This is a genomic window from Microbacterium sp. NPDC055665, from assembly GCF_053618035.1.
Genome location: NZ_JBSHGY010000005.1, coordinates 112044 through 167850 on the forward strand (window position 1 = coordinate 112044; position 55807 = coordinate 167850).

Below are 55807 nucleotides of genomic sequence, written 5' to 3' on the forward strand. Positions count from 1 at the left end.
CACATGCGCGACGACTTCCCGACGCGCGACGACGAGAAGTACATGAAGCACACCATGGCCTACCTCACGGGCGACCCGCACTCGTCGACCCCGAGCGACCACATCAAGCTCGACTGGAAGCCCGTCGTCTTCACGAAGAACGATCAGGGCGAGTTGAACTACCCGCCGATGGAGAGGAAGTACTGAGCATGTCGAACGCCATCGCCGAAGCACCCGCGGACACGACCGCAGAGACCGGCATCCAGTCCTTCATCGTCACGTTCAACATCCGCCGGTTCGACCCGGAGGTCGACGCGGAGCCGCACTGGGTCGACTACGACGTGGAGCTCTACTCCACCGACCGCGTCCTCGACGCGCTGCACAAGATCAAGTGGGAAGTCGACGGCTCGCTGACCTTCCGCCGCTCGTGCGCGCACGGCATCTGCGGCTCCGACGCCATGCGCATCAACGGCCGGAACCGCCTGGCCTGCAAGACGCTGATCAAGGACCTCGACATCTCGAAGCCGATCTACGTCGAGGCCATCAAGGGCCTGCCGCTCGAGAAGGACCTCGTCGTCGACATGGAGCCGTTCTTCGCCTCGTACCGCGAGGTGCAGCCGTTCCTCGTGGCCAGCTCCGTCCCGGAGAAGGGCAAGGAGCGCGTCCAGACGATCGCCGACCGCGAGATCTTCGACGACACCACCAAGTGCATCCTGTGCGCCGCGTGCACCTCGTCGTGCCCCGTGTTCTGGACCGACGGCCAGTACTTCGGCCCGGCCGCGATCGTCAACGCGCACCGCTTCATCTTCGACTCGCGTGACGACAACGCGGCCGTGCGTCTGGACATCCTCAACGACAAGGAAGGCGTGTGGCGCTGCCGCACGACCTTCAACTGCTCCGAGGCCTGCCCGCGTGGCATCGAGGTCACCAAGGCCATCGCCGAGGTCAAGCAGGCGGTTCTCCGCGGCCGTCCCTGACGCCCCGCATCAGGCCATCATCCGAGAACAGGCGGTTCCCTTCGGGGCCGCCTGTTCTCGCGTCTCCCCCTGTTCTCTCGCGCCCGGCTGCTCCCGCGAACCCGACTGCTCTCGCATCGCCCGGCGCTTGGATAGGGTGGGGACGTGTCTGAACCCGATGGCTCCGCGGCCGAGCCCGGTCGCCTCGATGCGGCCGTCGAGCGTGCGACCGCGCTGACGCAGCGCACCCTCGGCCTGTTCCCCGTGCGTGTCTGGCGACACTTCCTGCAGCACAACGGATTCCTGCTCGCTGCCGGCGTGAGCTATCAGGCGCTCTTCGCGATCTTCGCGGCGATCTACCTCGCGTTCGCCATCGCGGGCCTCTGGCTCGGCGGCAGCGAGGAGGCCGTCAACGGCCTGATCGACATGATCAACCGGTACATCCCCAATCTGATCCTCCCCGAGGGCGGCGTCTTCACGCCGGAGCAGGTGCAGGACGTCGCGGCGAGCACGGCCAACGTCCTCGGCGTCACCGGCCTGATCGCCCTCGGAACCGTCATCTGGACAGCCATCGGCTGGGTGACGTTCTCCCGGCGCGCGACCAGGGACATCTTCGGTCTTCCGCCGGACCGGCGCAGCTACGTGATCCTGAAGGCCCGTGACCTGCTCGCGGCGCTGATCTTCGGCGTCTCGCTGGTCGTCGGTTCTCTCCTCAGCTCCGCCAGCGCCGCCGTGCTGAGTTGGCTGCTCAGTCTGCTCGGGTGGGATTCCGGCTCGGACGGGCTGAACCTCGGCATCCGCATCGCGACCGTCATCGTCTCCTTCGTCCTGATGTCGACCGCGCTGGCGGCGATGGTCCGCTTCCTCACGGGAACGTCGCTGGAGTGGCGGACCATCTGGCCCGGCGCCCTTCTCGGCGGGGGCGCGATGACCGTGCTCCAGTACGGAGCCGGCTTCCTCCTCAGCTACACCCCGTCGAATCCGCTGCTCGCGACGTTCGCCATCTTCATCGGCCTCCTGCTCTGGTTCCGCGTGAACGGGGTCGTGATGCTGGTGGCCTCCTCCTGGATCGCGGTCGCCGCGCAGGACCGGGACCAGCCGCTGCTCGAGCAGACCGAGGCGGAGCGCCGATTGATCGAGTACGAGACCCTGCTCACCGCGGCCCGCATCCGCGTGCGAGAGGCTCGTGAGGCCCGCGACGCCGCACCCTGGTTCGGCGCGTGGACTGCCGGACGAGCCCTGCGCGCTGCGGAGAACGAGCTCGCGGCTCTCGAGGCCTCTCCCCCGCCCCCTGTGGAATCGCCCACCCCCTTCGCGCAGCGCCTCATCGCCGACCTGCACCGACCGTCCCGGGATGTCGGCGACGCTCGTTAGGCTTGTTTCCATGCCCCATCTGCGTATCGCCACGGTCAATGTCAACGGGATCCGAGCGGCGGCTCGCAACGGGATGAGCACCTGGCTCGACGAGGCCGGGGTCGACATCCTCACGCTGCAGGAAGTCCGCGGACAGGACGAGCACCTGGAAGCCGCGCTGCCCGGCTGGTCGTTCGTCCATGACGAGGCCACCGCCAAGGGGCGTGCCGGAGTCGCCATCGCGAGCCGCACGCCGGCACTCGCCTCGCGCACCGAGTTCGGGCCGGAGGACTTCGACTCCAAGGGCCGCTGGATCGAGGCCGACTACCTGCTCGGGGATCGTCCGCTGACCGTCGTGAGCGCATATGTGCACTCCGGCGAGGCCGACACCCCGAAGCAGGACGAGAAGTGGAAGTTCCTCGACGCGTTCGGCACGCGGCTCGGCGAGCTCGGTGCCGACGGCGCACTCGCACTCGTGACCGGCGACCTCAACGTCGGGCACCGCGAGCTGGACATCAAGAACTGGCGCGGCAACCGCAAGAAGGCCGGGTTCCTGCCCCGCGAACGTGCCTACTTCGACCGCTTCCTCGGCGAGTCGGGTGCGGAGGTCACTGCCGTCGACGGCACGATCGGCACCGGCCTCGGGTGGGTCGACGTGGGCCGCCGGTTCCACGGCGAGATCGACGGCCCGTACACGTGGTGGTCGATGCGCGGTCAGGCCTTCGACAACGATTCGGGGTGGCGCATCGACTATCACCTCGCGACTCCGGCACTCGCCGAGCGCGTCACGACCTATCACGTGGCCCGCGCGGCGGCCTACGATCAGCGATGGAGCGACCACGCCCCGGTCGTCGTCGACTACTCGTACTGACGGGGCCCGGCGGCGTCTTCGGGAACCGCGGGGGAAGCCGCGTAGCGGTACCAGCCGCGGTACTCGAGGACCGTTCCGAGCACAGGACTCGTGGCCCGCATCGCTATGGTGCGACGCTTCTCGGCCTCGTCCCAGCCGTCGACGAGGTCGACATCGAGGCGCAGGATGCCGCGGAGCGTGATCCGGCGCCCGCCGATCCGCAGGGCGACCGCGCGGGAGCGCATCCGCAGCGCACCCTCCGCCGTGACGGAACACTCTTCGAGCATCTCCACCCGCCCGCGGGCCCCCAGGACGTTGTGCACGATCCCGGGGCGGGCGGTCGCCGTGAGCCGATCCGAGATGCGCTGAGTCGTGCCCGGAAACCGGAACTCCCGCGTGGCGGTCAGGGTCGCCCGCCCGGATCTCGACCGGCCGGTGACGGTGTCGATCCGGAACGGGACATCGCGGGCGAACCGCGTGACCAGCAGACCGGGGCCGACCACGGGCGACGCGAGCCCGGTGAGACTGCCGAACCGGCTGCCGGCCACGGCGAACACGCCCTCGGCACTGTCGCTCTCGGCCTCGACACGCATCTGCGCGTGGATCTCCGGGTGCAGCCGCTCCGCGTCGTCGCCGAGCGCGGCGAGGAAGACGGCACCCCTGGATTCCCGCGTCATGCGCCCATCGTAGGGGCCGCGCACGCACCCCATAGGATTGAGGGTGTGACGAAACCTCGCCTTTACTCCGGAATGCAGCCCTCCGCCGACTCCCTCCAGATCGGCAACTACATCGGCGCGCTGCTCCAGTGGCGAGACCTGCAGAGCTCCTACGATGCGTACTTCTCGGTCGTCGACCTGCACGCGCTCACGGTCGCTCAGGACCCGGCCGAGCTCCGAGAGAAGACGCGGCGCACCGCAGCGCAGTACATCGCCGCAGGTATCGAGCCGTCGCTGTCGACCCTGTACGTGCAGTCCCACGTGCGCGCGCACGCCGAGCTCGCCTGGATCCTCAGCACGATCACCGGTTTCGGCGAGGCCGGCCGGATGACCCAGTTCAAGGACAAGTCGACGCGATACGGAGCCGATGCCACCAGCGTCGGCCTGTTCACGTATCCGGTCCTCATGGCCGCCGACATCCTGCTCTACCAGACCGATGTGGTGCCGGTGGGCGACGACCAGAAGCAGCACGTCGAACTCACCCGTGATCTCGCCGAGCGCTTCAACTCCCGCTTCGGCGAGACCTTCACGGTGCCGATGCCGGTCATCCAGAAGGAGACCGCGCGCATCTACGATCTGCAGAACCCGACCGCCAAGATGTCGAAGTCGGCGGAGAGCGACGCGGGGGTCCTGTGGATGCTCGACGACCCCGCGAAGTCGGCGAAGAAGATCATGCGGGCGGTGACCGACAACGAGGGCTCCGTGCGCTTCGACCGGGAGAACAAGCCCGGCGTCTCGAACCTGCTCACGATCTACGCGGCGCTCAGCGGTCGCCAGGTCGCAGCGATCGAGGACGAGTACGCGGGTCGCGGCTACGGCGACTTCAAGAAGGGCCTCGCCGAGGTCGTCGTCAACGAGTTCGAGCCGGTGCGCGCGCGTGCGCTCGAACTGCTCGACGATCCCGCCGAACTCGACCGCATCCTGGCGGAGAACGCCGGGCGCGCGGACGCCGTCGCCGACGCCACCCTGTCGAACGTGTACGACCGCGTGGGGCTCCTCCGGCGCGTCTGAGCCGCGCCCTAGGATGGGGGACGTGACTGATCCGCAGCTGCCTCCCCCTTCCGGTGCCGCGCCCTCCGCGCCGCCGGCACCGCCCGCGACGACGGTTCCGCCGGTGCCGGAAGCTCCTTTCGGCGCAGTGCCGCCTCCGGCAGCCCCCGGCTATCCCGCCGCAGCGCCGACGTATCCTGTCGCACCGCCCTACTCGACAGCGCCGAACGCGCCGGCTGCCGCGTATCCGGCAGCCCCTCCGGGCGCCTACCAGGTCCCCGTCGGCGGCTACGCCGCCCCGGCGGGCGCCTACACGGCCCCCCACACCACGGTCCGCCCCTCGGGGCTGCTCGGCACGATCTCGCTGGTCCTCGCGCTCCTCGCCGCGGTCGTCGCCCCCATCGTCGTCGGCATCGCCGCCTTCGAGATCGGACGCGTCCTCCCGCAGGGTGTCACGACGACCGAAGATCTCAGCGTGCTCTCCCCCGCGCGCGATCAGGTTCTCTGGGCCGAGCTGTCCTTCTGGCTCGGCACCATCCTCGGGATCGCCGCGATCGTGCTCGGCATCGTCGCCATCGCCAAGCGCCGGGGCCGCGGCACCGGTATCGCGGCAATCGTCGTCGCCGTGCTCGGCGCGGTCATCTTCTTCACCGTGCTGGTCGCCGCTCTTGCGGCAGGCGGCGCCGCCGGCTTCGCGACCTACTCGTCCTGACGGCGCTCGCGGGGCCTCAGAAGCGGGTCAGCGCTGCGTCAGCGCGGTGCGTGGTGCTTCTGCTGCGCCGCGAGGAGTCCTTCTCCGACGAGGAGTTCGACCGCGTCGGCCGCATCGTCGATGAGGATCGGCAGGTTCGGCCGCTCCTCCTTGCCGAAGGGTGACAGCACCCAGTCGGCGGGGTCCTGGCGGCCGACCGGACGCCCGATCCCCACACGCACCCGCGGGAAGTCGGCCGATCCGAGAGCCCGGGCGATATCACGCACGCCGTTGTGGCCCCCGTGCCCTCCACCGATCTTGAGCTTGACCGTGTCGAAGGGGATGTCGAGTTCGTCGTGCACGACCACGACCTGCTCGGCGGGCACCGAGTAGAAGCGCGCCAATGCCGCCACCGGGGTGCCCGAGACGTTCATGAAGGTGTTCGGCTTGGCCAGCACGAGCTTGTCCGCGCCGGGACGCAGCCACGTCTCGACGACGCGCGCTCCGCCCTTGTGCTCGCGGAACGCCTCACTGCGGCGCGAGGCCAGCTCGTCGACCACCATCTGCCCGATGTTGTGCCGGGTGGCCTCATATCGCGGGCCGGGGTTGCCGAGCCCCACCACGAGCCAGGTGGATGCCATGTCGTCGTCCTCTCACTCCTCGGGCCGCGAAGCCTCGGTCAGGATACGACAGAGGGGACGCGATCGGATCGCGTCCCCTCTGTGATGAATCAGTCGGAGATCACTCCGCGGCGGCCTCTTCGGCTGCCTCGGTGGCCTCGCCCTCGGCCTCGGCCTCGTCGTCCTCGGTCGGTGCGGCCGGGACGGAGATCGCGACGACGAGAACCTCGGGGTCGGAGAGCAGCGTGGAGCCCTTGGGGAGCTTCACGTCGGCACCGGTGATGTGCGCGCCCTCTTCCAGGCCCTCGACCGAGACCTCGATGTTCTGCGGGATGTGCGTGGCCTCGGCCTCGATCGACAGCGTGGTCGCGTCGAGGTTCACGATGGTGCCGGCAGCCGACTCGCCCGTGACGACGATCGGCACGTCGATGGCGACCTTCTCGCCCTTCTTCACGACGAGCAGGTCGATGTGCTCGATGATCTGGTGCACCGGGTCGCGCTGGACGTCCTTGACGAGGGCGAGCTGGCCCTTGCCCTCGATGTCGAGCTCGAGCAGCGCGTTGGCGCGACGGATGATGAGCGAGACCTGGTGGCCCGGCAGCGCGACGTGCACCGGCTCGGTGCCGTGGCCGTAGATGACGGCGGGGATCTTGCCGGCGGCGCGGAGGCGGCGGGCGAAGCCCTTGCCGAAGCTCTCGCGGAGCTCGGCCTGGACCTTGGTGTCTTCAGACATGGGGTTCTCCTTCGGGGCACGCAGCGAAGGCGCCGCGCGGTGGTCTTGGAATTGTCGAACTCGCTGACGCAGGAGGAAAGCCACCGGGCTTGCTTCGCCGCGTCGATAACGGATGAACGCGCACGCGCAGAAGCATCCCTCGCCGAGGTACAGCCTCAATGGTACCGGATGACCCGATAGGCTGAGGACACCGGTCCTTTTCTGCAGAACACGGAGAACCCCCATGCTCGACGGCGCCTTCCTCTCGCACGCAATCCTCTGGCTGATCGGCGCCATGACCGTGTGCGCCGCCGTCACGTCGTTCTTCGCGCTGTTCGCGATGGGGCGCTCGGGCTACCGCAAGGACTGACGGCGTTTCAGAAGGACTGACGGCGGCTCAGACCCCTGCGGTTTCAGACCGCCGTCGCCTGCACCGCATCGCGGATGAGGCGCAGCTCCTCGTCCAGAGCCAGTGACGCCGAGACACGGATCCCGTTCTCATCGTCCTGCAGCGGCTCCAGGGTCTCCAGCTGCGAATCCAGCAGCGATGCGGGCATGAAGTGCTCTGCCCGCTGCGTCAGGCGCGCCTCGAGCGTGGCGCGGTCCACCACGAGCTCCACGAAGAACGCGTCCGGCGCCTCCTCGCGGATCGCGTCGCGGTACTGCCGGCGCAACGCGGAGCAGGCGATGACGATCCGGTCCGCGCCGTGGAGCGCCGCTCCGACCGTGCGAAGCCACGGCATCCGGTCCCCATCGTCGAGCGGGATGCCGGCGGCCATCTTCTCGACGTTCGTCAGCGGATGCAGGTCGTCGCCGTCGATGAAGCGCGCCCCGATGCTCTCGGCGAGCGCTGCGCCCACCGTGGACTTGCCGCAGCCGCTGGGACCCATCACGACGATGCGCACGCTCATATCTCCAGGCCGAAGTCGATGAGCACCTTGCAGGAGCTCGCGGGATCGGCTGCCAGCGCGAAGGCATCGTGAGAACGCTCGACGGGCAGCACCTCGCTGATGATACCGCGGACGTCCAGGCTGCCGTCGGCGAGCGCGGCGATGACGTCGTCGAGCTCGTCGCCGAAACGGAACGAGCCGCGAAGCGTCAATTCGCGGGTGATGGCCGTGGCCAGAGGGGCCGGCACCTCTCCCCCGCGTTGCAGGCCGAGCAGCACGACGGTTCCGCCGCGGATCGCCGCCGAGACCGCGGCCGCGAGTCCGGGGACGGTGCCGCTGGATTCGAGCACGATGTCTGCGTGGAGCTCGGCGATCTCCGCCTCGGCCCTGGCATCGATCGCCCGGATGCCACGCGCCTCGGCGATCTCGCGCGGACGCTGCTGCAGGTCGGTGACGGTCACGGACGCCGCCCCGCCGCGCTGGGCGACCGAGGCGACCAGCTGACCGATCGGCCCTGCGCCGATGACGACGACTCGGCGCCCGTACACCTCGCCGGCTCGCTGCAGGGCATGCCAGGCGACGGCCGCGGGCTCGGCCAGCGCTGCGGTTCTGAGATCGAGACCCGCGGGCAGGGGATGCAGCATGCGCGTGGGCAGCGCGACCCGTCGTGCGAATGCACCCTGCGTGTGCGGCAGGTGCATCGCCGAGCCGAGGTACGTCGAGGCCGGCGCGAGATTCGGCTGATCGGACGGCCAGGGCGTGCGCCCGTCGCCGTGCGCGGTCAGGGGGTGCACGGCCACCGAGGTTCCGACGGCGGGACCCGAGCCGTCCGCCGCGGCGACGGCCACGACACCCGAGACCTCGTGCCCCAGGACCATCGGCTCGCGCAGCACCGAGGCTCCGGCCGCGCCGTGCCGGACGTAGTGCAGGTCGGAGCCGCAGATTCCCCCGTAGGCGATGTCGATGACCGCCTCGTCGGTGTGGGGCGCGGGAGCGCCGATGTCTTCGATGCGCAGATCTTCGGCGGCGTGGGCCACCACGGCGAGATTGTCCACCAGGTCTCCTCCTCGGTCAGACGAACGCCGTGACGAGTTCGACTCCGGCCACCCGGATCGTCACGCGCTGGCCGGGTCGCACCGATGCCTGCGAATGCGGAGCACCGGTCATCACCACGTCGCCGGGCCCCAGAACGGACCACGCGGCGACGTAGGCGAGGCATTCGCGGATCGCCATCGGCAGCTCCCTGCTCCCGGTCCGGGCGACGAGGAGCCCGTCGACCTCGACATCGAGGTCGACATCGTCGATCCCCGCCTCGGTGTCGATCCACGGACCGAGGGGCGTGTACCCCTCCCCCGACTTGGACTCGAAGTTGCGCGGATCGACGCTCGCGCGGTCGGGGCTGGAGAGATCGTTCACGGCCGTGACGCCGAGCACGTACTCGTGCGCGTTCCGGGCCGTCAATCCGTGCGTCGCCCGGCCGATCACGACGGCGATCTCGCCCTCGGCCACCGGGGCGCCCGCATCGCGCCGCAGGACGACCTCCGCACCGCTTCCGACCACGGTGCGCGGACTCTTGAGCCATGCCTGCACCGGCGAGACGTGGCCCGGACCGTTCTGGGCGATGCCGACGATGACGAGCGGATCGACGGGAGCGACGACGGTTCCGGCAATGGCGTCACCCTCATCATCCGGGGCGCGGCCCTCCGCGAACGCGAGGAACGGGTCGGAGACCGGGATGAGCCCATCGGGCGTCTCGCGCACCCAGCGGGGGCCTGCTGCGGACGCGACTCGACCGAGACGCATCAGACGACCGCCGTCATTCCGCCGTCGACGAAGAGCGTCTGGCCGTTGACGAAATCGCTCGCACCGCCGGCCAGGAAGAGCAGGGCGCCGACCAGGTCGCGGGTGTCTCCCCAGCGTCCGGCCGGCGTGCGTCCGCGGACCCATGACGAGAACTCCTCGTCCTCGACGAGTGGCTGCGTGAGGGCGGTCGCGAAGTAGCCGGGAGCGATGGCGTTGGCCTGGATGCCGTGCGGGGCGAGGTCGGCGCAGAGCCCCTTCGTGAACATCACGATCGCGCCCTTGGTCGCCGCGTACGCGGCGATCGACGGACGGGCGAGTTGCGACTGCACGCTGCCGATCTGGATGATCTTCCCCGAACCGCGGGCGATCATGCCGGCCGCGACGCGGCGAGACAGGTGGAACACGCTGGAGAGGTTGGTCTGCACGAGCGCATCCCAGTCCTCGTCCGCGAACTCCGCGATCGGCGCCCGCCGCTGGACTCCGGCATTGTTCACGAGGATGTCGGGCGTGCCGACGATCTGCTCGACCTCGTGCGTCCCCGCATCCACCGCCGCGGCGTCGGTGACGTCGAAGACGACGCTGTGGACCACGGCTCCCGTGGCCTGCGCGATCTCGCGCGCTGCCGCTGCCGCTTTCCCGGCGTCGCGCCCGTGCACCACCACGGTCGCACCCGCTCCGGCGAGTCCTTCCGCGAGCGTCCGGCCGATGCCCTGGCTCGAGCCGGTGACGAGCGCCGCGCGGCCGCCGAGGTCGAAGAGGGCGAGGCCCGCGGGCAGCGCACTCACCGTCCGACGGCCTTGATCGACACCGTCGTGGCGAAGACGTCGTCGCCGCCCTCTTCCCGGGAGACCTTGATCGCGTCGTCGACGCGGGTGAGGTCGCGACGCAGCGTCTCGGGAGCGAGGAACGTCGATGCGGTCGTGATCAGGGCGAGCACGGCCATGTAGATCGCGAGGAGCACCCAGTTCCCGTCGCTCACCGCGATGAGGTATGCACCGAGCACACCGGCGAGACCGCCGGCGAGCACGGCCGAGATCTCGCGGGCCATCGCCACACCCAGGTAGCGGTGACGGTTGCCGAAGAGCTCCGGGAGCATGGCGCACTGCGGTCCGAGCATGCTGTTCACGGCCACGCCGATGCCGATCGCGATCACGCCGATGGCCACGGCGTAGTTGCCGAGCGACAGCAGCCACCACGCGGGGAACGTGTAGACGAGCATGAAGACCGCTCCGAACCGGTAGACCGTGCGGCGCCCGAAACGGTCGGAGAGGTGTCCGGTGAACGGCACGGAGAAGACGCCGATCAGCGATCCGAGGGTGACACCCCAGGTGAGCAGGCTCTTGTCGGCACTGTCGCCGACCACCGTGACGAAGAACGCGAGACCGAGGGTCTGGAACATGTACGAGCCGCCGTTCTCGGCCATCCGCAGACCGATGCCGACGATGACGCCGGGGAGCCCGTGCGTGAAGATCTCCTTGATGGGGCGGTCAGCGATCTGCTCGTGCTTCTCGAGCTCGATGAACGTCGGCGTCTCGCGCAACCGCATCCGGATGAACAGGGCGAGGAGGATCAGCGCGAACGAGGCGAGGAACGGCACGCGCCATCCCCAGCTCAGCAGCTGGTCCTCGGGGAGCAGCGTGATCAGCCCGAAGACGACCGCGGCGAGCAGGGTGCCGGCCTGGATGCCGACGAACGGCAGGGCCGAGAAGAACCCCCGGCGCTTGACCGGCGCGTACTCGGCCATCAGCACTGTCGCGCCCGCCTGCTCGGCCCCCGCGCCGAAGCCCTGCAGGAGGCGCATCAGCACCAGCAGGATGGGGGCCCAGAGCCCGATCGCCTCGTAGGTGGGCAGCAGACCGATCGCGGTCGACGCCCCGCCCATCAGGACGATCGTGGCGACCAGGACCCACTTGCGCCCGAGCTTGTCGCCCAGGACACCGAAGAACAATCCGCCGAACGGCCGTGCGAGGAAGCCGACGCCGAACGTCGCGAACGCGGCGACCGTGGCCATGGCTGGGTCGTCCTGCGGGAAGAACAGGACGTTGAAGATCAACGCCGTCGAGAGCCCGTAGAGCGCGAAGTCGAAGTATTCGAGCGCGCTGCCGATGCTGGACGCGAGCGTCGCGCGGCGCAGATTCGCCGCGTACTCCGGGTCATCGGACACTGCTCGTGCTGAGGTGCGGGGGTCGGTCACTGCCATCTCCTTCGATCGGCTTCGCCTGCGGCGTGAGCACGACTGTACCAGCCCGTTGGATTGCGTTCAACCCTTTGGACCCGGTTCGGATGCACGGATAGACACCAGCCGCGGAGGCGCGGCAGTGCGAGAGCGGTCAGCGGCGTACGGCGGTACTGAAGGGGTTCGTCAACGCCGCGGCGGCCGCACGCAGGGCCTCGCCCACGCGCTCGATGCGTTCGTAGTCCGCCTCGGCGGCACGGATGGCGACGCCGAGCGCCAGCGGCGGATCGGTGGGCGCCCAGCCCTCGAGCGGGACGGCGACGCCCACGATGCCGCGGAACGACTCCTCCGCATCCAGCGCCCAGCCGCGCCGACGGGCGGTGGCCAGCACATCGAGCAGACCGGTCATGGTGGTCGCGCTCCGGTCCGTGAGCGCGGGGAAGACCGCGTCCTCCCCCAGGAGCTCGACCACTTCGGCATCGCTCATCGCCGCGAGCAGCGCGCGACCCGTGGCCGAGAGCGGAGCGGGGAGTCGCGAGCCCAGCGGGGTCCCCAGCCGCAGCGACCGAGACCCTTCGTGCCGGGCGAGATACAGCGCATCCGTGCCGTCGAGCATGGCGACCTGCACGAGCTCGGACGCCAGCTGCGGCGAGGCCTCGCACACGCTGTAGAACTCGCGCACCTGGTTGAACTGCGCGGCGAACGCACCCCCGAGCTCGGCGGTGCGCACTCCCAGGCGGTAGCCCTGCGGCGTGCGGTCGACCATGCCCCCGGCCTCGAGCGCGAGACACAGATTCGCGGTCGACGACTTGGCCAGCCCGAGTTCGCCGGCGAGTTCCGTCATGGTTCGGGGACCACCCGCGTCGGCGAGGAGGCCGAGCAGGCGGATGCTGCGGGTGACGGCAGGCGCGGGATCGCGTCCCTCACGGGTGTCGTCATCCATGGCTGCGCCTTCCGCCGTCAGTGGGGCCGCAGGTGCGCGAACACCCGCGTGCCGATCAGTAGAACTCGACCGTATCGACCACGGCGGTCAGCGGCTCGCCATCGAGCAGGCGCGCCGCATTCTCGGCGAAGCGACGCGCGATCCGCTCCTCCTCTTTCGAGCTGAGCGCGGCCGTGTGCGGGCTCACGAGCACGTTCGGATGCGTCCACAGGGGCGACGCGTCATCGAGCGGCTCACGCTCGAAGACATCGAGGGCGGCGAACGCGACACGTCCGTCGTCGAGGGACGCGAGCAGGGCGGCTTCGTCGATCACCGTGCCGCGGCCGACGTTGGCGACGATCGCGCCCGGCTTCACCGCGTCGAGGATGTCGGCATCGATCAGATGGTGGGTCTGCGCCGTCCCCGGCAGCGTCACGACGATCGCATCGACGTGGGACACCGCGTCGCGCAGCTCGTCGAGACGTACCAGGCGATCGACGCCGGCGACCGGCTCCCCCGACCGGGTCGTGCCCCAGACTCGGGCACCGAGTGCGTGGAAGCGCCGCGCGCACTCCGAACCGATGCCGCCGAGACCGACGATCAGCACGGTCATCTCGTCGAGCTGACGCATCTCCCAGCGGTCGGGCCACGTGCGGCTGCTCTGATCGGCGAGGAGCCGAGGGAGGTTCTTCGCGCCCGCCATCACCCCGAAGACCGCGAATTCGGCCAGAGGACCCCCGTGCACGCCGGCACTGGTGGTGAACACGATCCGGTCGAGGTCCGCACGCTCCAGCTCTGCGGCCTTGATCGCGGCCCCGCCGCCGGCTGCCGTCGTCATGACCCAGCGCAGGCGGGGATTCGCCGCCACCGTGCGGGCCAGCGCCGCGGCATCCACATCGGGAATGCCGAAGAGCACGTCGGCGGAGTCGACCAGTTCGTCGAAGGCCTGCTGCTCGCTCGCGGTGCGCGTGAAGTCCGGGTCGCCGGACCAGTCGGCAGGTCCACGCATCGGCGGGAGGAGCGAGTGATCGCGGACCACCTCGACGCGAGGCTCGAGCTCTTCGATGAGCCGGCACAGGTCTTCCCGCAGCGGCACCGTCACGACGGCGCGCAGCTTCTTCTCGGTCCCCGTCATGCTGATCCCTTCCTCGGGAAGTCGTGGATCCCTCACTTTAGCTCAGATCCATCCTGTTGGACACTGTTCTATCCATTGGATTGTTGCTACCGTGTGCGCATGGACATCTCATCCGTCACCGTCGGGGCCGTCGGTCTCGGCGCCATGGGCCGCCCGATGGCCGACCACCTGCTCGCCGCCCATGGTCGACTCGTCATCCATGCCCGTCGCCCGCAGCCGGAGTTGCTGGCGGCCGGAGCCTCCTGGGCGGAGACGCCACGCGAACTCGCCTCCAGAGTAGACGTGCTCCTGATGATGCTCCCCGATCTGCCCCCGTTCGAGGCGATGCTCGACGGCCCGGACGGACTTCTCGCGGATGCCGGCGAACTGCTCATCATGATCGGCTCCACCTCGTCGGCACCGGCGGTCCGCGCGCTCGCGGAGCGCATCGGCGCCCAGACCGACGGACGGGTGCGGGTCGTCGACTGCCCCGTCTCGGGCGGCGAAGACGGCGCGATCGCCGGGACCCTCTCGATCATGCTCGGCGGCGCCCCGGAGGATGCCGCCCTCGCCGCCGAGGTGCTCGCCCCGTGCGGCACCCCCGTCCTGCTCGGGCCGCTCGGCGCCGGCGAGGTCGCCAAGGCGTGCAACCAGCTCGTCGTCTCGGCCACGATCCTCGCGCTCGGAGAGGCGACGGTGCTCGCCGACCGCTCCGGACTCGACCTCGACGCCCTCTGGTCGCTGCTCTCCGGCGGATACGCCGGCTCCCGCCTGCTCGACAGCCGTCGCGAGAAGCTCGTCACCGGCGACGACTCCCCCAGCGGCGTCGCGCAGTACATGGTGAAGGATCTCGGCTTCGCCGCCGACATCGCCGAGGCCACCGGTACCGCACCGGTGCTGCTGCCCACCCTGCGGGCCGCCTTCGACGAGCTGGTGGCCGCGGGGCTCGGAGACCGCGACATCGCCGTGTCCCGGCGCTTCATCGCGTCGCGTGACACAGGCGAGCACTGACCTCCCGGACAGCGATACGCTGAAACCACCCCTTCTTCACCCTCGAGGAGCCTTCTGTGCCCGAAGCATCAGCGAATATCGGAGTCGTCGGACTCGCCGTCATGGGATCGAACCTCGCCCGCAACCTCGCCAGTCGCGAGGGGAACACCGTGGCGATCTTCAACCGCAGCTACGAGAAGACCCAGACGCTCCTCGACGAGCACCCCGAGGCCGGGTTCGTCCCCGCCCGCACCTACCAGGAGTTCGCCGACTCGCTGCAGAAGCCGCGCACCGCGATCATCATGGTCAAGGCCGGTGGCCCGACCGACGCCGTGATCGACTCGCTGGTCGAGGTCTTCGAGCCGGGCGACATCATCGTCGACGGCGGCAACGCCTACTTCCCCGACACGATCCGCCGCGAGAAGGCCGTCCGCGAGACCGGCATCAACTTCGTCGGCGCCGGCATCTCGGGCGGCGAAGAGGGCGCCCTGCTCGGCCCGTCGATCATGCCCGGCGGCTCGGACGAGTCCTGGGTCACGCTCGGACCGATCCTCAAGTCGATCGCCGCGGTCGCCGAGGGTGAGCCGTGCGTCACGCACGTCGGCCACGACGGTGCCGGACACTTCGTGAAGATGGTGCACAACGGCATCGAGTACGCCGACATGCAGCTGATCGCCGAAGCGTACGACCTGATCCGCCGCGGCACGGGCAAGACCCCCGCGGAGATCGCCGAGATCTTCGCCGAGTGGAACCGGGGCGAGCTGGAGTCGTACCTGATCGAGATCACCGCCGAGGTGCTCCGCCAGGTGGATGCCGAGACCGGCAAGCCGCTCGTCGACGTGATCCTCGACCAGGCCGGCGCCAAGGGCACCGGCGCGTGGACCGTGCAGACCGCGCTGTCGCTCGGCGTCCCCGTCTCGGGCATCGCCGAAGCGACCTTCGCCCGCTCCCTCTCCTCGCATCCCGAGCAGCGCGCGGTCTCCCGCGACCTGCCGGGACCGGAGGAGGAGTTCTCGGTCGAAGACACCGAGGCGTTCATCGAAGATGTGCGTCTGGCGCTCTACGCCTCCAAGATCGTCGCGTACTCGCAGGGCTTCGACGAGATCCGCGCGGGCGCCGCCGAGTACGGCTGGAACATCGACCTCGGCGCGATCAGCAAGATCTGGCGCGGCGGGTGCATCATCCGCGCCCAGTTCCTCAACCGGATCGCCGACGCCTACGCCGAGACGCCCGACCTGCCGGTCCTGCTCACCGCCCCGTACTTCACCGAGGCGATCACCCGTGCTCAGGCTGCCTGGCGCCGAGTGGTCATCGCGGCAGCCGAAGCCGGCATCCCCGCCCCGGCGTTCTCGTCGTCGCTGTCGTACTACGACGGCATCCGCGCCGACCGCCTCCCCGCCGCGCTCGTGCAGGGACAGCGCGACTTCTTCGGCGCACACACCTACAAGCGCATCGACAAGGAAGGCACCTTCCACACGCTGTGGTCGGGAGACCGCACCGAGATCGAGGCGGAAGACACGCACTGACCTCTCGTCATCGAAAGCCCGGGAACCTCGTGGTTCCCGGGCTTTTGTGCATCACACGAGGATGTTGTGGTTGCGTCGGAACACGTTCTGCGGGTCCCAGTCCGCCTTGGCCGCCCGCAGCCGGGTGAGCGCCTCCGCCGAGAACATCCCCGGCACGGCTTCGGGCCGCTCGGTGTCGGCGAAGTTGCCGTACTCGGCCAGCCGTCCGGCCCGGATGTTCTCCCCGTCGGCCTCGATCGCCGCACGGGTCTGCTCATCGAGCATCCCCGGGATGTCGAACGCCCCGGCCATCACGAACCAGTTCGCCGTGCGGGCAGGGAAGGCCGTCTCCTCCTGGGCGACGTCGTGGAACGCACCGCCCAGCGAGCGCAGGAACACCACGGACGCCGGATACGCGCGCCGGAAGGCGACGAGCCGCTCGATCAGCGCATCATCGAGGTCGGCGTAGAGCCCGTTGCCGCCGATGAAGCCGGGAGGGGCGGGAGCCTCGTCCCCTTCGGGCTGGGGCATCTCCATCAGTACCTCGCGATACGGCGGTGTCGTCACTTCCGTCTGCACGCCGGGGAGCGCGGAGATCGGCTCCAGCACGGCGCGCAGCCGATCGGGCTCCGGTGCCGCCCACACCGCGCTCAGCCGCGCTCCCGCCGGGGCGCTCGGGTCCATCGCCGGCACGTCCATATACGTGACGGTGAGCTCGCGGGGAGCGTCTCGGAGCAGATCACGCGCGGCACGGAGCACGGCGGCCGCATCGCCATCGATCACGCTCTCGGCGAAGGCGATACCGGGCAGCGGGTGCGCCTCGAAGTCGAAGCGCGTGACCACGCCGAAGTTGCCACCGCCGCCGCGCAGCGCCCAGAAGAGTTCGGGGTTCGTCTCGGATGACGCTTCGACCACATCACCGGAGGCGGTGACGACCTGTGCGCCGATCAGCTGATCGACGGCGAGACCCCAGGCCCGCACCATCCAGCCGATTCCGCCGCCGAGCGTGAGCCCGCCGACACCGACCGAGGCGGTGTCGCCCGAGCTGAGCGCGAGACCGTGCGCGGCGAGCGCCGAAGCGACATCACCCCAGACGGCGCCTCCGCCGACGCGGACGGTGGTGCCATCCACCTCGATGCCGGACAGACCGCCGAGCTCGAGCCGGATCCCCTCGGCAGGGGCATGCGACCACGGCCCGTGCCCGCCGGCGACCACGGTCAAGGGGACGGCCTCGCGGGAGGCGAGTCTGACGACGTCGGCGACCTCATCGACGGTGGAGGGGCGGTGGACGGAGGGAACGGAAGCAGCAGCGCTATCAGCCATGGCGACATGGTAGCCACGGCCGCCGACATCGCGCACCGGGTTCTCTGCGACGCCGGGGCGGACCTCGATCAGGCGGGGCTGGCGGCCCGCACGAACGACCGTGCGCGAACCGCGAGCGCCGCGAGATCTCCCCCGGGGGTCGCCGCATCGCCGACGAGCGGTCCCCCGACCCCGATCCCGAACGCCCCTGCCGCGAGGTACTCGCCCACGGTGTCGACGCTCACTCCGCCCACGGGGATGATCCGCGCGCCGGGGAACGGGTCGCGCACCGCACGGATGAAGCCGGGCCCGAGCGCCGAGGCGGGGAAGAGCTTGACCGCGGCGCTGCCGAGATCGTGACCTCGCTGAATCTCGGTCGGCGTGTACACACCCGGGAGCACACCGATGCCCTGCGCGACCGCGTATCCCACCGAGGCGCTGAGGGTCGGCGTGACCATGAACTGCGCCCCGGCGGATGCTGCCCGCTCGACGTCGGCCTCGCTGAGTACGGTCCCGGCGCCGATCAGTGCCGATGCGGGAGCATCCTGCACGACCTGGGCGATCGCCTCTTCGGCATCCGGGAGGGTGAGGGCGATCTCCAGTGTCAGCACGCCGGCGTCGATCAGCGTGCGCGCCGCGGCCACCGTCGCATCGACATCCGTGCCGCGGAGGATCGCGACGAGCCGGGTGGCGCGAAGCCGCTCTTCGAGCTGCGCGTTGTCCACGGTGCTCACCGGGCTACCTCCGCGGCCGATACGGCCCCGCGCACGACGGGGGCCTCGCCTGCCCAGGGCCACGCGGGAGTCCCGCCGACGTCGACCTGCACGCCGAGCAGCGCGCCGTCTGCTTCTCCCGGTTCTGCGATTCCGATGCTCGCCGTCGTGATCACGAGCAGCGTGCCGACGAGAGCGACCGCGGTCGGGCGCTTCGCGGGGAGCGAGATCGTCTCCAGGAGTTCACCCTCGGGCGAGTAGCGGCGCACCTCGGCGGCGTCCCAGACCGCAACCCACAGCATGCCGTCGAGGTCGATCGTCATGCCGTCGGGGTTGCCGCCGTCGACCCGGCACACCGTGCGGCGGTTCGAGAGCGCGCCGTCGGCGGCCACGTCGAAGGCTTCGATGCTGCGGTGCGGAAGGGTGTCGATGTAGTACAGCGTGGAGCCCGTGCGATCGAAGGCGAGACCGTTCGACACGGTGACCCCGCCGAGCCGTGCGACCGGGATGCCGTCGGCGCCGATGCTCCACAACGTGCAGTGCGGATCGCGCGGCATCGACTGGCTGCCCACCCAGAAGCGCCCCGCGGGGTCGCCGCCGCCGTCGTTCATGTAGTCACCGGGTGCGGCGACGTCGTCGGTGAGCGGGGTCACGGCCGCGTCATCGCCGACGTGCACGACGCGGCGATCGACGCCGACCAGCCACCCGGCTCCCGGCTGCGCGAGCGGGATGGGCGCCCCGATCTGCGCTCCCACGACGACCGCGGTCTCGGGGATCACCCTCCCCTGCTCGATCCGACCGCGGTGCAGTGACCCGGTGGCCATGTCGATCCAGGCGAGGCTGCCGTCGCGCCCGTCCCAGCGCGGAGACTCGGCCTGCACGTAGCGGGCGTCGGAGAGGATCTCCACGGTTCGGGAGGGCGGGGTGTGCGACATCCGGATCATCCTTCGCTGGTAGCTCGTAACCGTTATGTGGCAGACTATCTCACAATATGCATAACACTTGCGAGAAATGTGGACCCACGATGATGAAGCGCGGAAACAGCTGATGGCTCAGACACTCCACGGCTTGATGCCCATTCTGGCGACCCCGTTCGATGAGACGGGGGCCCTCGACCGCGCGAGCCTGCGCCGGCTGGTCGAGTTCCAGCTCGCGTCCGGCGTCGACGGCGTCGCCGTGTTCGGGATGGCGAGCGAGGGTTTCGCCCTCACGACGGACGAGCGGCGCACGATCCTGGACGACGTCGTCCGGGTCGTGGACGGCAGGATCCCCGTGATCGCCGGCGTCAACGGCACCTCCACCGCGACGTCCGTCGAGCAGTCCCTCCTCGCCGAGGATGGCGGTGCGGACGCCCTCATGGTGCTCCCGCCGTTCATGGTGAAGCCGCCCGCCGGCACGCTCGTGGACTTCTACGGCGATGTCGCCGCCGCGACCTCGCTCTCCGTCATGGTGCAGGATGCGCCCGGTGTCACCGGCGTCGCGATGGCTCCGAGCCTGATCGCCGAGATCGCCCGCCTCGACGGCGTCGACTCCGTCAAGGTCGAGGCGCCGCCGACAGCACCCAAGGTCGGCGCCGTGGTCGCCGCGATCGAGGATCCCGACTTCGCGGTGCTCGGCGGCCAGAACGCCCAGTTCTGCCTCGAGGAGTACGCGAGGGGCGCCGTCGGCACGATGCCGGCCTGCGAGTTCCCCGACCTGCTCGGCCCCGTGCTCGCACTGTTCCTCGAGGGGCGCGTCGAGGAAGCCCGCGCCGAGTTCCGTCGTATGCTCCCTCTCGTGCTCATCGGTCTGCAGGGAGGCATCGCCTGGGCGGTGCACAAGGAGGTTCTCGTCGCACGCGGCGTGATCGATCACGCGACGGTGCGCTACCCGGCGTCCCGCCTGGACGCGGGCAGCCGCGCCTCGGTCAAGCTCGTGATCGACGAGTTGGCACTCCCGCCGATCCCCGCCACGGTGCGCGTGTGACACGCCGCGGCGTACTGCTGATCGGCGGCAGCTCCGACATCGGACTCGCGATCGCCCGCGCCTTCGTCGACGGCGGAGACGCCGTCGTCGGCGTGGGGCTCGAGGACTCTGCCGACCCGGTCTTCGAGCGCTACCTCGTCGCGGACTGCAGCGTGCCCGAAGCAGCCGATCGCGCCGTCGCCGATGCCGAGCAGGCTCTCGGACGGCTCGACGTCGTGGTACTCGCCGCCGGCCGCATGCCGATCGCGCGCGCTGAGGCCACGAGCGACGACGACTGGCGCGGAGCACTGAGCGCGACACTGGACTCGGCGTTCTTCGTGGCCCGCGCGGCACTCCCCCGCCTCACCCGCGGGGCGTCGATCGTCGCGGTCACCTCGGTGAACTCGTCGCTCGCCGCCCCCGCCCTGCCCGCCTACGCGGCCGCCAAGGCGGGCGTGGACGGCCTCGTGCGGCAGCTGGCGCTCGACTACGGCCCCCAGGGCATCCGGGTCAACGCCGTGCAGCCGGGGAGCATCTCAGCCGCCGACACGGGCGAGAGCGAGGGCTACCCCCTCGGACGCATCGGGCGACCGGAGGAAGTCGCCTCGGTGGTCGCGTTCCTCGCCTCCGACGCCGCCTCCTTCGTCACGGGAACATCCATCGCGGTCGACGGCGGTCTCTCGATCTCGTCCCCCGCGGCCTGGCTGAAGCCGGTCCTGCGGGACCGCTGGCTCTAACCCCGCCCTGCGCCACACGACGAAGGCCGCGTCCCGTTTCGGGACGCGGCCTTCTTCGTGCGAGGGGGCTCAGGCGTTGGAGTCGAGCAGCCCCTGGACTTCCTTCTTCAGCGCGTTGAGGCCCGCCTGGGCCTCGACCTGACCGGCGAGGATCGTCGCGACCCCGGCACCGATGGCGGCATCGATCTGTGCCGTCACGGCGACGCGGTCCCACGCGGCGCCACGAGCGTGCTCGGAGACCTCAGTGCGGAACGCGCCCTGGAACTTGTCGGCCGCGAGCGCCGGGATCTTGTCGGCGACGCTCTTGGCGGCCGGAGCCACGGCGGAGTTCTCGTAGAGCGCGGTGGCCGCCTCGACGTTGGTCGCCGCGTAGAGGATGAAGTCACGGCTGGTGAGCTCGCCCTCGCCCGCTGTCGCGAACACGCCGCTGCCCCAGGCCCGGTTGAAGGAGTCCTTGCCACCGACGGTCGGACGAGAGATCGCCCCGATGTTGTCGATGATGTTCTGCGCGGCACCGTTCGTCTTGACGAAGGTCGAGGCGAGCGGGGCGTCGTCGTAGATCGCAGCCCGGCCGCTGGCGAACAGGATGCGGGCATCGCTGCGGGCGACGTTCGTCTGCGTCAGGCCCTGGTCTTGCAGGGACTTGTACCAGGTGACGGCCTCGACGCTCTCGGCGTCGCCCAGCGTGCACTTGAGGTCGTCGGTGACCACGTCGCTGCCGAAGCCCCACATCCACGGGACCGAGTCCTTCAGGTCGGGGTTCTTCGTGACCGCGGCGTACGGGATCAGCGACTTGTCCTGCTTCTTGATCTTCTCGAGGGCGGTGGCGAACTGCTCCACCGTCATGCCCGACTTGATGCCGACGCTCTTCGCGATCTCGCCGTTGGTGATGATGCCGATGCCGGCGGCCGTCAGCGGCAGCACGAGCAGCTTGCCGTCCATCGTGTACGAGTCGAGCACGCCCTGCGGGATGCCGAGACCCTTGGCGAGGTCGGTGAGGTCGGCGAGGATGTTCATCGGGGTGAGCACCTGCCACCCGCCCGACTGACCGACACCCATGAGGTTGCCGGAGCGTCCGGTGAGGGCGAGCTGCGTGGCCGCCTGGTCGTACGGGTAGATGACCGGGGCGACCTTGACGCCCTCCTTCTTCGAGAACCCGTCGAGGATCCCCTGCCACGCGGACTTCAGCGCCTCCTCGCCGAGCGAGTTGCCGTAGAAGTTGATCGTCGCAGCTTCCGTCGCGCCGCCCGCCGAGGCGCCTCCGGCACCGGCGCCGGGTGCGGCGGGCGTCGCACACCCGGCGAGCGCGAGTGCACCGAATGCGGCGAGCACGGTGCCGCCTCCGAGGAAGGCTCGGCGGCTCAGCTGTGAGTTCGAGATGGTCATGGAGACTGCTCCTTCGAGGTGATGGGGGTAGAGCATTTCGGGAGACGCATGGCTACCCCTTGACCGCCCCGGCGGCGAGACCGGAGACGAAGTAGCGCTGCAGGAGGACGAAGATGATGACGAGCGGGAGCGACGTGATGAGGGACGCCGCCATGAGGGCCGGCCAGTCGGCGGTGCCCTCGCGGATGAACGCCTGCGTCAGACCCGCCGGCAGCGTCTGCTTGTCGGGTCCGGCGAGGGTGAGGGCGAAGAGCAGGTCGCTCCAGCCGCGCATGAAGGCGAACATGCCCGCGGTGATGAGCCCGGGGACCACGAGCGGGAACACGATGCGGAACATCGTCCCGGTGCGCGAGAGACCGTCGACCTTGGCCGCCTCGAGGATGTCGTCGGGGAGGGCGTCGATGATGCCCTTCAGCAGGAACACCGCGAGCGGCAGCGTGAACGTCGTGAACGAGATGATCAGCGCCGTGTAGGTGTAGAGCAGTCCGGCCGAGCTCAGCATCAGGTACAGCGAGATGAGCAGCAGCGCGCCCGGGATGAGCTGACCGATGAGGAACATGAACATGATCGCGTTGCGGCCGCGGTAACGGAACTTCGAGAGCGAGTAAGCCATCAGGCCGCCGACGAGGACCGCGAGCAGGGCGGTGCCGGTGGAGACGATGATGCTGTTCAGGAGGTTCTTCAGCAGGAGGTCGTTCTGGAAGAACCCGACGAAGTTCTCGATCGTCGGATTGACCGGGAAGAACGGACGATCCGCGGAGAAGACGTCCTCCTTCCTCGTGAACGCGGTCGCCGTGAGCCAGTAGACCGGCAGCAGGCCGAACAGGGCCAGCAGCAGGAGCAGGACGCGTCCCGGGATGGACAGGTGGGGGCGGATGATCGACTCCCCCACATCACGACTACGGCGCATCACTTCTCCAGCCGACGGTTGAGGAACAGGTATCCGCTCGTGATGATCGCGAGCAGGACGAGCCAGAGGGCGCCCATCGCGGAGGCCTTGCCGAGTTCGTAGCTGCCGAACGCGAGATCGTAGAGGCTGACCGCGAGCGTCGTGGTCGAGTTGCCGGGCCCGCCGCCGGTCATCACGAAGATGGTGTCGAAGTTGCCGAAGTTGTAGATGAACTCGAGCACTGCGACGAGGGTGACGGGGCCGGCGATGTGCGGCAGCGAGATATGGCGGAACCGCTGGGCGCGCGTGGCGCCGTCGATGGTGGCGGCCTCGATCTGCTCGCTCGGCAGCGTCTGGAGGACGGCGAGGGCGACGACCATGATCCACGGGAACGAGTGCCAGGTCTTGGCGATGACCACGGCGGCCATGGCGCCGGTCGGGGTGCCGAGCATGCTGATCTCGGGCAGTCCGAAAGTCGCGAGGACGTGGTTGACCACGCCGTAGCTGTCGTTGAAGATCCACGCCCAGAGGAAGGACACGACGACACCGGGCAGCAGCCACGGCAGCATGAGGGCGCCGCGGAGGATGTTCCGTCCGCGCATGCGGGCGTTCAGCAGCAGCGCCAGGGCGACACCGAGGATGAGCGGGAAGACCGTCGCGAGCGAGGCGAACACGAGGGTGGTGCCGAGACGGGCGAAGAACTCGTCCCAGACCGCCGCATAGTTGTCGAGGCCCACGAACGTGCGCTCGGGGCGCAGGAGCGATTGGTCGAACAGACTCGTGAAGATGCTCGACACGAGGGGGAAGATCGCGATCACGAGGAACAGGAGGACCGCGGGAAGTGCGATCATGAAACCGAAGGTGCGATCCTTCGCGCCCAGCGTGGAGCGTCGCCCGGAGCGGGGCTCGACAGCCGTCTGCTCGCTCTCCGCGGGCCGCTCGAGTATGGCTTGTTGCATTGCAGTCACTTTCCAGTAGAGACGACCCCGGAGGGCCCTGCGCGTCGTCGTCACAGTCGTCAACGTCGACGTGCGGCCAGTTAACCACAATGCGGATGCGAAATCCACAAAATGCATAAGACACCCACATTTGTGTTGCTCGAAGCCATTTCGCTGAATAGGATGACTGGCAGCGGCGACGAGCCGCAGCGTCGCAGATGCGGCCACATCACCAAGGAGGAGTCACCATGGCGTCGGAATCGGTAGGCGGCACGCAGACCGTCGAACGGGCGATGTCGTTGCTCGCTTGCTTCACGGAGGAATCCGGCGAGCTGAGGGTCTCCGAGCTGTGCACGCTGACCGGCCTCGGCCAGTCCACCGTCTCGCGCATGATGTCGGCACTCGATCGCATGAAGTTCGTGGTGCAGGACGCCCGCACGGGCCTGTACCGCCTCGGCCCCGCAGCAGTGTCGCTGGGCACGGTCGCGATCAACGGCTCTCCCATCTTCCGCGCCTCGCGGCAGATCGCGCAGAACCTCGCGCGCCGGATCGAGATCGGCGTGAACGTGGCCGAGCTCAGCGGCTTCACCTTCACCTATCTCTGCAACTTCGAAGGCGCCCTGGCACCGAAGTCGTTCGCCATGGCGGGTCGCACCGGGCCGCTGCACGCCACCGGCATCGGCAAGGCCCTGCTGTCGGGCATGTCCGACGCGCAGGTCGACGAGTACTTCGCGCAGACGCCGCAGCGCTTCACGCCGCACACGATCGTGGACCGCGCCGCCATGCAGACCGCTCTCGACGAGACGCGCAGCCGCGGCTACGCGACCGAGATCGAGGAGCTGGCCTTCGGCCGTGCCTGCATCGCCGCGCCGATCCGCAACCGGGCCGGTGAGATCGTCGCGGGCATCTCGGCCAGCGGCCCCCTCTCCGTGCTCGACCTGCACGCACCGCATCAGGAACTCGCCCTGCAGCTCATCGAAGCCGCCGACGAGATCTCGGTCGCCCTCGGATACAGCCCCTCCCGGACCGCATCGGCGTTCGCGGCACTCTGACCTCGGCCGCGATGCGGCTTCCCCACCTCTGACGACGGCACCTGCCGCCGGCCGTTCGACCACCCCGTCTATTGGAGACCCCTGTGAAGATCACGCGCGTCCAGACCTTCCCCCTCTATCTGTCCAAGGAGGATGCCAACAACTCGTATGCCGGCGACACCGCAGTCGATCATCGTGGCTACGTGATCCGCCCGCCGTGGCGGAGCCTGTACTCCCCCGGCTACGAGACGCTGCTCGTGAAGATCGAGACCGATGACGGTCTCGTCGGCTGGGGCGAGGCCCTCGCGCCCGTCGCCCCGGTCGTGGCCGCGGCGATCGTCGACAACCTGCTCACCCCGCTGATCCTCGGCGAGGACCCGCGCTCGGTACGCACGCTCTGGCACCGCATGACGGAGTCCATGCGCGAGCGCGGGCACCTCACCGGGCACCAGGCCGACGCCATGGCCGCGGTCGACATCGCGCTCTGGGACCTCTGGGGCCACGCCACCGGCCTCTCGGTGTCCGAGCTCGCCGGCGGACGCTTCCACGAGGTGCTGCCGACCTACGTCTCCGGCATCCGCGGCGTCGACGACGTCGAGCGCGCCGAGAAGGCCGCAGAGCTCGTGGAGGGCGGCGTTCGCCGTATCAAGCTGCACCTCGGCGTCGACATCCGCACCGACCTGGCCACCTACGACGCGGTCCGCGGCGTGCACCCCGACCTCGACGTCGCGCTCGACGCGCACTGGACGTATCGCCTCGGCGAGGCGCGTGCGCTCGGTCGCGAACTGGACGACCGGCGGGCCTGGTTCTTCGAGGCCCCGCTCGCCCCGGAGGACGTGGAGGGGCATCACGACCTCGCCACCGCCCTCGCCACCCCGATCGCGATCGGCGAGGCGATGCGCAGCCGCTTCGAGTTCACGGACTGGCTCACCCGCCGCGCGGTGGGCCTCACGCAGCCCGACATCGGCCGCACCGGCATCACCGAGGGCCTCGCGATCGCGGCGGTCTCCGACGCCTTCCACGTGCCGGTCGCCCCGCACCACTCGGCCGCGTTCGGCATCGCGATGGCCGCCGGTGTGCATGTCGCCGCGAGCGCCGCGTCGCTCCTCGCGTTCGAGTACCAGCCGTTCACCCTCCCCGTCGCCAACCGTCTGCTGACGACCCCGCTCGAGGTCCGCACGGACGGCGGGTTCGTGGTGCCGACCGGCCCCGGCCTGGGCGTGACCGTCGACGAGGACGCGATCCAGGAGTACGTGCGGCACTGACCCGCATCGACATCCGACGAAGAACGGGTGGGCGGCCGGGATCTCTCCGGCCGCCCACCCGTTCTTTCGCGTCAGTTCCCGATGCGCACGAACTGCGCGGCGCTGACCCGGTGGATGCTGGTGTTGCGCACCTCGAGCCGCACCGTACCGGTCGCTCCGGCGGCGTAGCGGAACGAGCCCAGCGAACGCCAGGCCGCCGCGCCCTGCGTCTGGTCCACGATGACCTCGGAGCTGCCGTCCTTATGCTCCACGACGTAGGCCGCCGAGGTCGTGGTCGTCGAGTTCGTGGGGTACCAGACCGAGACCCGGTAGAGACCGGCCTCCGGCAGCTCCACGTTCCACGTCACCGTGCTGCCGACCGAGTCGGAGTCGCTGTACCGCGTGCGCGTGCCGTTCCATCCCGAGAGTCCGCTGGGGTACCAGTTGCCGGACTCCAGGTAGCCCGGCCACGGGGACTGGGTGTGTGCGATGACGCCCTCGTCGGCCACGCGCACGAGCACGCCCCGGCGCAGGGTCTGATCGAGCCGCGCCTCGAACCGCGTCGATGATCCGGGCGCGACGCCGGAACCGGCGGTCACCGTCCAGGTGTGAGTGAGGTCGGATCGCGGCGGCACCGTGATGCTCGTGCTCTGCTGCCCCACGCTCCATCCGCTGACCCCGTACAGGGCGAGGGTGCCCTGCAGCGGCGTCACCCCGGTGTTGATGACGAGTGCGGTGAGTTTGGCGACCGCACCTGGCCCGCTGACGATCTCGACATCCGAGGTGAGGGAGACCAGTCGTCGCCGGTCGATCACCTCGATCGCCGCCGCGCGCAGCTTCACGGGGTCCTCCCCCGCGACCGTCAGGGTCGCCGCGACGTCGACCTCGCCGAGCGGTGCCGCGGTCGCGATGACCGCGGCCGATTCGACGCGTGCGGAGCCCTCTGCGGGAACCGTGATCGCCGGCACCGTCCCGTCGAGCTGCCACCCCGTCGGCAGGGTCACCGCGATGGCGCCGGTGATCGGATCCGCGGTGGAGTTGCGCACCTCGAAGGTCAACGGGACGCGGTCCCCGGCCGTGCCCGTCGCCTGCGCGATCACGTCGCCGACGATTCCGGGGTTGGCTCCGCTGATCCTGGCCGGCAGCCGCAGGGTCACCTCTTCGGTCGTCGTCCCGCCGGTGGTGATCGTGTAGCGGAACTTGTCGGTGAGGTCGTCGACCGGGATCGTCCACTCGTACGGATAGGCCTTCGCGGGAGCCTGCTTCACCGGACCGCCGCCGATGCGATACGACAGCGTCGCCTGCTGCTCGGTGTCGATCTGCACGTAGGCGTCGTAGCCCTGACCGTCGGGCCGCACCAGGAGCATCCCGCGGGCGACCCCGTAGTCGGTGGCGGGGTCGGTGTCGACTTCGTGGAAGCTGTCACGTCCGTGGTCGGCCACGTCGTCGAACGGCAGCCCCGGGCGCTGCACGTCCACGTTCCGGATGACGAGGGCGACGAGCCCGCGCGCCGGCACGCTGACGGTGACCCGGCCGCTGACGGCCGCGCCGGTGGACCGGCTGCCGTTCGCGGTCACCAGCTCGACCGCGCCCGAGAAACTCCGCGGGATGCCCGTGAGCTCGGTGGAGAGGTCGACGATCACCTGCTGCGCCTCACCGGCGGAGTTGGTGAGACTGACGTAGAGAGCATCGTTGCCGACGCCCCCGATCCAGTTGACGAGCGGGTTCGAGACCGAGATCAGCCCCGCGGGGAGATACGGCCAGACGCCGTCCTCGCCGAAGAACGTCCCGGGGGCGTGGCCGTAGGCGAAGAACTTGAAGTAGGCGAAGTCGGCCTCGAACACGTGCGGGAACTCGATCGCGCCGCCGCTGCGGTAGAAGCTCTCACTGAGCAGGTAGTCCATCGCGAGACCGAGCTGGGCGGGGGCGTGATGGAAGTAATACCCGGTGATGCCCACCGGGCCGCTCGTCGCGAAGTCGGGCTTCATGTGGGCGACCTGGAACTGTCGGCCGTAGTAGCCGGGGTATGTCGTGAACCGGCCGATCACCATGTTGTGGGCGATGTCGGCCAGCAGCTCGTCGCCGGTGTGATGCGCCAGCCGCAGCAGGGCTCCCGCCCAGCACGGGTTGAAAACGTAGCCCCCGCCCGGGTCGGTCAGCGTGCTGACGCCCAGCTTGAACGACGACAGCGCCTCGAAGGTGAGGCCAGAGGGAGACACGTACCAGGCCGGGACGGTCTCGGTCGGCACGTTCGTGGTCGGGTAGGACGGCAGCGACGAACGCGACTCCCAGTCGTACTGCTGTTTGATCACGTGGCCGACCGGCACCGTGACCGTGCCCCCGGGTACGGGGCGCACCGCCGTCTGGGTGATGAATCGCTGGACCTCCCGATACGCGCCGTCGAGGAACTCGTCCTCCCCCGTCGCCTCGAACATCTCCAGGAGGTCGACCCAGTACTTCGAGAAGCTGTATGCGAACCCGCCGGGCGGCTGACCGTTGCTGCGGTACGGCTCCAGGATCTGCTCCTGCGAGTAACGGCGGGCGATCAGCGTCGCCTCCGCCAGGTACGCCGGATCCCCGGTGACCCGGTACGTCGCGAGCGCGTTCGAGAACGGCGCCCTGCTCTGCCCGACGACACCGGCCTTGGTCGCCTTCACCGCGAGCCGCTGGATGCCGGCGTTGCGGCCGTGCGTGAGCTGGTAGAGCGACGCCAGATTCACGGCATCCGTGGGGATCCTGCCGATGCGGTACTGGCTCGTGTCGTTGTAGACCGGGCTCCCGATCATCGGCGTGTGCCCGATGCCCTTCCGGGAGAGCTGGTACTCGACGAGCGGCCGGGCGCGGCGGTCGTAGAGCATGCCGTCGGCCGTGCCGGTGAGATAGTGCGCCGCGAGCACGACGCCGCTGGCCGCGGCGCGCACGGCATCCTCGTTCTCCACGTCGACGAACCCCTTGGCGCGGTTCCACCATCCGGAGTACGAGGGGATGTAGTCGACGGAGTCGTCACCGTCGGGCTCCACCGCGATCAGCGCCGCCATCGCGTGCACGGCGTCGGTGAGCGACCGGTCGTAGACGTTGCGACGGTAGGCCGTCAGGCCGTACTCGTTGCGGCACAGCTGCGAGTACGTGCCGTACAGCGTGTCCGGGCGGGCCGCGAGGCCGAAGGCGAAGCCGCGCTGCTCGCCGACGGCCATGGCCGTGCGCAGGCCCGGCTGCGGTGCGTACATGCTGGGCACGATGTCGAGGCTGTCGTTGCGCAGACTCATCCCGTAGGGCTGCCGGTCGGCCATCAGTTGCCGCTCGTGCACGAACTCGGCGACCTCGGCGGGCAGGTACACCCCCGAGGTGACGGCCACGTCACCCACCGCGTACTGCGTCAGCGCCATCGGCGCGAAGAGTTCCCACGCGCCCAGGGGCGCGGACCCGTCGAGCACCGAGAGCGCATGCTGATACGACCCGCACAGCACCTCGTCGAGATCGTCGAGCGACTTCGCGTCCTGGCTCTGATATCCGACGATGTAGTCGCCGGCGGTCTTGGCGGTCAGCACATAGTGCGCCTCGGGATGGGCGCCCTCCAGACGCCAGCGGACGACCAGATCGACGTCGTCGGTGCTCGTGGTCAGCTCGATGGCCTGCGAGCCGAGCACCTGGTACGAGGTGAAACCGAGCCAGCTCGGCGCCAGCGGTCCGTAGAGCTCGGGCGCGCTGCCCGACGGCAACGTCCCCTCCAGCACGAGCCACTGCTCGTCGAAGCGGTGCGCCGGATCTGTGACCTGCAGCCATCCGCCGTTGTGCGCGACCTCGAGGTCGCGGACGATCGTGGCCCCGCCGTCCCAGGTGGCCTGGTGGAAGGTCATCCGGTGGTTCTGCCCGACCAGTTGCGCGACCTGCGTGAACGCCAGGTTCGGCTTGTCGAGGCGCCGGAGGGCATCGGCGTAGGCGCCGGTCGTCGTCGTGAGCTCCGTCGCCGCTGCGGGGGCGACTCCGAACGACGAGCCGAGCACCGGGGGAAGCACTCCCGCGATCATGAGTGCTCGCAACACGGAGCGTCGGCTCCACAGCAGAGGATTGTCATCGGCTCCATCGCCAGGCATTGAATCCATGATGCACATACTGCAATCCGTATGCGATCATGTCAATGCGTCGGCTTCACGGGCCGCGGCGCCGCCTCGTCGCGCCACGCCGGTAACGTCGAGCAGGCAGAACCACCCGAAAGGACACATGCGGTGCCCCAGGATCCTCCCGTCGAGCTGACCGAGTACTCGCTGAGCGCGCTGCTGAACCGGCCCACGCCACCCCACGAGCCGGACGACTTCGACGACTTCTGGCGCGCGACCTTCCAGGAGTTCGGCACGGGTCCCGTGGCGTGGGAGCTCACCCGCGAGCTCGCTCCCACCGAGACGCACCGGATCTCGGAGATCCGCTTCCGTTCCTCGGCCGACGAGGCCGCCGCGGCATACGTCATGCTGCCGCACACGCTCGGGAATGCGCCTCGTGGGCTGGTCGTCGGACACGGCTACGGCGGCCGCACCGCGCCCGACCTCGACCGGGTGCCCGGCGACACCGCCGCGATCTTCCCGGTCGCACCCGGCACGCACGTCGGTACTCCGAGCCGCTTCCCCGCCCTCCCGGACGAGCACGTCCTCGCCGGGATCGGCCACCCCGACACCTACTCGCACCGCTTCAGCGCGGCCGACATCTGGCGCGCAGCCACCGTCCTGCTCGAGGTGGCGCCCGCGGTGGCGGGTGCCCTCGACTTCAGCGGCGGGAGCTTCGGCGGCGGCATCGGCGCGCTCGCACTCCCCTGGGATGCACGCTTCCGCCGCGCCGTGCTGGACGTACCGAGCTTCGGCGACCACGAGGTGCGGCTCACGCGCCGGTGCACGGGAAGCGGGGAGGCCGTGCGTCAGCATCTGCAGCGGCACCCCGAGGTGCGGCCGGTGCTCGACTACTTCGACGCGGCGATCGCGGCACGGAGGCTCCGGATTCCCGTGCACGTGACCGCGGCGGTGCAGGATCCGGCCGTCGATCCCCGGGGCCAGTTCGCCGTCTATCACGCGCTGACAGGGCCGCGTCGCCTGAGCGTCCGCGCCGCGGGGCACCTTCCCGGCGAGATCGGCGAGCTGTCGGACCGGCTCGCCCTGCAAGCCGGCATCGACTTCCTCGCCCTCCCCGACGAACGGCTGGTGTGACCGCGCCCGGGCCCTCCCAGACAACACATAGCGATCTCCATAGAAATCACATAGGAGATTCCGCAGAATAGGGACATGACCAGCGACCTGCCCGAACTGCGCCGCCCCGACGGCACCCCCCTGCGCATCCTCGCCGTCGACGACGAGCAGATGCTGACCGACCTGCTCGCGATGGCCCTGCGCATGGAGGGCTGGGAGGTGCGCACGGCATCCTCCGGTCTGGAAGCGCTCCAGGTCGCGCGCGATTTCGAACCCGACGCGCTCGTGCTCGACATCATGATGCCCGACCTGGACGGCATGTCCGTGTTGAAGCGGCTGCGCGAGTCGGGGAACCTCGTTCCGGTGCTGTTCCTGACCGCCAAGGATGCCGTGGGCGACCGCGTGGCCGGCCTCACCGCGGGCGGCGACGACTACGTCACCAAGCCGTTCAGCCTGGAGGAGGTCATCGCACGGCTGCGCGCGATCATCCGCCGCACCGGCCACGCGACCACCGACGACGGACAGTCGATCCTGCGTGTCGCGGACCTCACGCTCAACGAGGACAGCCACGAGGTCGTGCGCGACGGCACCGAGATCGAGCTCACCGCGACCGAGTTCGAGTTGCTCCGCTACCTCATGCGCAACGAACGGCGCGTGCTGTCGAAGGCGCAGATCCTCGACCGGGTCTGGAGCTACGACTTCGGCGGCAAGTCGTCGGTGGTCGAGCTGTACATCTCGTACCTGCGCAAGAAGATCGACGCCGGCCGCACGCCGCTGCTGCACACCGTCCGCGGCGTCGGCTACATGATCAAGGCTCCGCAGTGAGCTCAGCGACGATGATGAGGCGGCCGATGAGCCTGCAGACACGGCTGATGACCGCCGTGATCGGGTTCGTGTCGCTGATCCTCATCATCGTCGCCGTCATCACCAGCGCCACGCTGGGCAAGACCATGGAGGACCAGCTCGACCAGAAGCTGAGCACCTACGCGCACCAGTTGGCGGATCGGACCGGAGCCTTCGCACCATCTTCTGCCACGGCGCAGAACGTCCTCTCCGGCCCCACGGCGTCACCGCCGGCCGGACTCGTGTTCGTGGTCTCGAGCCCTGTCACCGGCTTCAGCGGGGTGGTCGCGAAGAACTCGTCGGGAGAGGAACTCACCGGATCCCTGGAGCCACTCAGCAGCACGCAGCTGGCGGAGATCGCACTGTCCCTGAAGGGCACGTCGGTCGCCACCGTGTCCCTCACCGACCTCGGCTCCTACCGGATCATGGCCCTGCCCGCGACCAACGGCGTCGTCGTGATCACCGGGCTCCCCCGCGACGAGATCCAGAGCCAGCTCACGCAGCTGCTCACCGTGATCGCCCTCGCCACCATCGGCGGTCTGATCCTGTTGGCGCTGACCACCGCGATCACCATCCGGGTGAGCCTGCGCCCGCTGCGGGCCGTCGCGCTCACGGCGACCAGGGTCGCGAACCAGCAGCTGGATCGGGGCGAGGTGACCATCACCGAGCGTGTGCCGGCATCCGAAGCCGATCCGCGCACCGAGACCGGTCTCGTCGGTGCGTCGCTGAACAAGCTGCTCGATCACGTGAACACGTCGCTCGCCTCGCGGCAGAAGAACGAGGAGCGGATGCGACGGTTCGTCGCCGACGCCAGTCATGAACTGCGCACGCCGCTCGCCTCCATCCGCGGCTACTCGGAGCTGTCGCTGCGCGCACTGCATCGGCATCCGGCCGCGGAGCAGGGCCCCGAGGTCATCGAGAGCACGACCTCGTCGCTCGAGCGCATCCAGGCGCAGTCCCTGCGGATGACCCGCCTCGTCGAGGACCTGCTGCTGCTCGCGCGGCTCGACGAGGGTCAGGAGCTGGTCTACGGCACGGTGGACCTCGCCCAGCTCGCGCTGGAAGGTCTCTCGGATGCCCGCCCGACGGCGGCCGACCACCACTGGAGCATCGAGGTGCCAGACGAGCCGGTGACGGTCGTCGGCGATGCCGGGCGGATGCACCAGGTCGTCGCGAACCTCCTCGCGAACGCCCGCACGCACACGCCGGCCGGCACCACGATCACGCTGAGCGTCGCGAGGGAGGGCGACGATGCCGTGCTGCGCGTACACGACGACGGCCCCGGCATCGACCCCGCCATCCGAGACGAGCTCTTCGCACGCTTCGCCCGCGGCGACAGCTCCCGGGCCCGTCAGACCGGGGGAACCGGACTGGGCCTCGCGATCGTCAAGGCCATCGTCGAGGGCCACCACGGCGTCATCTCGGTGGCCAGCGAGCCCGGCGACACCACCTTCACGGTACGCATCCCGGTCACCCCCGCGGCCGCCGGAGATGTCGCGCCCGAGGCGTGAGCCGGATCCCCTCCACTCGCGTAACCCGCGGCGTCCTGCGATCCCCGCGCTCCTGGTCGCACACATGTCGGGAGAAAGCACGGATGTCGGAAGATACCGCGGCGAGTCGTCCGATATCCGTCCGATCTCCCGACATCCGTACAGGCAGGGGTTACCGAAGGCGTCAGCTGCGCGCACGCAGGCGGGTGATGGCGGCGAGCACGGCGGCCTCGACCGTAGGCCAGGCGTGGACGATCTGCGCGTAGTCGAACCTCAGCGTCTCGTAGCCGAGAGCCGACGCCGCGGCATCCCTCACGAGATCACGGTGGCGATGCGCGGGGACATCATGGTTGCCTTTCCCGTCGGCCTCGAGGATCAGGCGCCCATCGAGCACGAAATCCACTCGCCCGACGGTCGGGATGGTCACCTGGCAGTCCAAGCTGATGCCGTGCAGGTGCAGACGCAACCGCAGGAGCGATTCGAGACCGCTGTCGGCATCCGATCGCGCGAGGTCCACGAGCCAGTGCGCGCGGGCCGGTAGTCGACGGCGAATCCGGCGCAGTGCCGCACCGCTGATCTTCTGCTGCACCAGTGCGGACTCCAGAGCGGCGAAGAACGCCTCGTCTCCGGCACAGCGGTAGACGTGGATCAGCACCTCCTCCAACGGGGCGAGTCCGACACCGGCGTGACCCGCGTCATAGTGCGCGACGCACTCACACTTCTCGTGATGAACGCGGCCCTTCGCGCCGAGCCAGACGTGAACGGGGCCGCCGGGGTTGAGCACCCAGACGCCGTGCAGGCGCAACGCGTGGGCGCAGGTGAGGGCCCCGCCGTGCGCCGCTGCCTCCACGAGGCTCGTATCCGCATTCGGGTCGGCGAACACGCCCGCTCTCACGCGGATCAAGGTGTCGGCGCGAACAGCATCCGCCCGCATCCGACGAGTGATTCCGTACTTCTCGAGCAGGGTTCCCCGCACGACACCGCCGTGCCGGTCGGTCGCGGATTGAGCGCTGAGCATCCACCGATCCTGATGCTCCCAACGGACTGAGCGAGCTGGATGCCGCCGTTGTGGGGCGATCCGAGGCGAATCCGGGATGTGCAGAAGGGGATGCGCCGCACACTCGTCGGGAGGATGCACAGATGTCGGGGCATCTCGCGGCGATTCGTCCGACATCCGTGCGTACTCCCGACAGGTGTACCTACGGGCGGGGACGGACGGACGGGACGGGACGGGACGGGACGGACGGGACGGGCGGGACGGACGGGAGGTACGGGTGGGGTGGGACGGATGGGGTGGGACGGGATGGATCAGTAGCCGGCGAAGGCGTCGGTCGTGAGGGCGCGGGCCTTCTGCAGCGCGGGGGCGAGGTCGGCGATCAGGCGCGGCGGCCCGGAGATGAACGCATGGCGGGCGGCGAGATCGGGCACCGTGCGCTCGAGGGTCTCGGCATCCAGTCGTGCGCCCCGCGCCCAGGACCAGTGCGCGGGCAGGTCGAGCGGCTCGTCGCGGGTGAACACGACCGTGCGCACGCCCGTCGCGGCGAGCTCATCGCGGAAGGCGAGCTCGGACGCCTCTGATGCCACGTACACGAGCACCACGTCACGCTGCTGCCCCGCCGCTTGAAGCTGACGCAACTGGGAGACGAACGGCGTGACGCCGATCCCGGCGGCGACCATCAGCACCGGATGGTCGCCGCGCGGCAGGATGAAATCGCCCCAGGTTCCCGTGACCGCGAACGTCGCGCCGGGCTCGGCGGCGGCCAGGGCCCGCTTGTAGCTCGACGGATGCTTCTGGTCGCCGTTCTTGTACGCGATCCGCAGCGTCGGCAGGTCGGCCGGCGCCGACACGATGCTGAACTCCCGCCGGGTGCCGCGCGCGTCGGGGCGGTGATGCGGGACGTCGAGCTCGAGGTACTGCCCCGGGAGGAATCGGACCCGGCCCTTGGCCCGGAAGGTCAGCTCCTGCGCGGTCGGGGTGATGAAGTCCCGCCGCTCGAGCACGAGTCGCACCGACCCCCGCAGTGCGAACGCGAAGGCCACCAGGTTCCCGATGAGGAGAGCCCGCTCCTGGCCGAGCGTGAACAGGCCGGCGACCGAGATCGGCCACCCGGCGAGGAGACCCACCACGACGGCCACCGCGAACTGCTGGCGGCGACGCGGCGGAAGCGTGAGCGGCTCGGAGAGCATGAACGCCCCGAGGAACAGGAACGGCGACTGCAGCACCGCGAACTGCAGCGCGGTGAGCACATCGAAGTCGATGTCGAACTGCGCGGCCTGCACGCCCTGGCGCACGACCGCGGTGACGACGGCGACGAGCACGAAGATCAGCACCACCCGCACCTTCTCGGTGCGCCACAGCACGGCGAGACCGAGGACGAGCACGGGGATCGTCAGGACGGGCGTCCCGACCCACCAGGACGACGACGTGCCCAGCCACTCGAACGCTCCGAATGCGCCGAGGATCGAGACGACCGCCGCACCGAACGCCGCCGGGTTGAAGATGTGTCGACCGCGCCACGCGATGAGGTACTTCGACACGCTCGCCACGGCTCCGGCGAGGGCGAGTCCGAGGAGCGCGCCGAGCTCGAGACCGGGGCGGAGCACGAACAGCAGGATCAGCGCCGTGACGAGGGAGGATTCGATGCGCCACGGCAGCCGCAGGATGCGCTGGGCTGCGGCGTCGACGAGCGAGATCACGATCGCGAGCACCAGGAACGACGCCACCATCTCGAGCGGCGTGGGCGAGACGATCACGCCGAACAGCGAGAGCACGAACGCGATGACGGCGAGGGCGATCAGCGCGAACAGCACGAGGCGATACATCGAGAGCGAGCCCAGAACCGCGAGGACCCGCTGACGTGCGGCGGCGAATGAGGTGATCACGTTCTCCACTCTTCCCTAATTCGTTGCTGTGGGGCGCGTCTTCGTCTCCGTGAGGAACAGTTCCGCAGGGCATCCCGGCGAGTGCTGCACCCGGCCGTCGGTGCTCATCCGCACCCATTCCACGCCCCAGGCGTCGGCGAGCTCCGGTCCGCCGTCGAAGAATAGCGCGGTCGAGACGGCATCCGCCGTCATCGCGTCGGGGGCGAGCGCCCACGTCGCCGCCCACGCGCGCACCGGAAGCCCCGTGCGGGCGTCGAGTACGTGGTGCAGTCCGTTCCCCCACGCCCGCCGGTTCACGGCGGAGGCACACAGTGCCTGGTCGCGCACCTCGACGACCCCGATCGCCTTCGTGGCGTCGTACGGATGCTCGAGCCCGATGCGCACGGCCGCACCACGCACCCGGATGTCGCCGCCCGCATCGACCACCACATCGCCCGGCACGTCCGCGAGCGCTCTCATCACGAGATCGACGAGTCGCCCCTTGCCGAGCGCGCCGACGTCGAGGAGCGCCGGGACGGATGCCGTGACCTCGGCGGTCGTCCACGACACCTGCTCCTGCCAGGCGTCCGGAGCGCGCACCGGATCACCGCCGACGAGCGAATAGCCCGCGTCGTACCCGAGGGCTTCGAGACTGACCGCGACGAGCGGGTTCACGGCGCCGCCCGTCGCCGCCGAGAGCTCGCGGTACGCGTCGAGCATCGGAGCGGCGTCCGGTGAGGCGAAGGAGCCGCCCTCGCGTCCGAGCCGCGTCACCGCGGAGTCGCCGCGGAACCGGGACCACTCCCGGTCGAAGCGCTCGATCTCGGCGTCGACCGCCGCACGCACGGAGTCCGCGAGCGGATCGGTCGTCTCGATCTCCCAGTGCGTTCCGATCGCCTCGAAGCGCCAGCTCGCCATGCGGCCTCAGGCGCCTAGGCGGCGGCCTGCTCCTTGATCGACTCGACGGCGTCGTTGAACCCGCCGCTGGTGAGCGACGAGCCGGCGACCCGGCTGACGTTCAGCTCGTCGATCGACTTGCCCTCGACCTCGTCGGCGATGCCGTCGATGAACTGGCCCTGGTACTGCTCGGTCTCGGGTGCCTGCGGGTCGCCCGTGACCTCGACATCGGTCACCACGCCGTCGGCGAGGGTCAGCGTGACGGAGATCTGCTCGACCGTCTCGGGGGTCTGGTACGAGCCGTCGGCCGTGTAGGTGCCGTCTTCGTAGGTGGCGGTGGAGTCGCCACCCGACGACTCCGACGAACCGGCATCCGGCGTGCTGCCGGCGTCGTTCGATGAATCATCCGCGTCGGTGGCGCCGGAGCACCCGGCGAGGACGAACAGGCCCGCGATCCCGAGGATGGCGGATCCCTTGCGGACAGAGGTCGGTACGGTCGTGCGGATCATGCTGGTCCTCCCGGCGCGGTGTCGGTCGACGGGATCGTCGACCTTTCGACCGTAAGCACCGTGTCTATGCGCGGGCTGTGCCGTGACGATGCGTTACGCGTCGCCGCCGAACATGCTCGTCACGGAGCCGTCTTCGAAGACCTCGTGGATGGCACGGGCGAGCAGCGGCGCGATCGGGAGGATCGTGAGGCTGTCCCACCGACGCGACTCCGTGAGCGGGATCGTGTCGGTGATGACGACCTCGTCGATCGACGAGTCCTGCAGGCGATCGGATGCCGGGTCGCTGAAGATCGCGTGGGTCGCCGCGACGATCACACGGTGCGCTCCGGCCGCCTTGAGAGCCTGGGCGGCCTTGACGATCGTGCCACCGGTGTCGATCATGTCGTCGACGAGGAGGCAGGTGCGCCCCTCGACGGTTCCGACGATCTCGTGCACCGAGACTTGGTTGGCCACCTTCGGGTCACGGCGCTTGTGGATGATCGCGAGCGGAGCACCGAGGCTGTCGGACCAGGTGTCTGCGACGCGGACACGCCCCATGTCAGGCGAGACGACGGTGAGGATCTCGCGGTCGGCCGGCGAGAGCGTGCGCTCGAAGTAGTCCAGCAGCACGGGCTTGGCGAAGAGGTGATCGACGGGTCCGTCGAAGAAGCCCTGGATCTGCGCGGCGTGCAGGTCGACGCTCATGACGCGGTCGGCGCCGGCGGTCTTCAGCAGGTCGGCGACGAGACGGGCGCTGATCGGCTCGCGACCGCGACCCTTCTTGTCCTGACGCGAATACGGATAGTACGGCGCGACGACGGTGATGCGCTTGGCGGATGCGCGCTTGGCGGCATCGATCATGATGAGCGTCTCCATGAGCCACTCGTTGACCGGCTCGCCGAACGTCTGGATCAGGAAGAGATCGACGCCGCGGATCGAAACCTCGAAGCGGGCGTAGATCTCACCGGACGCGAACGTGCGGTGCTCGACCGGGGCGATCTCCGTGCCGAGCGCTTCGGCGACCGCTGCCGTGAGTGCCGGGTGCGAACGCCCGCCGGCGACGACGAGTCGCTTCTTCGTCTTGGCGATGATGCCGGGAGCCACGCCGTTGTCGCGATCCAGATCGACCGTCTTCTTCTTGCGCGCCATGCTCCGCCTATTCCGCCGAATTCTCGCGGGACGCAGCATCCGCCGCGCCCGTGCCTGCTCTGTTCTTCGCGACCCAGCCTTCGATGTTGCGCTGGGGTGCGACGGTCATGGCCAGTGCGCCGGCCGGGACATCCTTGCGGACGACCGCGCCGGCGCCGGTCTTCGCGCCAGCTCCCAGCCTAACGGGCGCGACGAGCACCGTGTGCGAGCCGGTGTGAACCTCGTCGCCGATCTCGGTGCGGTGCTTGTTCACGTCGTCGTAGTTCGCCGTGATGGTGCTCGCGCCGAGGTTGACACCGCGGCCGATCGTGGCGTCACCCACGTAGGACAGGTGCGGGACCTTGCTGCCCTCGCCGATCTCGGCGTTCTTCGTCTCGACGTAGGCGCCGATCTTGCCCTTGGCGCCGAGGACCGTACCCGCGCGGAGGAACGAGAACGGGCCGACCGTGGCCTCCGCCCCGATCACGGCGAGGGTGGCATCCGTACGACGGACGGTCGCGTCTTCGCCGACCTCGCAGTCGACGAGGGTCGTGTCGGGTCCGATCACGGCCCCGGACGCGATGACCGTGGCACCGAGGATGTGCGTGTTCGGGAGGAGGGTGACGTCGGGCGAGAGCTGCGCGTCGTCGTCGATCCAGGTGGTGGTCGGGTCGATGACGGTGACGCCCTCGAGCTGCCAGCGGCGCACGATGCGCTGGTTGAGCAGGCGACCGACCTCGGCCAGCTGCGCGCGGTCGTTCACCCCGAACGTCACCGCGATGTCGGAGACCACGGATGCCGCCACCCGGTCGCCGTCGCGACGGAGCAGCCCGGGGACGTCGGTCAGGTACATCTCGCCCTGCGCGTTGTCGACGCCGACCCGCGGCAGGTACGTGCGCAGGGTCTCGGCGCGGAACACGTACATCCCGGCGTTGATCTCGCGGACGGCGGCCTCTTCTGCACTCGCGTCCTTCTGCTCGACGATGCGGTCGACACCTCCGTCGGCGTCACGGACGACGCGGCCGTATCCCGTCGGGTCGTCGAGCAGTGCCGTCATCAGCGTCGCCGGAGCGCCCGACGCGCGGTGCTCCGCCACGAACGCGGAGAGGGTGTCTGCGTCGGCGAGCGGGCAGTCGCCGGAGAGCACGAGCACGTCGCCGTCGAAGTCCTCGGGGAGCGCGTCGACCGCCACCTGAACGGCCCGTCCTGTTCCCGGCACGTCATCTTGGTCGATGAACACCGCGTCGGGGTAGTCCTTCGCGAGGGCGGCGACCACCTGGTCGCGCTCGTGCCGCACGACCACCTCGATGTGCGCGGCCTGCAGCCGCCCGGCCGTGGTGAGCACATGCCCCACCAGCGGACGCCCGCCGATCGGGTGCAGCACCTTGGGCAGACGCGACTTCATGCGCGTGCCCTGACCTGCAGCGAGGACGATGATGGCGAGATTGTTCCCAGTCATGCTCCGCCGCCAGGACTCGAACCTAGACCTAACAGCTCCAAAGGCTGTCGTGCTGCCATTACACCACGGCGGACCGCGCCGCCCACGAGGGCGCCGCGGATCAAGTCTGCCATGCCCCAGCCTGTGTTCCGATGTGCGCGGACGTCGGCCCTCCCGCCCCGTCACGGTTCCGAAACACGACTCTGGAATGCTGACCCCATGAGCATCGTGATCGAAAAGGTCGAGTCGGCGACCCCCGCCCTCGCAGAATTCCTGGTCGCCCACCACGCGGAGTTGGAGCACACCGCGCCCGCCGAGAGCCGTCACGCGCTCGTCTTCGAGCGCCTGCTCGCCCCCGGCGTGCGGCTGTTCGCGGGCTCCGTCGACGGTCGCCCGGTCGCCACCGGTGCGCTGGTCACGGTCGAGGACGACTATGAGGAGCTCAAGTCGATGCGCACCGATCCGGCGCTGCGCGGCCGCGGGCTCGGGAAGTCGATGCTGAACTTCCTCCTCGCCGATGCGCAGTCGCGCGGCATCCGCCGTCTCTCGCTCGAGACCGGCAGCGACGACTTCTTCATCCCCGCGCGCGCGATGTACGCGGCGGCCGGCTTCCGGGAATCCGGCCCGTTCGGTCGGTACCTCCCCGACCCGTACAGCTTCTTCATGACCCTCGAGCTGCCCGTGGCGTCCGTCGCGCACGAGCCGCACACGCGATAATGGGCGGATGAGCGAGGCGGATGAGGTCGACCGGATCGTCGGCGCGTGGAACACGCAGCGACCCGACCTCGATTTCTCACCCCTCGAGGTGCTCTCCCGGATGGACCGCCTCTCGCGCCACCTGGACCGCGCCCGCCGCGACGTGTTCCGCCGCAGCGACCTGGAGCACTGGGAGTGGGATGTGCTGTCGGCGCTGCGCCGTGCGGGCACGCCGTTCCAGCTCTCGCCCAAGCAGCTGCTGCAGCAGACCCTGGTGTCGAGCGGCACCATGACCAACCGCATCGACCGGCTCGTCGGCCGCCGTTTCGTGCGCCGCGAGGCCGACCCGGGCGACGGACGCAGCGTGCTCGTGACGCTCACCGACGACGGGCGCATCCGTGTGGACGCCGCCATCACCCGTCTCGTCGACGTCGAGGCCGATCTGCTGCAGGCGCTCTCGCGCTCGGACCGGGATCGCCTCGCCGCGCTGCTGCGCAAGCTGAGTCTGAGCTTCGACACGTGAGTATCGACGCCTGAGCATCGACGCCCGGGCATCGCGCTTCTCAGCCTGCGGCGTCGAGAAGCAGCCTGCGGTTCTTCTCCGGGACCCCGGCGGGGAGGCCGGCGACGATCTCGGCGACCGTGACACCGGCCAGCGACTCGCGCCACGCCTCGTGCGCCCGACGCATGACCGCCGCGAGCGCGCAGGGCCGCGTGCAGTCCTCGGGACGTGCCGCCCCGCGCCCCTGCTGCCGCAGCTCTCGGCAGACGTACGGGTCCGCGGCGCCGTCGACGGCGGTGACGAGGTCGAGGATGCTGATCCGCTCGGGCTCCCTGGCAAGACGGAACCCGCCGCGCGGACCGGTGCTGCCGGTGAGGATGCCGGAGCGCACGAGCTTGGCGAGCTGCTTCGACAGGTACGGGCCGGGGACGCCGAAGTGCTCGGCCAGCTGCGCTCCCGAGACGGTCGACCCCGCGGGAAGCTGCGCGATCACGGCGACCGTGTGCAGCACCCACTCGGACGTCTCCGGAAGTTTCACTTGCCCAGTGTATCCGCATCAGCCTATTGTGGACACGTAATATCCATGATTAAGGAGCGGACATGCGCATCGCAGTGGCAGGTGGAACGGGTCGGATCGGACGGCTGGTCGTGGCGGAGCTGGCAAGGGAAGGCCACGAGGCCGTCTCCCTGAGCCGCAGCGAGGGGATCGACCTGCTCACGGGCGTCGGCCTGCGCCAGCGACTGGAGGGCGTGGATGCCGTGATCGACGCGACCAATCCCCCGGTCGCCGACATCGCGGAGGCCGAGCACGCGTTCGCCACGATCACCCGCAACCTTCTCACCGCCGAGGCTGAGGCAGGCGTCGGTCACCACGTCGCCCTGTCGATCGCCGCGCTCGACGCCGTCGCCGGAAATCCGCACTACTACGGCAAGCGCGCCCAGGAGCGCGAGGTCATCGCGGGCGCGGTGCCGTTCACGATCTTGCGAGCGACACAGTTCCACGACTTCCCGGCGATGATCGCCGAGTGGACCGTCGTCGACGGCGAGGCGATCGTGCCGCCGCTGCTCCTGCAGCCGATCGCCCCGACCGACGTCGCCGCCGCGCTGGTCGCGACCGCCGCGACGGCACCGCTCTCGGCATCCTTCGACATCGCGGGACCCCGCACGGAGGACGCGGTCGACATGGCTCGACGCACCCTCGCTGCGCGCGGCCAGGATCTTGCGCTGCGGGCCGCCTGGCGGGATGCCGCTCTGGGCGTCGAGTTCGCCGGCGAGGTGCTCCTCCCCGCGCCCGACGCCCGCGTGGCGCCGACATCGTTCGAGGACTGGCTCGCCGCGGGAGCCGACTGACCGACGGAGGCGGCGGCGCGGGTCGCTTAGGGTGGGAGCATCCCGTTCGCGACCCGCGACACTGTTCTCCGGAGGCCGACTGATGGGCATGCCCTCTCCCCTCCCGGTGCGCGACGGCGTCGGGGCGACCCGGCTGCACGTGCCACTCAGCGGCTCCTGGCCCACCGTCGCCGCGTACATGGTCGAGCGCTTCTTCCACCTCGACCCCGAGCGTCTGCGCGAACGGTTCGACCGCGGTGACATCGTCCGTGCCGACGGCTCGCCCGTCCCCCGCGACGCCCCGCTCGGCAGCGTCGAGTTCGTCTGGTACTACCGCGAGCCCGCGGTCGAGACCCGAATGCCGTTCGAGATCGAGATCCTGCACCAGGACGAGCACCTCGTGGTCGTCGACAAGCCACACTTCCTGCCCACCACGCCCGGCGGGAAGTTCCTGCAGAACTCCGCGCTGGTGCGGCTGCGCAACCTGCTCGACAACGCCGACCTCGCGCCGATCCATCGCCTGGATCGCGCCACGGCCGGGCTGCTGATGTTCTCGACGCGGCCCGCGACCCGGGGCGCCTACCAGCTGCTCTTCGAGAAGCGGCAGGTGCAGAAGGTCTACGAGGCCGTCTCCGCGCTTCCCGAGGACCGGCCTCTCCCCGCGTTCCCCCTCGTGTACCGCAACAACATCGAGAAGCTCCGCGGCCAGGTGCGCGTGCAGGTCGACGACGCCAAGGAGCCGAACTCCGAGACGGCCGTCGAGCTGATCCGCGCCGACGACCGCGTGGTGCACACGCTGCTGCGCCCGCACAGCGGCAAGATGCACCAGCTGCGGGTGCATCTCGCCGCCCTCGGCATCGGCATCCTCAACGACCGCTTCTACCCCGAGCTGCAGGACGACCTGCCGGACGACTACGACCGCCCGCTGCAGCTGCTGGCGCGCGAGCTGCGCTTCGTCGACCCGATCAGCGGGAAGGACCGGGTGTTCACCACCCGGCGCACGCTACAGGAAGCGCCCGTCAGCGACGCATGACCTTGCGGGCCAGGCGTGTGCCGAGCATCTGCACGAAGTGCACGAACACGACGATCAGGACGATCGCCGCCCACATCACGAGCGGCTCGAACTGCCGGAAGCCGTAGATCTGCGCGAAGGCACCGAGTCCGCCACCGCCGACGAGTCCCGCCATGGCCGTCATGTCGATCAGCGCCACGAGGATGAACGTGTAGCCGAGGATGAGCGGACCGAGCGACTCCGGGATGGCCACGGTGAAGAGGATGCGCCAGGGACCTGCACCCATCGCCCGCGCCGCCTCGATGACTCCGGGAGACACCGAGACGAGGTGCTGCTCCACGATGCGCCCGATCGCGAACGCGGCCGCGAGACCGATGATGAAGGCCCCGGCAGTCGTCCCGATCCCCACGCCCACGACCGCGCGCGCAAGCGGCTGGGCGACCACGAGGAAGATGATGAACGGGATCGGACGGAAGAAGTTCACCACGAGGTTCACGATCACCGAGATCACCCGGTTCTGCGCGAGTCCGCCGGGACGCGTGACGTACAGGATGATGCCGATCGCGAGCCCGAGGATGCCGCCGAGCACGAGTGCGAACGACGTCATGTAGAGGGTCTCGAGCGCGGCCGCCCAGAACTCGGGCCACAGTTCGTTCAGACGATCCATCAGCGGGCCTCCTCTGCGGCGATCTCCGTCACTTCGACGCGTTCGGCGATGCGGGCCAGGACACCGTCGATCGCCGCCGCGTCGCCGCGGATCGCGAGCGTCAGATGCCCGAAGGCCCGCCCGCGGATGTCGTTGATGCCGCCGAACACGAGCTCGAAGTCGAGGCCCGCACCGGCGAGGTCGAGGAACACCTGCGCCTGCGACGAGTCGCCGTCGCGGAACGAGAACGTCACCAGGCGTCCGCGGTGGCGCTCGCGCAGCACCGCCAGCTCGGACGGCGACGGCACGCCCTTCACGACCGTGCCGACGAAGCGCTGGGATGCCGGATTCTGCGGGGCGGAGAAGACGTCGAACACGTCGCCGTGCTCGATCACGCGGCCGTTCTCCATGACCGCGACCTTGGTGGCGATGGTCTGGATGACGTCCATCTCGTGCGTGATGATCACGATCGTGACGCCCTGCTCCTGGTTGACCCGCTTGAGCAGATCGAGCACCTCATGCGTGGTCTGCGGGTCGAGGGCGCTGGTGGCCTCGTCGGCGAGCAGGATCGCGGGACCCGTCGCGAGTGCGCGGGCGATGCCGACGCGCTGCTTCTGGCCGCCCGAGAGTTGTTCCGGGTAGGCCTTGGCCTTGTCGGCGAGACCGACGAAGGAGAGCAGTTCCGCGACCCGCTTCTCGATGTCGTCCTTGGACCAGCCGGCGAGCTTGAGCGGGTAGGCGATGTTGGCCTTGACGCTCCGCGAGGAGAACAGGTTGAACTGCTGGAAGATCATGCCGATGCCGCCGCGGACCCGGCGCAGCTCGCTCTCCTTGAGCGCGGTGATGTCGACGCCGTCCACCGTGATGGTGCCGCTCGTCGCCGGCTCGAGGGCGTTGATCAGCCGCACGAGCGTGGATTTGCCGGCGCCCGAGTATCCGATGATGCCGAAGACGTCGCCCTTCTCGATCTCGAGGGTGACGTCGTCGACCGCGACGACCTCGGACCCGTCACGGGTGCGGGACGGGTAGGTCTTGGAGACGTTCGTCAGGGTGACGATCGGCATGTGCTGCTCCGGTCTGCTTCGGGAACGAAGAATCGGGTGACGCTTTTCGCGCCACCCGATTCTCCCTCATCGGACGAAGGTGGGATTCCCCCGACGTCCTACTTCTTCGACTCCGCGTCCTTCTGGACCTTCTCGAGCGAGGCGACGAGATCCTCGACCGGCGTCTGCAGAGCCACGGCGGTGTCGCCCGACGACTTCAGCAGGCCCTTCTGGACGTCCTCGTTCGTCTGGAAGATCTCGACCAGCTTGAGGTAGGTCTCGTTGTCGGCATCCTCGGCGCGCGCGGCGAAGATGTTCACGTACGGGAGGGCACTGGCGTCCTCGGGGTCGTCCTGGGCGATCGCGTCCTCGAACGTGAGACCGGCATCCTGCACGAAGTCGTTGTTGATGATCGCTGCGGCGACGTCGGGCAGCGACGTCGGGATGATCGCGGCCTCCAGCGCCTTGACCTTGACATCGGACTTCTCGGTGTCCACGTCGGCGAGGTCGGAGTACGGGGTGCCGCCGCTCTTCAGCTCGACGAGTCCGGCCTGCTGCAGCACGTTCAGCGCGCGGGCCTGGTTGGAGGCGTCATCCGGCACGGCGACGGTCTCGCCCTTCGGGATGTCCTTCACATCGTCGTACTTGGTCGAGTACAGGCCGAGCGGGTAGATCGCGGTCGACCCGATCGGGGTCAGATCCTCGCCGGAGGCGTTGTTGTACTCGGCGAGATACACGATGTGCTGGAACTGGTTGAGGTCGATCTCGCCCTCTGTGAGCGCCGGGTTGGGCTGCTCGTAGGAACCGAAGTCGACCAGCTCGACGGTGATGCCCTCGTCGGCCGCGGCCTCGACGAACGCCGGCCACTGCTCGTCGGCCTTGCCGACGACGCCGATCTTCACGACCTCGTTCTCGGTCGATCCCTCGCTGCCGGAGCCGGATTCGGACGATGCCGTCGCGCATCCTGCGAGCGCGACGAAGAGCGGGACCGCGGCGAGCGCGGCGATGACGGAAGTGGTGCGGCGTGACATGGAAGGGGTTCCTCTCTTGGGGGACTCGAATACGTTAGGCAGGCACCCGCGAACCTGCGGAATCGCGTCGTCACACGGCGTCACAGCCCGGGAAGGTGCGCAGGTCAGTCGTATTCCTCGATGCCCTGCAGACGCACCTGCTCGAGGTCGAGGCGGGCCGAGATGCGGCGCACGACGATGTCATCGACGGTGCCGGCGCCCCGGAGTCCCAGGAGCACTTCGCGCTTGCGGTCGATGAGCGCGAGCTTCAGACGCGTGTGCTCCTCGTGCCGGATCAGCGGCGAGCGCTGCGCGAGGTCGACGTCGGCCGAAGTCGCGATCATCTGCAGGACCGTTCCGTCCGTGGCATCGGGCACCGTAACCCGATCCACTCCCCCGCTCGGCGCCGGATCCTCTCCGGCAGCATCCGCGGTACCGGCGCTCAGCGGATCCGGTTCGTCGAGCATCTCGTCGAGCGCCTCGGCCTCGGCATCCACCAGGGCCTGCTCGCGCGCCAGCGTGCGGGCGTTGGCGAACTCGAGCATCGCGTAGCCCTCGGTGCGCACCCGGTCGCGGACCTCCTGACCGATGCCGTGCTCGGCGGCGAGGTCGTCGAGAGCCGCGAGGGCTGCGCCGGAGATCGCCCGCTCGGCGAGCTCGTACTCCTCGTCTTCGACGTGATCGACGGGGAACCGCGCCCAGCGCACGAGTGCGGGGAGCATCGGCCCCTGCACGAGCAGGCTCAGCAGGATCACCCCCGCGGTGACGAACACGATCTCATCGCGTCCGGAGACCGCACCGCCCTCGGCGATGGTGGCGGGGACCGACAGCGCGATCGCGAGCGAGACCGCTCCGCGCATGCCGGCCATCGTGGACACGACCCGAGCCCGCGAGCGTGCTCCCCGCGCGGGGCGTCCGCCGCTCTGGCGCTGGAACAGCACGTTCAGCACCTGGAACACGTAGCGCACGACCAGGAGAGTCGCCCACACGGCGAGCGTGATGAGCACGAGGCGGCCGATCGCGGCCGCCGAGATCTCGTGCGCGACGTACTGCACCTCGAGCCCGATCAGCACGAACAGGGCGCCGTTGAGCAGGAAGACACCGAACGGCCACGCCGCATCGGCCTGCCGGCGGGAGGATGCCGTGGTGACCCGCGGCGACACGTAGGCGACGATGAGCCCCGCGACGACGACCGCGAGGACTCCGGAGGCGTGGATCATCTCGGCCGCGAGGAACGCCGTGAACGGGATCAGCAACAGCGCCACGTTGATCACGATCGTCGAGGAGGTGCGGCGCAGCAGCAGGTAGCCCAGGCCGGCGATGACGACCCCGGCGGCGATCCCGCCGACGTACGAGATCAGCACGTCGAGCGTGACCGAGAGCGGAGTGATCTGGCCGCCGAGCGCGAGCGACACCGCGATCGCGTACAGCACGAGGGCCGTGCCGTCGTTCGTGAGGCTCTCGGCCTTCAGCTTCATGAACATGCGGCGCGGCAGCAGCCGCCCGAGCGCCGCCACAGCCGTGGCATCCGGCGGAGCGACCGCGGCGCCGAGGATGAGGGCGATCTCCCACGGCATCCCGAACAGCACGCCGATGCCGGCGACCGCGAAGGCCGACGCGACCACGAGGACCGTGCTCATGGGGAGGATGTAGCGGAAGTCGCGGCGGATCGAGCGCAGTGAGGTCGTGAGGCTCTCCCAGAACAGCATCACCGGGAGGAACAGCAGCAGCACCGTCTCGGGCGGCAGCTGCACCTCGCGCAGCTGCGGCACGAAGCCGAGCAGCAGTCCGAAGATGACCAGGACGAGCGGGAGCGCGAGACGCACGCGCGGGGCGATCAGGGTTCCGACGAGAATCGTGAGTCCGAGCAGGACGGTTACTTCGAGGCCTTCCATCTCTACCTCCCAACAGCGTTGGAAGAAGGATATTCCTCGCTCAGCCGATCTCCTCGGTGAGTTCGAACCAGCGCAGCTCCAACTCCTCGATCTCGGCCTGCTGGTCGCTGATCTTCTTCATGCGGTCACCGAGGCCCGCGTAGTCCGCCTGGTCGTGATCGGCGAGCGCGGTCTTGGCGGCGTTGACCTGCTGCGTCAGCTTCTGGATGCGCCGCTCGAGCGACGCGATCTCCTTCTGCGCGGTGCGCAGAGCCGCGCCGTCGAGCCCGGACGGGGTCGTCGTCGCGGTCGCCGCCGCGGTCGCGGTCTGCTTCGAGCCCGTCGATGCCTGCAGGTGGCGCAGTCGCAGGTACTCGTCGACGCCCCCGGGGAGGTGTCGCAGGTGCCCGTCGAGGATCGCGTACTGCTGGTCGGTGACGCGCTCCAGGAAGTACCGGTCGTGGCTGACGACCAGGAGCGTGCCGGACCAGGAGTCGAGGAGGTCTTCGATCGCGGCGAGCATGTCGGTGTCGAGGTCGTTGGTCGGCTCGTCGAGGATCAGCACGTTCGGCTGGTCGAGCAGCACGAGCAGCAGCTGCAGACGACGCTGCTGCCCACCGGAGAGGTCCTTGACCGGGGTGGAGAGCTGCGCGGAGTCGAACCCGAGGCGCTCGAGCAGCTGCCCGGGCGTGAGGTCCTGTGCCTTGGAACCCGCACCCATCGTGTACGAGGTGCGCAGCCCCGAGATGATCACGCGCACCGGGTCCTTCCAGTGCTGCGTGAGCTCGTCGAGCCGCTGCGTGAGGGTCTGCACCTTCACGGTCGTGCCGCGCTTGACCCGGCCGACCGTGGGCTCCACCGTGCCGGAGATGAGTCCGAGGAGCGTGGACTTGCCTGCGCCGTTCACCCCGAGGATGCCGGTGCGCTCCCCCGGCGCGATGCGCCACTCGATGTCGCGGAGCACGACCTTCTCGCCGCCGTCCGCCGTCGGGTAGGCCACTCCGACGTCGAGCAGGTCGACCACGTCCTTGCCGAGGCGCGAGACGGCGAGCGACTGCAGCGACACCTTGTCGCGGATCTCCGGCACGTCGGCGATGAGCTCGTTGGCCGCGTCGATGCGGAACTTCGGCTTCGCCGTGCGGGCCGGAGCACCGCGACGGAGCCACGCGAGCTCCTTCTTGGCGAGGTTCTGGCGCTTCGCCTCGGTCGCCGCCGCCATCCGGTCGCGCTCGACGCGCTGCAGGATGTACGCCGCGTATCCGCCCTCGAAGGGCTCGACGATGCGGTCGTGCACCTCCCAGGTCTCGGTGCAGATCTCGTCGAGGAACCACCGGTCGTGCGTCACGACCATGAGCGCGCCCGAGTTCGGCGACCAGCGCTTCTTGAGATGCGCGGCGAGCCAGGTGATCGCCTCGACGTCGAGGTGGTTGGTGGGCTCGTCGAGGGCGATGACGTCCCAGTCGCCGGTGAGCAGTTTGGCGAGGGAGACGCGGCGCCGCTGGCCACCGCTGAGGGAGCCGATCTCGGCATCCCACGGCAGGTCGGTGAGCAGACCCTCGATCACGTCGCGGATGCGGGCGTCGCCCGCCCACTCGTACTCCGGGGTGTCGCCGACGACGGCCGCGCTGATCGTGAGGTCGTCCGGCAGGTTGTCGGCCTGGTCGAGCACGCCGATACGCGTGCCGCCACGCACGGTGACGCGGCCGGAATTCGGTTCCTTGATGCCGGCGAGCATGCCGAGGAGGCTGGACTTTCCGTCGCCGTTGCGGCCGACGATGCCGATGCGGTCACCCTCTTCGATGCCGAGGGTCACGGAGTCGAAGACGACCCTGGTCGGATATTCGAGGTGCAGGGCTTCAGCCCCGAGAAGATGTGCCATGTTCCCTCAAGGGTAGCCGCGCGCGATGGGTACGGCGGCCAGCCTAAAATCGACGGGTGCCAAGTAAACGCCGGGTGTTCTCGCTCATGCTCGACGACCGCAAGGCGAAACTGGTGCAATCGAGAAGGCGACCCGGTCGCTACGAGCTCAGCGTCGATGGGATCCCGCAGTCCGTCGTCTCGATGACGGACCCCACCGAACTCGAATACGCCTATACCCAGCACATCGCCCGGGCCATGGATGCCGCAGTCGAGCCCGGTGCACCGCTGTTCACCGCGCACCTGGGAGCCGGGGCGCTCACGCTGGCACGCTACGTCGAGGCCACGCGTCCCGGGTCGCCCCAGCTCGTGGTCGAGTTCGAGCCGGCTCTCTATGAGGCGGTGATCGCCGCGCTCCCCCTGCCTCCCGGCGCGGATGTGCGCGTCATCTTCGGTGATGCACGAGCGGTCGCCGACGCGGAGATCTCGGACGATTGGGCGGATGCGCGCTTCACCGTCGTCGACCTCTGGGATGCCGCCGTCATCCGACATCACGTGGCGAGTCAGGAGTTCTACCGCCGGGTCGCCGCACGCTCCGCCGCAGACGGTGTGGTGGCGGTGAACCTGCTCGACGGGCATCCGTTCGAGTATTCGCGGCGACAGGCGGCCACCCTGAGAAGCGTGTTCGCTCATGTCGCCGTCGTGCTCGACGCCGAACCGCACGACGACGAAGGACCGCTCGGCAACGTCGTCGTCTTCGCGAGCGATGAGCCGCTGGCCGTGGTGACGAGCCCCGCTCTTCTCGGCACGCCGCGACCTCACATGCTCCACGACGGCGAGCTGACGTCGTGGATCGCCGACGCGCGCATCATGACCGACGCCGACGGCACGGACTCCCCCGACCCCGACGACCCCATCTGGGACTAGCGCACGCAGCGACGAGCGGATGCCGGAATCCCGGTGAACATAGTTTCGAATGTCGGTGGTCCGTGATGGACTGAAGTCATGACCGCACTACTCGACGCGACAGATTCCCAGATGGCGATGCTCGCCGAACTGGTGGCGTCGCTCGAGGCGGCGGAGGCGACGCTGAGCAGCATGCAGGCCGCGCGCGACGGCATGCTCGCGATGGCCGGCCGCCTGGCGATCGACATCGCCCGCGGGGCCGCACATCCCGATCATGGCGACATGGCGATCCGCACGGTGGCAGCCGAGATCGGCGCCGCCCAGCATCTCAGCGACCGCACGATCGAGCGGCGGATGGCCGATGCCTCCTGGCTCGTCGAGCGCTTCCCAACGGTGTGGGAGGCGCAGGGCGCCGGGCGCATCAGTGGCGCGCATGCGCGAGTGATCGTCGAAGCGGGCGCCCACCTCGACGATGCCGCCGACCGCGCCGCCTACGCCGCCGAGGCGGTGGCGATCGCCGAGACCGAGTCTCCGAATCGGCTGCGGCGTCTCGTGCGGCGACTGGCCGAGGGCTTCCAGGCGCGGACGGTCACGGAACGGCACCGCGAGGCCCGCAAGGGGCGGCGCGTCCGGACGAGAGATCTCGACGACGGGATGGCCGAGCTCGGCGCCCGGGGGCCGGCCGCACTCATCCACGGCATGTTCGACCGGCTCTCGCAGATGGCGCATGCGGTGAAGAAAGACAACGTCCAACACGAGAAGGCCCGAGCGGCTGAAGAAGCCGGTTCCGACAGCCATCCGGCAGACGACCGCACGATCGACCAGTTGCGGGCCGACCTCCTCGCCGACCTCCTGCTCACGGGAACGCCCGCGGGACACGACACGACCGACGGGCTGCTCGGCGAGATCCAGGCCCGCGTCGAAGTCTCCGTGCCGGTGATGTCGTTGATGGACGACGACCGGAAGACGGCGGATGCTGCGGCTTTCGTGCATGCGCCCGGTGATGCAGCATGCGGAATCTCGCGCGATTCCCTGCCACCCGCCCTGCTCGACGGCACCACGCCGATCGACATCACCACCGCCCGCACGTTGGCAGGCTCTGCCGTGGGCTGGGATCGCGTGCTGACGCATCCGATCTCCGGCGCCATGCTCGCGGTCGACCGCTACCGGCCGAGCGAGCAGTTGCGGCGGCATCTTCGCGCGCGGGATCAACGGTGCCGATTCCCCGGGTGTGGGATCGCGGCGCGGAAGTGCGACCTCGACCACAATCACGCGGCCTCGACCGGGGGCGCGACCACGGATGTGAATCTCGCGGCGTTCTGCCGACGACATCACATGCTCAAGCACCACTCCCCCTGGCATGTGGAGCAGCGAGCGGGCGGCGTGCTGGAGTGGACGAGTCCGACCGGACGCACGTACGTCGACCGCCCGCCGCCGCAGAACACGGTGGTGTTCACGGAGTCGGGGCGAGAGTCCGATGCAGCAGACGCAGACACGGTGCCCGTTCCGTTCTGAGGCGCGCTTCCAGCAACCCGGTTTCATCGTCCGATCACGAATAGGGTGTGGTCGTGAAGGAATCGATGGATCACGATCACACAGCATTCGTGGGTGTTCGCGACCAGACGGAGCGAGGATGCTGCGTGTTCGTGAACGGTCTCCCCGGATCCGGCAAGTCGACCTACGCCCGGAGCTTCGTGAAAGGCCGACGCGGCTGGCTCAATCTGGACGTTGACATTCTGCGTGGCCTTCTGGGAACGGCTTCTGTGGATTTCGTGCGGGCCGGCGCCGAAGTCCAGCCGCTCGCGTTGGCGGTCCTCCGAGCACACATCGCGTCCGGCGGGAACGTCATCTTCCCCCAGCTCTTCTACGCGCCCGAAGAAGCCTCTGAGTTCGAAGCGGTCGTCGTGGACGCTGGCGGAACTGTTCTGCGCACAGTGCTCCGTGAAGAAGTCGGCGAATGCTGGCGTCGGGTAGAGAAACGGGCTCAGCACGTTCCCACCGAATCCGTCGAAAGCCGCATCCTCCAGCTGCTCATCGAAGCCGGCGGAGCGACCGAGCTGGAGCGGATCGAGGAGCAGCTGTCCGCCTGGTCGGACCTCGCCGATCCGCCCGTTGCTCTCACCTCGGCGACGACGCACGAAGAACTCGCGGCGCTCGCGCGCGCTAAACGCGGATGACAACGACGAACCGTCCGGACCCGAAGGCCCGGACGGTTCGCGTGTCCGTGAGGACTGTTAGGTCACTGCGGGATTACTCGTACGACTTCACGATCTCGAGGAGGCTCGGGACGTTGGCGTATGCCTCGGCCGCGTTCTCCTTCGTGACGATGACCGGCGGCAGCAGGAAGGCGGGAACGACCTTCACGCCGTTGTCGTACTGCTCTTCGTCGTTCACGTCGACCTCTTCGCCCTTCTGGAGCTGGCCGACCATCTTGATCGACTGCTCGACGAGGAGCGTGGTGTCCTTGTTGATCGTGGAGTACTGGATGCCCTCCATGATCGACTTCACCGACTCGACCTCGGAGTCCTGGCCGGTGACGACCGGGACGTCCTTGCCCGCACCCTGCACCGAGGTGATGATGGCGCGAGCGAGCGTGTCGTTCGGGGACAGGACGCCGTCGAGCGCCTCAGAGCTGTACGTCGACGTGAGGATCGAGTCCATGCGGCGCTGTGCGTTCTCGGCCTTCCAGCCCTCGGTCGCCGTCTGGGCGATCTCGGTCTGTCCGGACACGACCTTCAGCGTGCCGTCGTCGATCTTCGGCTGGAGGACCTCCATGGCGCCGTTGAAGAACACCGCGGAGTTCGCGTCATCCGGCGAGCCCGAGAACAGCTCGATGTTGTACGGAGCCTCGTGGCCCGCACGCTCGGCGAGACCGTCGAGCAGAGCCTGACCCTGGAGCTTGCCGACCTCGAAGTTGTCGAACGCGACGTAGTAGTCGACGGCCTCCGTGTTCTCGATCAGACGGTCGTACGCGATGACGGCGACACCGGCGTCGCGGGCGGCCTCGACCTGCGTCGCGAGCTGCTTGCCGTCCTTGGCACCGATGATGATGACCTTGGCACCACCGGTGACCATCGCCTGGATCTGGTTCTGCTGCTCGGCGACCGTGTTGCTGGCCGGCGCGTACTGCACGTCGGCCTTGAACCCGGCCTTCTCGAGACCGTCGGTGAACAGCTGACCGGCGAGGACCCAGTTCTCCGAGGTCTTGTCGGGGAGAGCGACACCGATCGTGGCGTCTGCGGCGAAGCCTGCTGCCGCCTCGTCGCCGCCATCGGCTCCGGTGTCTCCGCCACGCTCCGAGGAGCAGCCGGTGAGGGCGAAAGCGCCCACGGCGACGATCGCTGTCGCCGTAAGAAGCATCTTCTTCATGTGATCTCTTTCTCTGGTGTGTGTGGGTCTCGACGCGTGTGCGGTGCGCGACTCGACCCCTACTATCCGCGCGTCTCGTCGACGGCGGGGGCTTCGTACTTCTGGTTGGTGGGGTAGTTCGCCTTCGGGTCGAACGTGTCGGTCATCGGGTCTTCCTTGCGGCCGAAGCGACGCGTGAGGAAGCCGATGATCGACGGGCGGCCCTGCTGCTTGTTCCAGACGTCGACACCGACGGCGAACAGGAGCACGAGGCCCTTGATCATCGACACGACGTCGGCACCGGCGCCCAGCAGGGCGAGGCCGTTGTTCAGGAACGCCATCACGAGACCACCGATGATCGACCCGATCACGGTTCCGATACCGCCCGAGACGGCCGCGCCACCGATGAACACCGAGGCGATCGCATCCAGCTCCCAGCCGTTGCCGTCCTGCGGCCCCGAGGCCGTCGCCCTGGCGACGTAGATCATGCCGGCCAGCGAGGCGAGCACCGACATGTTCATCATCACGAAGAAGTCGACCCAGCGGTCCTTCACACCCGACAGGCGCGCGGCCTGCCGGTTGCCGCCGACCGCGTAGATGTGTCGGCCGAACACGGTGTTGTTCGTGATGAACGAGTAGAGGATGACGAGCGCGAGCAGGATGATGCCCGAGATCGGGAAGCTGGTGCCCTCACGGCCGGTGGCGAACAGCCATCCCGCGACGAGGATCACGGCCGAGATCAGCACGACCTTGGTGACGCTCACCCAGAGCGGCGCCATGTCGGCACCCATCTTGTGCTGGATGCGGCGGGTACGG

Annotated in this window: 54 protein-coding genes and 1 tRNA gene (2 of these 55 only partly in view); 23 read left to right on the plus strand and 32 right to left on the minus strand. The window is 69.3% G+C overall.

The window, feature by feature from the left end:
• The 4 genes from sdhA to ACWGO6_RS13670 form a co-directional block, all read left to right on the plus strand.
• Window positions 1–186, plus strand: partial view of a succinate dehydrogenase flavoprotein subunit gene (gene sdhA / locus ACWGO6_RS13655; protein ID WP_136041523.1) — the final stretch only. The gene continues 1641 nt to the left of window position 1, outside the view; 186 of the gene's 1827 nt are visible here — the last part of the coding sequence; its start codon lies beyond the left edge, outside the window; the stop codon is at window positions 184–186.
• 2 nt (window positions 187–188) lie between these two features.
• Entirely contained in the window at window positions 189–956 is a 768-nt protein-coding gene (locus tag ACWGO6_RS13660; protein ID WP_105710885.1) for a succinate dehydrogenase iron-sulfur subunit, read from the plus strand.
• A gap of 144 nt (window positions 957–1100) precedes the next feature.
• A complete protein-coding gene (locus ACWGO6_RS13665; protein ID WP_136041522.1) occupies window positions 1101–2309 on the plus strand; it encodes a YihY/virulence factor BrkB family protein in 1209 nt (402 codons plus the stop codon).
• 10 nt (window positions 2310–2319) lie between these two features.
• Window positions 2320–3159, plus strand: a complete 840-nt coding sequence (locus tag ACWGO6_RS13670; RefSeq protein ID WP_452326964.1) for an exodeoxyribonuclease III — start codon at window positions 2320–2322, stop codon at window positions 3157–3159.
• Here the strand turns inward: ACWGO6_RS13670 and ACWGO6_RS13675 are convergent.
• A complete protein-coding gene (locus tag ACWGO6_RS13675; protein WP_452326965.1) occupies window positions 3147–3815 on the minus strand; it encodes a DUF4166 domain-containing protein in 669 nt (222 codons plus the stop codon). The two genes, ACWGO6_RS13670 and ACWGO6_RS13675, sit on opposite strands and share 13 nt — an antisense overlap.
• A gap of 45 nt (window positions 3816–3860) precedes the next feature.
• On the opposite strand from ACWGO6_RS13675, the gene trpS reads away from it, so the two are divergent.
• Both trpS and ACWGO6_RS13685 read left to right on the plus strand, forming a co-directional pair.
• Window positions 3861–4865 (plus strand): tryptophan--tRNA ligase, encoded by a 1005-nt coding sequence (gene trpS, locus ACWGO6_RS13680; protein WP_081859884.1) that lies wholly within the window; start codon window positions 3861–3863, stop codon window positions 4863–4865.
• 13 nt (window positions 4866–4878) lie between these two features.
• On the plus strand, window positions 4879–5556 hold the full coding sequence (locus tag ACWGO6_RS13685) for a hypothetical protein (RefSeq protein ID WP_452326966.1): 678 nt from the start codon (window positions 4879–4881) through the stop codon (window positions 5554–5556).
• Window positions 5557–5594: 38 nt separating this feature from the next.
• Here the strand turns inward: ACWGO6_RS13685 and pth are convergent, their stop codons facing one another.
• The gene (gene pth / locus ACWGO6_RS13690; protein WP_136041519.1) at window positions 5595–6176 is read right to left on the minus strand and encodes an aminoacyl-tRNA hydrolase; all 582 of its coding nucleotides are present in this window, start codon (window positions 6174–6176) and stop codon (window positions 5595–5597) included.
• 100 nt (window positions 6177–6276) lie between these two features.
• Window positions 6277–6888, minus strand: coding sequence for a 50S ribosomal protein L25/general stress protein Ctc (locus ACWGO6_RS13695; protein ID WP_136041518.1), 612 nt, complete (start codon window positions 6886–6888; stop codon window positions 6277–6279).
• A 223-nt stretch (window positions 6889–7111) separates the two neighbouring features.
• Here ACWGO6_RS13695 and ACWGO6_RS13700 point away from each other — a divergent pair, with 223 nt between their 5' ends.
• Window positions 7112–7237: a hypothetical protein gene (locus ACWGO6_RS13700; protein WP_275087537.1), complete on the plus strand. Its 126-nt coding sequence runs from the start codon at window positions 7112–7114 to the stop codon at window positions 7235–7237.
• Between the two features lie 43 nt (window positions 7238–7280).
• Here the strand turns inward: ACWGO6_RS13700 and ACWGO6_RS13705 are convergent, their stop codons facing one another.
• The 7 genes from ACWGO6_RS13705 to ACWGO6_RS13735 form a co-directional block, all read right to left on the minus strand.
• Window positions 7281–7778 carry a gluconokinase gene (locus ACWGO6_RS13705; RefSeq protein WP_452326967.1) on the minus strand — a complete coding sequence of 166 codons (498 nt, stop codon included), beginning with the start codon at window positions 7776–7778 and terminating at the stop codon, window positions 7281–7283.
• Window positions 7775–8812, minus strand: coding sequence for an alcohol dehydrogenase catalytic domain-containing protein (locus ACWGO6_RS13710; RefSeq protein ID WP_452326968.1), 1038 nt, complete (start codon window positions 8810–8812; stop codon window positions 7775–7777). The genes ACWGO6_RS13705 and ACWGO6_RS13710 overlap by 4 nt, the downstream gene beginning before the upstream one ends.
• A 16-nt stretch (window positions 8813–8828) precedes the next feature.
• Entirely contained in the window at window positions 8829–9560 is a 732-nt protein-coding gene (locus ACWGO6_RS13715; protein ID WP_452326969.1) for a fumarylacetoacetate hydrolase family protein, read from the minus strand.
• Window positions 9560–10345 carry an SDR family NAD(P)-dependent oxidoreductase gene (locus tag ACWGO6_RS13720; RefSeq protein WP_452326970.1) on the minus strand — a complete coding sequence of 262 codons (786 nt, stop codon included), beginning with the start codon at window positions 10343–10345 and terminating at the stop codon, window positions 9560–9562. The genes ACWGO6_RS13715 and ACWGO6_RS13720 overlap by 1 nt, the downstream gene beginning before the upstream one ends.
• On the minus strand, window positions 10342–11760 hold the full coding sequence (locus tag ACWGO6_RS13725) for an MFS transporter (RefSeq protein ID WP_136041513.1): 1419 nt from the start codon (window positions 11758–11760) through the stop codon (window positions 10342–10344). The genes ACWGO6_RS13720 and ACWGO6_RS13725 overlap by 4 nt, the downstream gene beginning before the upstream one ends.
• 130 nt (window positions 11761–11890) lie before the next feature.
• Entirely contained in the window at window positions 11891–12679 is a 789-nt protein-coding gene (locus ACWGO6_RS13730; RefSeq protein WP_452326971.1) for an IclR family transcriptional regulator, read from the minus strand.
• A 55-nt stretch (window positions 12680–12734) separates the two neighbouring features.
• Window positions 12735–13793, minus strand: coding sequence for a D-2-hydroxyacid dehydrogenase (locus ACWGO6_RS13735; protein ID WP_136041511.1), 1059 nt, complete (start codon window positions 13791–13793; stop codon window positions 12735–12737).
• Window positions 13794–13892: 99 nt separating this feature from the next.
• On the opposite strand from ACWGO6_RS13735, the gene ACWGO6_RS13740 reads away from it, so the two are divergent.
• Both ACWGO6_RS13740 and gndA read left to right on the plus strand, forming a co-directional pair.
• The gene (locus ACWGO6_RS13740) at window positions 13893–14783 is read left to right on the plus strand and encodes an NAD(P)-dependent oxidoreductase (RefSeq protein ID WP_136041510.1); all 891 of its coding nucleotides are present in this window, start codon (window positions 13893–13895) and stop codon (window positions 14781–14783) included.
• Window positions 14784–14839: 56 nt separating this feature from the next.
• The gene (gndA, locus tag ACWGO6_RS13745; protein ID WP_136041509.1) at window positions 14840–16288 is read left to right on the plus strand and encodes an NADP-dependent phosphogluconate dehydrogenase; all 1449 of its coding nucleotides are present in this window, start codon (window positions 14840–14842) and stop codon (window positions 16286–16288) included.
• Window positions 16289–16339: 51 nt separating this feature from the next.
• Here gndA and ACWGO6_RS13750 read toward each other — a convergent pair whose 3' ends face one another.
• The 3 genes from ACWGO6_RS13750 to ACWGO6_RS13760 all read right to left on the minus strand — a co-directional run bounded on the left by ACWGO6_RS13750 (window position 16340) and on the right by ACWGO6_RS13760 (window position 19217).
• Window positions 16340–17590, minus strand: a complete 1251-nt coding sequence (locus tag ACWGO6_RS13750; protein WP_136041508.1) for an FAD-binding oxidoreductase — start codon at window positions 17588–17590, stop codon at window positions 16340–16342.
• 68 nt (window positions 17591–17658) lie between these two features.
• Window positions 17659–18303: a bifunctional 4-hydroxy-2-oxoglutarate aldolase/2-dehydro-3-deoxy-phosphogluconate aldolase gene (locus tag ACWGO6_RS13755; protein ID WP_205820268.1), complete on the minus strand. Its 645-nt coding sequence runs from the start codon at window positions 18301–18303 to the stop codon at window positions 17659–17661.
• Window positions 18300–19217: an SMP-30/gluconolactonase/LRE family protein gene (locus ACWGO6_RS13760; RefSeq protein WP_168429502.1), complete on the minus strand. Its 918-nt coding sequence runs from the start codon at window positions 19215–19217 to the stop codon at window positions 18300–18302. The genes ACWGO6_RS13755 and ACWGO6_RS13760 overlap by 4 nt, the downstream gene beginning before the upstream one ends.
• Window positions 19218–19329: 112 nt before the next feature.
• Between ACWGO6_RS13760 and ACWGO6_RS13765 the strand changes: the two genes are divergently transcribed.
• Together ACWGO6_RS13765 and ACWGO6_RS13770 are read left to right on the plus strand one after the other, a co-directional pair.
• Window positions 19330–20247, plus strand: a complete 918-nt coding sequence (locus tag ACWGO6_RS13765) for a dihydrodipicolinate synthase family protein (RefSeq protein ID WP_136041506.1) — start codon at window positions 19330–19332, stop codon at window positions 20245–20247.
• Window positions 20244–20963, plus strand: coding sequence for an SDR family NAD(P)-dependent oxidoreductase (locus ACWGO6_RS13770; RefSeq protein ID WP_136041505.1), 720 nt, complete (start codon window positions 20244–20246; stop codon window positions 20961–20963). Before ACWGO6_RS13765 ends, ACWGO6_RS13770 begins: the two co-directional genes overlap by 4 nt.
• A 69-nt stretch (window positions 20964–21032) precedes the next feature.
• Here the strand turns inward: ACWGO6_RS13770 and ACWGO6_RS13775 are convergent, their stop codons facing one another.
• Genes ACWGO6_RS13775 through ACWGO6_RS13785 form a run of 3 tightly spaced genes read right to left on the minus strand, consistent with a single transcriptional unit; the run spans window position 21033 to window position 24197 of the window.
• Window positions 21033–22349 carry a type 2 periplasmic-binding domain-containing protein gene (locus ACWGO6_RS13775; protein WP_136041504.1) on the minus strand — a complete coding sequence of 439 codons (1317 nt, stop codon included), beginning with the start codon at window positions 22347–22349 and terminating at the stop codon, window positions 21033–21035.
• A 52-nt stretch (window positions 22350–22401) separates the two neighbouring features.
• Complete coding sequence (locus ACWGO6_RS13780; RefSeq protein ID WP_051251218.1) at window positions 22402–23259, minus strand: carbohydrate ABC transporter permease; 858 nt, start codon at window positions 23257–23259, stop codon at window positions 22402–22404.
• On the minus strand, window positions 23259–24197 hold the full coding sequence (locus tag ACWGO6_RS13785) for a carbohydrate ABC transporter permease (protein WP_452326972.1): 939 nt from the start codon (window positions 24195–24197) through the stop codon (window positions 23259–23261). The genes ACWGO6_RS13780 and ACWGO6_RS13785 overlap by 1 nt, the downstream gene beginning before the upstream one ends.
• Before the next feature lie 227 nt (window positions 24198–24424).
• Between ACWGO6_RS13785 and ACWGO6_RS13790 the strand changes: the two genes are divergently transcribed.
• A complete protein-coding gene (locus ACWGO6_RS13790) occupies window positions 24425–25228 on the plus strand; it encodes an IclR family transcriptional regulator (protein ID WP_136041502.1) in 804 nt (267 codons plus the stop codon).
• 83 nt (window positions 25229–25311) lie between these two features.
• Complete coding sequence (locus ACWGO6_RS13795; protein WP_452326973.1) at window positions 25312–26472, plus strand: mandelate racemase/muconate lactonizing enzyme family protein; 1161 nt, start codon at window positions 25312–25314, stop codon at window positions 26470–26472.
• A 71-nt stretch (window positions 26473–26543) separates the two neighbouring features.
• On the opposite strand, the gene ACWGO6_RS13800 is transcribed toward ACWGO6_RS13795, so the two are convergent.
• Window positions 26544–30554: a golvesin C-terminal-like domain-containing protein gene (locus tag ACWGO6_RS13800; protein WP_452326974.1), complete on the minus strand. Its 4011-nt coding sequence runs from the start codon at window positions 30552–30554 to the stop codon at window positions 26544–26546.
• Window positions 30555–30677: 123 nt separating this feature from the next.
• Here ACWGO6_RS13800 and ACWGO6_RS13805 point away from each other — a divergent pair, with 123 nt between their 5' ends.
• The 3 genes from ACWGO6_RS13805 to ACWGO6_RS13815 all read left to right on the plus strand — a co-directional run bounded on the left by ACWGO6_RS13805 (window position 30678) and on the right by ACWGO6_RS13815 (window position 33976).
• Complete coding sequence (locus tag ACWGO6_RS13805) at window positions 30678–31643, plus strand: acetylxylan esterase (protein WP_452326975.1); 966 nt, start codon at window positions 30678–30680, stop codon at window positions 31641–31643.
• 75 nt (window positions 31644–31718) lie between these two features.
• The gene (locus tag ACWGO6_RS13810) at window positions 31719–32447 is read left to right on the plus strand and encodes a response regulator transcription factor (RefSeq protein ID WP_136041498.1); all 729 of its coding nucleotides are present in this window, start codon (window positions 31719–31721) and stop codon (window positions 32445–32447) included.
• 26 nt (window positions 32448–32473) lie between these two features.
• The gene (locus tag ACWGO6_RS13815) at window positions 32474–33976 is read left to right on the plus strand and encodes a sensor histidine kinase (protein ID WP_136041497.1); all 1503 of its coding nucleotides are present in this window, start codon (window positions 32474–32476) and stop codon (window positions 33974–33976) included.
• 163 nt (window positions 33977–34139) lie between these two features.
• On the opposite strand, the gene ACWGO6_RS13820 is transcribed toward ACWGO6_RS13815, so the two are convergent.
• The 7 genes from ACWGO6_RS13820 to ACWGO6_RS13850 form a co-directional block, all read right to left on the minus strand.
• Window positions 34140–34973 carry an endonuclease domain-containing protein gene (locus ACWGO6_RS13820; RefSeq protein ID WP_136041496.1) on the minus strand — a complete coding sequence of 278 codons (834 nt, stop codon included), beginning with the start codon at window positions 34971–34973 and terminating at the stop codon, window positions 34140–34142.
• 290 nt (window positions 34974–35263) lie between these two features.
• Window positions 35264–36838, minus strand: a complete 1575-nt coding sequence (locus tag ACWGO6_RS13825) for an FAD-dependent oxidoreductase (RefSeq protein WP_136041495.1) — start codon at window positions 36836–36838, stop codon at window positions 35264–35266.
• Between the two features lie 15 nt (window positions 36839–36853).
• On the minus strand, window positions 36854–37735 hold the full coding sequence (locus ACWGO6_RS13830) for an FAD:protein FMN transferase (RefSeq protein ID WP_136041494.1): 882 nt from the start codon (window positions 37733–37735) through the stop codon (window positions 36854–36856).
• 14 nt (window positions 37736–37749) lie between these two features.
• Window positions 37750–38223: an FMN-binding protein gene (locus ACWGO6_RS13835; RefSeq protein ID WP_136041492.1), complete on the minus strand. Its 474-nt coding sequence runs from the start codon at window positions 38221–38223 to the stop codon at window positions 37750–37752.
• Between the two features lie 93 nt (window positions 38224–38316).
• A complete protein-coding gene (locus tag ACWGO6_RS13840; RefSeq protein ID WP_136041490.1) occupies window positions 38317–39351 on the minus strand; it encodes a ribose-phosphate diphosphokinase in 1035 nt (344 codons plus the stop codon).
• A 7-nt stretch (window positions 39352–39358) separates the two neighbouring features.
• Window positions 39359–40789, minus strand: a complete 1431-nt coding sequence (gene glmU, locus ACWGO6_RS13845) for a bifunctional UDP-N-acetylglucosamine diphosphorylase/glucosamine-1-phosphate N-acetyltransferase GlmU (protein ID WP_136041489.1) — start codon at window positions 40787–40789, stop codon at window positions 39359–39361.
• A 1-nt stretch (window position 40790) separates the two neighbouring features.
• Window positions 40791–40862 (minus strand) — tRNA-Gln (locus ACWGO6_RS13850).
• Window positions 40863–40987: 125 nt separating this feature from the next.
• On the opposite strand from ACWGO6_RS13850, the gene ACWGO6_RS13855 reads away from it, so the two are divergent.
• Entirely contained in the window at window positions 40988–41485 is a 498-nt protein-coding gene (locus ACWGO6_RS13855; RefSeq protein WP_136041487.1) for a GNAT family N-acetyltransferase, read from the plus strand.
• Between the two features lie 7 nt (window positions 41486–41492).
• The gene (locus ACWGO6_RS13860) at window positions 41493–41987 is read left to right on the plus strand and encodes a MarR family winged helix-turn-helix transcriptional regulator (RefSeq protein WP_136041486.1); all 495 of its coding nucleotides are present in this window, start codon (window positions 41493–41495) and stop codon (window positions 41985–41987) included.
• 40 nt (window positions 41988–42027) lie between these two features.
• Here ACWGO6_RS13860 and ACWGO6_RS13865 read toward each other — a convergent pair whose 3' ends face one another.
• Entirely contained in the window at window positions 42028–42504 is a 477-nt protein-coding gene (locus ACWGO6_RS13865) for an RrF2 family transcriptional regulator (RefSeq protein ID WP_136041485.1), read from the minus strand.
• A 62-nt stretch (window positions 42505–42566) separates the two neighbouring features.
• On the opposite strand from ACWGO6_RS13865, the gene ACWGO6_RS13870 reads away from it, so the two are divergent.
• Entirely contained in the window at window positions 42567–43316 is a 750-nt protein-coding gene (locus ACWGO6_RS13870; protein WP_136041483.1) for an SDR family oxidoreductase, read from the plus strand.
• Between the two features lie 88 nt (window positions 43317–43404).
• Window positions 43405–44328 carry a pseudouridine synthase gene (locus ACWGO6_RS13875; protein WP_205820266.1) on the plus strand — a complete coding sequence of 308 codons (924 nt, stop codon included), beginning with the start codon at window positions 43405–43407 and terminating at the stop codon, window positions 44326–44328.
• Here the strand turns inward: ACWGO6_RS13875 and ACWGO6_RS13880 are convergent.
• The 5 genes from ACWGO6_RS13880 to ACWGO6_RS13900 all read right to left on the minus strand — a co-directional run bounded on the left by ACWGO6_RS13880 (window position 44315) and on the right by ACWGO6_RS13900 (window position 50759).
• Entirely contained in the window at window positions 44315–44974 is a 660-nt protein-coding gene (locus ACWGO6_RS13880) for a methionine ABC transporter permease (RefSeq protein WP_136041480.1), read from the minus strand. The two genes, ACWGO6_RS13875 and ACWGO6_RS13880, sit on opposite strands and share 14 nt — an antisense overlap.
• A complete protein-coding gene (locus ACWGO6_RS13885) occupies window positions 44974–46017 on the minus strand; it encodes a methionine ABC transporter ATP-binding protein (protein ID WP_136041479.1) in 1044 nt (347 codons plus the stop codon). Before ACWGO6_RS13885 ends, ACWGO6_RS13880 begins: the two co-directional genes overlap by 1 nt.
• A gap of 98 nt (window positions 46018–46115) precedes the next feature.
• On the minus strand, window positions 46116–47027 hold the full coding sequence (locus ACWGO6_RS13890) for a MetQ/NlpA family ABC transporter substrate-binding protein (RefSeq protein ID WP_452326976.1): 912 nt from the start codon (window positions 47025–47027) through the stop codon (window positions 46116–46118).
• Between the two features lie 104 nt (window positions 47028–47131).
• Window positions 47132–48901, minus strand: coding sequence for a Na+/H+ antiporter (locus ACWGO6_RS13895; protein WP_136041477.1), 1770 nt, complete (start codon window positions 48899–48901; stop codon window positions 47132–47134).
• 40 nt (window positions 48902–48941) lie between these two features.
• Complete coding sequence (locus ACWGO6_RS13900; protein WP_452326977.1) at window positions 48942–50759, minus strand: ABC-F family ATP-binding cassette domain-containing protein; 1818 nt, start codon at window positions 50757–50759, stop codon at window positions 48942–48944.
• Window positions 50760–50815: 56 nt separating this feature from the next.
• Here ACWGO6_RS13900 and ACWGO6_RS13905 point away from each other — a divergent pair, with 56 nt between their 5' ends.
• From ACWGO6_RS13905 to ACWGO6_RS13915, 3 genes are all read left to right on the plus strand, one after another.
• The gene (locus tag ACWGO6_RS13905; protein ID WP_452326978.1) at window positions 50816–51664 is read left to right on the plus strand and encodes a spermidine synthase; all 849 of its coding nucleotides are present in this window, start codon (window positions 50816–50818) and stop codon (window positions 51662–51664) included.
• Window positions 51665–51742: 78 nt separating this feature from the next.
• Entirely contained in the window at window positions 51743–53158 is a 1416-nt protein-coding gene (locus tag ACWGO6_RS13910) for a DUF222 domain-containing protein (RefSeq protein ID WP_452326979.1), read from the plus strand.
• 53 nt (window positions 53159–53211) lie between these two features.
• Entirely contained in the window at window positions 53212–53820 is a 609-nt protein-coding gene (locus tag ACWGO6_RS13915; RefSeq protein ID WP_136041470.1) for an AAA family ATPase, read from the plus strand.
• Window positions 53821–53893: 73 nt separating this feature from the next.
• Here ACWGO6_RS13915 and ACWGO6_RS13920 read toward each other — a convergent pair whose 3' ends face one another.
• Both ACWGO6_RS13920 and mmsB read right to left on the minus strand, forming a co-directional pair.
• Complete coding sequence (locus tag ACWGO6_RS13920; RefSeq protein WP_136041469.1) at window positions 53894–55012, minus strand: substrate-binding domain-containing protein; 1119 nt, start codon at window positions 55010–55012, stop codon at window positions 53894–53896.
• 62 nt (window positions 55013–55074) lie between these two features.
• Window positions 55075–55807, minus strand: partial view of a multiple monosaccharide ABC transporter permease gene (mmsB, locus tag ACWGO6_RS13925; protein ID WP_136041467.1) — the 3' portion only. 635 nt of this gene lie beyond the right edge of the window; the window shows 733 of its 1368 coding nt (coding positions 636–1368); its start codon lies beyond the right edge, outside the window; its stop codon occupies window positions 55075–55077.

What these genes read in the sequence shown, in the direction of transcription:
- ACWGO6_RS13660 (WP_105710885.1), top strand. Translation starts at nt 189, where the DNA reads ATGTCGAACGCCATCGCCGAAGCACCCGCGGACACGACCGCAGAGACC.
- ACWGO6_RS13670 (WP_452326964.1), top strand. Translation starts at nt 2,320, where the DNA reads ATGCCCCATCTGCGTATCGCCACGGTCAATGTCAACGGGATCCGAGCG.
- ACWGO6_RS13675 (WP_452326965.1), bottom strand. Translation starts at nt 3,815, where the DNA reads ATGACGCGGGAATCCAGGGGTGCCGTCTTCCTCGCCGCGCTCGGCGAC.
- ACWGO6_RS13685 (WP_452326966.1), top strand. Translation starts at nt 4,879, where the DNA reads ATGGGGGACGTGACTGATCCGCAGCTGCCTCCCCCTTCCGGTGCCGCG.
- pth (WP_136041519.1), bottom strand. Translation starts at nt 6,176, where the DNA reads ATGGCATCCACCTGGCTCGTGGTGGGGCTCGGCAACCCCGGCCCGCGA.
- ACWGO6_RS13695 (WP_136041518.1), bottom strand. Translation starts at nt 6,888, where the DNA reads ATGTCTGAAGACACCAAGGTCCAGGCCGAGCTCCGCGAGAGCTTCGGC.
- ACWGO6_RS13700 (WP_275087537.1), top strand. Translation starts at nt 7,112, where the DNA reads ATGCTCGACGGCGCCTTCCTCTCGCACGCAATCCTCTGGCTGATCGGC.
- ACWGO6_RS13705 (WP_452326967.1), bottom strand. Translation starts at nt 7,778, where the DNA reads ATGAGCGTGCGCATCGTCGTGATGGGTCCCAGCGGCTGCGGCAAGTCC.
- ACWGO6_RS13715 (WP_452326969.1), bottom strand. Translation starts at nt 9,560, where the DNA reads ATGCGTCTCGGTCGAGTCGCGTCCGCAGCAGGCCCCCGCTGGGTGCGC.
- ACWGO6_RS13725 (WP_136041513.1), bottom strand. Translation starts at nt 11,760, where the DNA reads ATGGCAGTGACCGACCCCCGCACCTCAGCACGAGCAGTGTCCGATGAC.
- ACWGO6_RS13730 (WP_452326971.1), bottom strand. Translation starts at nt 12,679, where the DNA reads ATGGATGACGACACCCGTGAGGGACGCGATCCCGCGCCTGCCGTCACC.
- ACWGO6_RS13735 (WP_136041511.1), bottom strand. Translation starts at nt 13,793, where the DNA reads ATGACGGGGACCGAGAAGAAGCTGCGCGCCGTCGTGACGGTGCCGCTG.
- ACWGO6_RS13740 (WP_136041510.1), top strand. Translation starts at nt 13,893, where the DNA reads ATGGACATCTCATCCGTCACCGTCGGGGCCGTCGGTCTCGGCGCCATG.
- ACWGO6_RS13750 (WP_136041508.1), bottom strand. Translation starts at nt 17,590, where the DNA reads ATGGCTGATAGCGCTGCTGCTTCCGTTCCCTCCGTCCACCGCCCCTCC.
- ACWGO6_RS13760 (WP_168429502.1), bottom strand. Translation starts at nt 19,217, where the DNA reads ATGTCGCACACCCCGCCCTCCCGAACCGTGGAGATCCTCTCCGACGCC.
- ACWGO6_RS13765 (WP_136041506.1), top strand. Translation starts at nt 19,330, where the DNA reads ATGGCTCAGACACTCCACGGCTTGATGCCCATTCTGGCGACCCCGTTC.
- ACWGO6_RS13775 (WP_136041504.1), bottom strand. Translation starts at nt 22,349, where the DNA reads ATGACCATCTCGAACTCACAGCTGAGCCGCCGAGCCTTCCTCGGAGGC.
- ACWGO6_RS13780 (WP_051251218.1), bottom strand. Translation starts at nt 23,259, where the DNA reads ATGCGCCGTAGTCGTGATGTGGGGGAGTCGATCATCCGCCCCCACCTG.
- ACWGO6_RS13785 (WP_452326972.1), bottom strand. Translation starts at nt 24,197, where the DNA reads ATGCAACAAGCCATACTCGAGCGGCCCGCGGAGAGCGAGCAGACGGCT.
- ACWGO6_RS13790 (WP_136041502.1), top strand. Translation starts at nt 24,425, where the DNA reads ATGGCGTCGGAATCGGTAGGCGGCACGCAGACCGTCGAACGGGCGATG.
- ACWGO6_RS13800 (WP_452326974.1), bottom strand. Translation starts at nt 30,554, where the DNA reads ATGGATTCAATGCCTGGCGATGGAGCCGATGACAATCCTCTGCTGTGG.
- ACWGO6_RS13810 (WP_136041498.1), top strand. Translation starts at nt 31,719, where the DNA reads ATGACCAGCGACCTGCCCGAACTGCGCCGCCCCGACGGCACCCCCCTG.
- ACWGO6_RS13815 (WP_136041497.1), top strand. Translation starts at nt 32,474, where the DNA reads ATGAGCCTGCAGACACGGCTGATGACCGCCGTGATCGGGTTCGTGTCG.
- ACWGO6_RS13820 (WP_136041496.1), bottom strand. Translation starts at nt 34,973, where the DNA reads ATGCTCAGCGCTCAATCCGCGACCGACCGGCACGGCGGTGTCGTGCGG.
- ACWGO6_RS13830 (WP_136041494.1), bottom strand. Translation starts at nt 37,735, where the DNA reads ATGGCGAGCTGGCGCTTCGAGGCGATCGGAACGCACTGGGAGATCGAG.
- ACWGO6_RS13835 (WP_136041492.1), bottom strand. Translation starts at nt 38,223, where the DNA reads ATGATCCGCACGACCGTACCGACCTCTGTCCGCAAGGGATCCGCCATC.
- ACWGO6_RS13840 (WP_136041490.1), bottom strand. Translation starts at nt 39,351, where the DNA reads ATGGCGCGCAAGAAGAAGACGGTCGATCTGGATCGCGACAACGGCGTG.
- glmU (WP_136041489.1), bottom strand. Translation starts at nt 40,789, where the DNA reads ATGACTGGGAACAATCTCGCCATCATCGTCCTCGCTGCAGGTCAGGGC.
- ACWGO6_RS13855 (WP_136041487.1), top strand. Translation starts at nt 40,988, where the DNA reads ATGAGCATCGTGATCGAAAAGGTCGAGTCGGCGACCCCCGCCCTCGCA.
- ACWGO6_RS13860 (WP_136041486.1), top strand. Translation starts at nt 41,493, where the DNA reads ATGAGCGAGGCGGATGAGGTCGACCGGATCGTCGGCGCGTGGAACACG.
- ACWGO6_RS13870 (WP_136041483.1), top strand. Translation starts at nt 42,567, where the DNA reads ATGCGCATCGCAGTGGCAGGTGGAACGGGTCGGATCGGACGGCTGGTC.
- ACWGO6_RS13875 (WP_205820266.1), top strand. Translation starts at nt 43,405, where the DNA reads ATGCCCTCTCCCCTCCCGGTGCGCGACGGCGTCGGGGCGACCCGGCTG.
- ACWGO6_RS13880 (WP_136041480.1), bottom strand. Translation starts at nt 44,974, where the DNA reads ATGGATCGTCTGAACGAACTGTGGCCCGAGTTCTGGGCGGCCGCGCTC.
- ACWGO6_RS13885 (WP_136041479.1), bottom strand. Translation starts at nt 46,017, where the DNA reads ATGCCGATCGTCACCCTGACGAACGTCTCCAAGACCTACCCGTCCCGC.
- ACWGO6_RS13890 (WP_452326976.1), bottom strand. Translation starts at nt 47,027, where the DNA reads ATGTCACGCCGCACCACTTCCGTCATCGCCGCGCTCGCCGCGGTCCCG.
- ACWGO6_RS13895 (WP_136041477.1), bottom strand. Translation starts at nt 48,901, where the DNA reads ATGGAAGGCCTCGAAGTAACCGTCCTGCTCGGACTCACGATTCTCGTC.
- ACWGO6_RS13900 (WP_452326977.1), bottom strand. Translation starts at nt 50,759, where the DNA reads ATGGCACATCTTCTCGGGGCTGAAGCCCTGCACCTCGAATATCCGACC.
- ACWGO6_RS13910 (WP_452326979.1), top strand. Translation starts at nt 51,743, where the DNA reads ATGACCGCACTACTCGACGCGACAGATTCCCAGATGGCGATGCTCGCC.
- ACWGO6_RS13920 (WP_136041469.1), bottom strand. Translation starts at nt 55,012, where the DNA reads ATGAAGAAGATGCTTCTTACGGCGACAGCGATCGTCGCCGTGGGCGCT.